Here is a 55,936-nt window from a genome sequence, read left to right on the forward strand (position 1 = left end):
CACAAGCGGACTCTGTCCGCGATTGGCACCCAACGCGGGCGGATAACGTCGCGGATGAATTCCGCTCCTACGAAGCCTGCGATTGCGCTAGAACGGCCCGCAGCGCACCGCACCCTGGAAATCCGTCTTCGCCACCAGCCTGCCGTTGGCGTCCGTCAGCAGCGCCAGGGCGCTGCGCAACTGCGGGCGCAGTTCCAGGCGGTAGCGCTGGCCGGCGGCGAAGTCGTCGTAGGTCACCTTGACCCGGCAGGTCAGCTCCGACGGATCGGTCATCTGGCCCATGCCGCCGCCGCTGGAGACTTCGTACTGGAAGCGCACCACCAGCTCGTGGCGCCCCGGCGTCACCTGGTAGAAGCGGCCGTCGCTCACCGATTGGCCATCCAGGCGCTCGGCCATCAGGGTCTTGCCCGGCGTGGTGTAGAGGTCGATCCAGGCCTTCTGCGGGTCGTGGGCCGGCAGCGGGCTGGCGCAGCCGGCGAGCAGGGCGAAGCCCAGGGGAAGGAATCCGGACAGGTAACGCGGGCGCATGGAAGTTCACCGTGGAATGGGCTTATCCCACAGCATACCCCGCTCAGGCCTTGGCGCAGCCCCGTTCGCGGCCGCGGGCGATTTCGCCGCCCTGGGCGTCGTAGAGCTTGGCCCAGGGGCGGAAGCCGATGCTGCCGGTCTCCAGACGGTAGCGCTGACCGGCGCTGAACTCCTTGTATTGCACGGTCATTTCGCAGTCGCGCCACAGCGCCTCGTCCACCGGGCCGATGTCCACCGGCTCGACCTGGAACTGGAAGCGCACGCGCAATTCGTGGGAGCCCGGATCGACCTCGAAGTAGCGGGTGCTGGACCATTCCTTGTTGTCCACTTCCATGGCCGCCAGGTCGCTCTGGCTGTTGGTGTCCAGGTCGACCCAGGCGCGGTTCGGGTCCGGCTGGGGCATCAGCATCGAACAGCCGCTCAGGGCGAGCAGGCCGGCAGGTATGAGAAGGGCGCGCATCGGTGGTGCTCCTGGTCGAAAGGGTCGGCAGCGGGCGGAACAGGCGCTGTGCTATGTTCCGCCCATGCCCTTCCGCCTTCTTATCCCGACACTCGACCGCCGCCTGTGCCGCTGGGTTCCCTGGCTGGCCATCTGGGCGCTGAGCGGTTGTTCCACCGTGGGCTACTACGGCCAGTTGGCGGATGGCCAATTGCGCCTGCTCGCCGCCCGCGAACCGGTAGCCGAAGTGGTCGCCGACCCGACCCGCGACCCTGCGTTGCGCCAGCGCCTGGCGCTGTCCCAGGCGGCGCGCGCCTTCGCCAGCGCCGAGCTGGGCCTGCCGGACAACCAGAGCTACCGCCTCTACGCCGATATCCATCGGCCCAACGTGGTGTGGAACGTGTTCGCCACACCCGAGCTGTCATTGCAGCCGCTGACCCATTGCTTCCCCATCGCCGGCTGCGTGGCCTACCGCGGCTATTACGGCGCCAAGGGCGCGCAGGCCGAGGCGAAGCGTTTGAGGGAGCGGGGGCTGGACGTCTATGTCGGCGGCGTGGAGGCCTATTCGACCCTCGGCTGGTTCGACGACCCGATCCTCAGGAGCATGTTGCGCTGGGGTGACCAGCGTCTGGCCGAGACGATCTTCCACGAGCTGGCTCACCAGAAGTTCTACCTGCCGGGCGACACGGCGTTCAACGAGTCCTACGCCTCCTTCGTCGAGGCCGAGGGCGGCCGTCGCTGGCGCGAGTCACGCCACGTGCCGGACGAATCGCCACTGCTGGCCGAGCAGCGCAAGCGCTTCACCCAACTGGTGCTCGATACCCGCGAGCGCTTGCAGACCCTCTACGCCAGCCCGCGCAGTGATGCCGAGAAGCGCGCCGGCAAGCAGGCCGAGTTCGAGCGCCTGCGCCGTGATTACGCGCAGATGCGTGATCAGGATTGGGGCGGCAAGGCGCCCTTCGATGCCTGGGTCAACGGCCCACTGAACAACGCCAAGCTGCTGCCCTTCGGCCTCTACGACCAGTGGGTGCCGGCGTTCGCGGCGCTGTTTGCCCAGGTTGGCGGCAACTGGCCGGCCTTCTATGCGCGGGTGGAAAAGCTCGGGGCGCTGCCGCCAACGGAGCGCAAGGCGGCGCTTGAGAAGTTGAAGGCGGGGGAGTTCGTCAGTTTCCGGTGAGTCCTCCGGCGGGTGGGTTCGCGAGCAAGCTCGCTCCTACAGGTCAGGGCGAGGCAGCTCTTCGTAGGAGCGAGCTTGCTCGCGAACCGCCCAGCGCCGGTGTCCCCTTGCAGGGTGCGCTGCTACAGGTTGCAGACCGTCACTCCGCCCGATCCGGACTATGCAGCGGCAAGTCCAGCTGCACGCGGCGGCGCAGCCAGGGGCTGGGCCGGTAGCGCGCCTCGCCGTAGCAGGCTTGCAGCCCTTGCAGGATGGTGAGGATGCGCGCCGCGCCGTAGTGCTCGCCGAAGGCCAGCGGGCCCAGGGGATAACCCAGCGCCAGTTGCACCGCGCGGTCCAGTGTCACCGGGGTGGCGATGCCGCGCTGGGTGATCTCGCAACCCAGGTTGACGATCCCGGCGACCACCCGCTGGCTGATGAAGCCAGGCGAATCGTTGATCACTTCCACCGGCACGCCGTCGCTGCCCAGCGCCTGGCGCGCCTGGGCTTCGAGCTTGGGGTCGAGCGCCGGCTGGCGCATCAGCACACGGCGGCGGTCCAGTTCGGTGAAGGTCTCCAGCGCCAGGCTGCGCTCCGGCGGCAGGCCGAGGGCGTCGATGCGCGTGCTGGCGTCCGTCCCCAGCGGGGTGACCAGGCAGATGGCCCGTGATGACGGCGCTTCGCTGGTCTCCAGCACCACGCCGCCGAGGGTAAGGATCGCCGCCACGCGGTGGCGCAATTCCGGATCCTGGCTGTCGAGCCAGTAAGGGCGATTGAGCAGCACGGCCTCGTGCTGCTCCTCGGGTTCGCGCACGGGTTGGCCGTCGCGGTAGTGGTAGAAGCCCTCGCCACTCTTGCGCCCCAGCAGGCCGCCGGCGACGCGCTGCGCGGCCAGCGGCGAGGGGGTATAGCGCGGGTCCTGGTAGAACTGCTGGTAGAGCGATTCCATCACCGCCTGGGAAACATCCAGGCCGGTCAGGTCGAGCAGCTCGAAGGGCCCCATGCGAAAGCCCACGCCGTCGCGCAGGATGCGGTCGATCTGCGCCGGGCTGGCGATGCCCTCGCCGAGGATGCGCAGCGCTTCGGTGCTGAACGCGCGGCCGGCGTGGTTGACGATGAAGCCGGGGCTGTCCGGCGAAACCGCCGGGTAATGCCCGGCCTGCTCCGCCAGCCGGCTCAGGCGGCGCACCACCGACTCGCTGGTGCGCTGGCCGCGCACGACCTCGACGATGCGCATCAGCGTCACCGGGTTGAAGAAATGGAAGCCGGCGACGCGTTCCGGGCGCTGGCAGCGCGCGGCGATACGGGTGACCGAGAGCGATGAGGTGTTGCTCGCCAGCACGGCGTCCGGCGCCACGCGTTTTTCCAGCTCGGCGAGCAGCGCCTGCTTGGCGCCGAGGTCCTCGATGATGGCTTCGATCAGCAGGTCGCAGTCGGCCAGTTCGTCGAGGCTGTGAGTCGGCAGCAGGCGTTGCATCGTCGCGCCGAGTGCGTCAGGGCTGAGCTTGCCCTTGGCCACCGAACGCTCCAGCAGTTCGCGGTTGAAGGCCAGGGCCTGCTCCACGGTCTGCGGGTTGCTGTCGTACAGCCGCACCGGCAGGCCGGCACTGGCGAACAGCTGGGCGATGCCGCGGCCCATGGCTCCGGCGCCGATCACGCCGATACGGTGGAAGGACTCGGTCATGCTGCGGCTCTCGTCGTGCGCACCTGCATCAACCATAGACGTTGTGCTCACACGGTGGCCCTTTTCGCCAGCTCCAGATCGCGCAGCTGACGGCGCAGCAGTTTGCCGACGCTGGTCTTGGGCAGCTCGTCGAGCACCTCGACGAAGCTCGGCACCTTGTAGCCGGTGAGGTGCTCGCGGCAATGGGCGATGATCTGCGCCGGCGCCAGGGACTCGTCCCTGAGGCTGACGAACAGCTTCACCGACTCGCCCTTGCGTGCGTCCGGCACGCCGATGGCCACGCACTCGCGCACGCCGGGGTGGCGCATCACCGCGTCTTCCACCTCGTTGGGAAACACGTTGAAACCCGAGACCAGGATCATGTCCTTCTTGCGGTCGACGATTTTCAGCATGCCGTCGGCATCCAGCTCGGCGATGTCGCCGGTCTTCAGCCAGCCATCGGCGGTCAGCACCTGGGCGCTCTCCTCCGGGCGCTGCCAGTAGCCCTGCATCACCTGCGGGCCGCGCAGCCAAAGCTCGCCGGGCTGGTCGGGGGCGGTGTCGTTGCCCTCCTCGTCCACCGTACGCAGCTCGGTATCCACCAGCGCCTGGCCGACGTAGCCCTCACGGTACGGGCTCAGCAGCGTGCCGGTGGAAACCACGGGCGATGCCTCGGTGAGGCCGAAGCCCTCGCGCACCGGCGCACCGGTCAGCGCTTCCCAGCGCCGGCCCACTTCGCGGTTCAGCGGCGCACCGCCGGAGGTCACCCACTTCAGGTGGCTGAAGTCGATGCCGGGAAAGTCCGGGTGATTCATCAGGCCGACGAACAGGGTGTTGATCCCGCTCATCAGGGTGAAGGGATAGCGGCGCATCGCGCCGATGATCTCGTCGAGGTTGCGGCCGTCGCGGATGAACACCGTGTGCAGGCCCATGCCCACCGAGGACAGGCAATTCGTCGCGAAGGCCATGATGTGGTAGAGCGGCAGCGGCGCGATGCGCACGTCGGTGGCCGGGTCCAGCAGGCCGGGACGCAGGAACAGCTCCAGGGTCTGGATGACGTTGGCGATCAGGCTGCGGTGGCTGAGCATCGCGCCCTTGGATACCCCTGTGGTGCCGCCGGTGTACTGCAGCAGGGCGAGGCGATCCAGGCCCGGCTCGGCGTCCACCGGCGGCGCCTCGGCGCCCAGGCGCAGGGCCTGCTGGAAGCGGGTGCAGTCCGCCTCGTCGCTATCGAAATGCGGGTGTTCAATATCGTCGATCGAGGTCAGCAGCACCTGCCGCACATCGGTCTGTGCCTGCACACCGCGCAGCAGAGGCAGCAGGCGGTCGAGCAACAACACGGCGCAGGCGCCGGAGTCGGCCAGCTGGTGGCGCAACTCGCTGGCGGTGTACTGCGGATTGGTGTTCACCAGCACTACCCCGGCCTTCAGCGCGCCGAAGGTGGCGATGGGGTATTGCAGGGAATTGGGCAGCATCAGCGCCAGGCGCTCGCCCGGTTGCAGGCCGGCGTGGTGGCGCAGGTAGCGGGCGAAGGTGTCGGCCTGGCGTTCCAGCTCGGCGAAGCTCAGGTGGCTGTCGCCGCAGGAGAACGCGAGGCGCTCGGGGAATTCGCGGCAGGCGTCGCGCAGCAGGTCGTGGAGGTTCTGGTAGTCGTGACGGGCGATCTCGCGGGCCACGTGACCTGAGGGTTGAGCAGACATCGACTTCTCCGTTCTTTCTCGAGCCTGTGTTGGCCCTGGATTCGAATTGTTGTTCTGCACAGCGAAACATCGTGTCGAAATCGATGGTATGCGATAGGCTAGCCCGACGCAACGAGTACACGCGGACCGCTGCGTGGCGACGGGGCGATCTGCTATCGTTCGCCCGCGCCGCGCGTGGCGCCGCAACAGCAATCCCCCCCGCCGAGGCCCCATGAGCGACGACGTCGAAGACAGCAGCAACCCCAAGGACCGCAAGTACGTCGAGGCGCTCGCCCGCGGACTGGACGTGCTGCGCGCCTTCACCCACGGTTCGGTGGTGCTCGGCAACCAGGAAATCTCGCGGATCACCGGCCTGCCCAAGGCGACGGTTTCACGCATGACCTATACCCTGACCCAGCTGGGCTACCTCTGCTATTCGCAGCAGCACGAGAAGTACCAGCTGGATTCCGGCGTGCTGGCGCTGGGTTACGCCTATGTCTCCAACCTGCGCGTCCGCCAGTTGGCCAAGCCGTACATGGACGCCTTCGCCCGCCGTACCAACACCACGGTCGGCCTCACCTGCCGCGACTGGCTGTCGATGATCTACGTGGAAAACTGCCGCCCGCCGGAAGCCACTTCCCTGCGTATGGACGCGGGCGTGCGCCTGCCGCTGGCGACCACCGCCGCCGGCCGCGCCTACCTGGCTGCGACTCCGCAGCAGGAGCGCGAGCACTTGCTGTCGGCTCTGCAGGAACGGCATGAGGGGGATTGGGCGGTGATGCGCGCTTCGTTGGACGCCTCTTTCGAAGAGTACGACGAGCACGGCTTCTGCCTGTCCCTTGGCGACTGGGACCGCAACGTGCGCGCTGCCGGTGTGCCGTTGCGCCTGGCCGACGGCGGGCTGATGGCGCTGACCTGCGGAGCACCGTCGTTCCAGTTGAGCGAGGAGACGCTGCGCGGGTCGCTGGCCCATGAGCTGGAAATCCTGGCGCGGGATATCGAGAGCCTTGGGGCCTGAGCCCTGGCAGGGAGAACCGCTTTCGTAGGAGCGGAGCTTCTCCGCGAAATCCATCGCGGCTCACTCGGTGTCCTATGTGAACGCCTGCCTCATGCACCCGTGTAGGAGCGGACTTTGTCCGCGATGTGTCTGCCTCACCCCTTGTTTCCCGCGTCGCTTCGGCGTGCGCTGATAGATTTTGTTTCGCCCCCTCGGGCGACCCACTTTGGAGAGACCCAAAGTGGGCAAAGGTCTTGCCCCTCCATCCGGTTTTTCGCCTAGGCGAAAAATTCCCTCGTCGAATCGAAGTTTCAGGGGCACGAACCAGGCGTCCCCCCACGAAGGGCCATCCCTGGCCCATCGTGGCTCTCGCAGCATCCATGCCGCTCAACCCCTGAAACTCCGATTCCACTCGGCCTCCTGAAAGGGGCGCTCCGGAGTGCACGGATGTTTCTCTGGAAATAGAAGCCAGAGCTCGAACCGGATCGCCGTGCATGCTTTTCCTGTAGGAGCGAGTTCGCGAACCGCCCAGCACCGGAGCCATCGGCGAATCCCCGTTCGCGAGCAAGCTCGCTCCTACAAGGGCCGGCAAGCGCCTCAGGCCACGTCCATCAACCCCGCATACACCTTCAGGTGATGATCGTCGTCCCCTAACTGATGGCTGAGCATCACCAGCCGCTTGGCGTGGTGCGCCAGCACGTATTCCCAGGTCATGCCGATGCCGCCGTGCAGCTGGATCGCCTGTTCGGCCACGTAGCGCGCGGCGCGGGTGACGATGAACTTGGCGGCCGCCAGGGTGCGGCTGCGTTCGGCGCTGTCGGGCTGGTCGGCGACGCAGGCGGCGAGGATCGCCATGCTGGTGGCCTGCTCCAGTTCGCTGCGCATGTCCACCATGCGGTGCTGCAGTACCTGGAACTTGCCGATGGGGAGGCCGAATTGCTTGCGCGTCTTCAGGTAGTCCAGGGTCAGTGCGCAGGCTTCCTGCAGGCTGCCGAGGGCTTCGGCGCACTGCGCGGCGATGGCGCGGCCCTGTTGGTAACGCAGGGCCGGAAGGGCTTCGCCCGGCGTGCCGATAGCCTCGCCAACGGCACCGTCGAGGAACAGCTCGCAGGCGCGCTGGCCGTCCACTGTCGGGTAGTCGCGGCGGCTGACGCCCGCTTGCTGCGGGGCGATGAGGAACAGGCCGATGCCCGCCTCGTCCCGCGCATTGCCGCTTACGCGAGCCGAAACCAGAATCGCCGTAGCGCTCTGCCCGCCAATCACCACCGCCTTGCGGCCGCTCAGTTTCCAGCTATCGCCGGCCTGCTCCGCGCGGGTCTGCACGTCGTGCAGCTGGTAATGGCTCTGCGGTTCTTCCAGGGCCACTGCGAGTTGCACCTCGCCGCTGGCGATGCGCGGCAGCCAATGATCCTTCTGCGCATCATTGCCCAGCTGGGCGATCAGCCCGCCGGCGTGCACCACCGATTGCAGGTACGGCTCCAGGCAAAGACCACGGCCCAGCTCGGTAAGTACCAGCATGCTTTCGACACCACTGCCGAAGCCGCCGTACGCCTCGGGTAGTGACACCGAGGTCAGCCCCAGCTCGCCGAGCTGGCGCCAGAAGTCGGCGCCGTAGCCCAGTTCGCTCTTGCTGAATCCGTCGCGCTTGTCGAACGGATAGGCGTCGCGAACCAGGCGCGCCGCGGTGTCCTGCAGCATCTGCTGCTCTTCGCTCAGTTTGAAGTCCATGGTCAGCCCCTCACAGCTCGAGAATCATCTTGGAGACGATGTTCTTCTGGATTTCGTTGGAGCCGCCGAAGATCGACAGCTTGCGCAGGTTGAAGTACTGGCTGGCCGGCGCCGCCGAGTAGTCCGCGTGCAGCGGTTCGGCGCCCAGCGCGAATTCGTCTTCGATGAAGGGCAGCGCATAGGGACCGAGCACCTTGCGCAGCAGGTGGCTGATCGCCTGGCGGATCTCCGTGCCCTTCACTTTCAGGATCGAGCTTTCCGCCCCCGGCACACCGCCTTCGCGGGCAGCGGCAAGGATGCGCAGGGTGCTCATCTCGATGGCCATCAGCTGCATTTCCACCTCCGCCACCTGGGCGCGGAACAGCGGGTCTTCGAGCATCGGCTTGCCGTCGCACAACTCGCGGCTGGCGACCTGCTTGAGGTGCGCGAGCACCGCCTTGGATGCGCCGATGCCGGCGAGGCCGGTGCGCTCGTAGGTCAGCAGGTACTTGGCGCAGGTCCAGCCTTCGTTCTCGCGGCCGACGAGGTTTTCCACCGGCACGCGCACGTTGTCGAAGAAGACTTCGTTGACCTCGTGCTCGCCATCCAGGGTGATGATCGGGCGCACCGTGATGCCAGGGGATTTCATGTCGATCAGCAGGAAGCTGATGCCCCGCTGCTGCTGCGCTTCGGGGTCGGTGCGCACCAGGCAGAAGATCCAGTCGGCGTGCTGGCCGAGGGTGGTCCAGGTCTTCTGGCCGTTCACCACGTAGTGGTCGCCGTCGCGCACCGCGCGGGTCTTCAGCGAAGCGAGGTCGGAACCGGCGCCCGGCTCGGAATAGCCCTGGCACCACCAGTCGGTGCCGTCGAGGATGCGCGGCAGGTAGTGCGCCTGCTGCTCGGGCGTGCCGAACCTGATGATCACCGGGGCGACCATGTTGACGCCGAAGGGGATGGTGCGCGGCGCGCCGAACGCGGCGCATTCCTCTTCGAAGATGTGCTTCTGCACGGCGTTCCAACCGGTGCCGCCGAACGCCTCCGGCCAGTGCGTGGCGTACCAGCCCTGCTCGGCGAGCACGCGCTGCCAGCGCTGGTGGTCGCCCTTGTTCAGGTGCTTGCCCAGGCGCACCTTGGTCGCGATGTCCTTGGGCAGCTTGGTTGCCAGGAAGTGGCGTACGTCGTCGCGGAACGCCAGTTCTTCAGGGGTGAAATGGATATCCATGGCGGGTCCTCTACAGATCGGCGAAGCGGCGGCCTTCGGCCACCAGGCGTTCGAGCAGCGGTGCGGGCTTCCACCACGCGCCCAGGCGCTGGTGGAACTCGCGGATTCGTTCGAGTACGTGCGCAAGGCCCACGCTGTCGGCATGGAACAGCGGGCCGCCGCGCCACGCGGGGAAGCCGTAGCCGTTGACGAATATCACGTCGACGTCACTGGCGCGCTGGGCGATGCCTTCGTCGAGGATGTTGGCGGCCTCGTTGACCAGTGAGTAGATGCAACGCTCGACGATCTCCTCATCGCTGACCGGCGCGCGGGTAATGCCGCGTTCGGCGGCGGCCTGCTCCAGCATGGCCGGCAGCGCCGGGTTGTCCTGTGGGGCGCGGCCGCCTTCGGCGTAGCGGTAGAAGCCGGTGCCGGTCTTCTGCCCGAGCATGCCGGCGGCGATCAGGTGATCGAGCACGGTGGGCAGCGTCTGGCCGGGCTTGAGGTTCGGCCGCTGGCGCGAGCGGATTGCGTGACTGATGTCCAGGCCGGACAGGTCGCGCACTGCCAATGGCCCCATGGCCATGCCGAAGCTGCGTAGCGCGCGGTCCACCTGCGCCGGTGTGGCGCCCTCCTCCAGCAGGAACTCGGCCTGACGGCCGTACTGGAAGATCATGCGGTTGCCGACGAAGCCATCGCACACGCCGACCACCACCGAAACCTTCTTCAGGCGCTTGCCCAATTGCATGGCGGTGGCCAGCACGACGTCCGAGGTGGCCTTGCCGCGCACCACTTCGAGCAGGCGCATGACGTTGGCCGGGCTGAAGAAGTGCAGGCCGACCACGTCCTGCGGACGCTCGGTGAAGGCGGCGATTTCATCGAGGTCCAGCGAGGAGGTATTGCTGGCGAGGATCGCGCCGGGTTTGCATGCGGCGTCCAGTCGCTCGAAGACCTGGCGCTTCACGTCCAGGCTTTCGAATACCGCTTCGACCACCACGTCCGCATCGCCCAGTGCAGCGTAATCGAGCACGCCGCTGATCAGGCCCATGCGCCGTTCCAGCTCGTCGGCGCTCAGGCTGCCGCGCGCCACGCTGGCGGCATAGGTGCTGCGGGCGCGGTCGAGGCCGCGTTGCAGGGCTTCGTCGTTCACCTCCAGCAGCTTGACCGGAATGCCGGCGTTGGCGAAGCACAGGACGATGCCGACGCCCATGGTGCCGCCACCGATGACGGCGGCGCTGCGCACTTCGCGCAGCCGGGTATCACTGGCGAGGCCGTCGACCTTGGCCGCCTCGCGCTCGGCGAAGAAAGCGTGGATCTGCGCGGCGCGTTGTGGCGACTCCATGCACTGCATGAACAACTCGCGCTCGCGCACCAGGCCTTCACGCAGCGGCAGCTGGGTGGCGGCTTCCACGGCGTCGATGCAGCGCTGCGGCGCGAACTGGCCGGGCAGGCGCTTCTGCACTTCGCCGCGCTTGTGGGCGATCAGCTCGGCCAGGCCGCTTTCCTGTACGCGCCCGTTGCATTCGCCGGTGCGGCGCGGACCCCTGCCGTCCGCCAGTAGGCGCTGGGCGTAGGCGAGCCCGGCTTCGATCAGGTCGCCGTCGAACAACTCATCGACGACGGTGAATTCGAGGGCTTCCGGCGCACGGATCGGCGTGCCGGAGACGATCATGTCCAGGGCCTTCTCGACGCCGGCCAGGCGCGGCAGGCGCTGGGTGCCTCCGGCGCCGGGCAGCAGGCCGAGCTTCACTTCCGGCAGGCCGACCTGGGCGTCACGCCGGGCGATGCGGTAATGGCAGGCCAGGGCGACTTCCAGCCCGCCGCCCAGGGCGGTGCCGTGGATCACGGCGACGCTGGGTTTGCTGGTGCCTTCGAGGATATCGACCACGTCAGGCAGGGAGGGCGCTTGCGGCGGCTTGCCGAACTCGCGGATATCGGCGCCGGCCATGAACGTGCGTCCGGCACACACCAGCACCACCGCGCGCACCTGCGGATCGGCCTCGGCCTCGGCCTGCTGGAAGGCGGCGAGCAGGCCAGCACGGACGGCATGTCCGAGGGCGTTCACCGGTGGGTTGTCGACCGTCACCAGGGCAATCTCGCCCCGGCGTTCGAGCTGTACCGCTTCTGACATGCTGTGCTCCGTTTAGATTTGTTTTAACGGAATGATGTTTCGCTGTGCAGAATACGATGTCGTTTTTTTCTTGTCGAGTAGAGAGATAGGGTAAGGCTGTCGTCAGAGCGGGCTTGCTCGCGAAGCGCTCAGCCTCTGAAATTCCGGTGAATTCGTTCGCGAGCAAGCTCGCTTCTACAGAGAGAAATCATCTGGCGGGGAGTTGGGTGCTGCCGGCGACCAGCAGGTCTCCATGCAGCTCGCAGTAGCATTCATCGTTCCAGCCGTAGTGCGGGTCGCTGCAGATCGAGTGACGTACGGGGCCGGATTCGCCCGGTTTGCGTGTCTTCAGGCTGTCGCGAAGGGCCGCGTAGATCGAGCCGGGCTGCGGCCAGTCGGTGCGCACGGGGCCTTCGCCCAGTTTGTTGCCGGCGCGCAGTTCGGCCCGCAGGATGGCGTCGAGTTCCGGGCAGAGCTGGGCGATGGGCTGGCGTTTCATGGGATTCCTTCCTGGCGTGGGATCGGTGGTAGCGTCGGGCATTATCCGCTGTTTTCCAGCGCCGCTTGGCCGCCTGGAAAGATCCCTTCATTCGTCTGGTGAATGGGGTTTGGCCGGCACGCCGGCCTTGGCATAGTGAAGCTCACCTTCCGCTGGAGTACGCGCCATGAACGAGTTCGAACACCGGTTGCTGGCGGTCAACGGCATCCAGCTCAGCCTCTACAGTTGCGGGCCGGCGAACGGCAAGCCGGTGTGGCTGCTGCACGGCTTTCCCGAGTGCTGGCATTCCTGGCAGCACCAGATGCGCGCCCTCGCCGCCTCCGGCTATCGCGTGCTCGTCCCGGAAATGCGCGGCTATGGCCAGACCAGTGCGCCACAGGAAGTGGACGCCTACGACGTGCTGACGCTGTGTGGGGACATCCAGGGCGCCATGGATGCGCTGGGGCACGAGCGCGTCGCGATGGTCGGGCATGACTGGGGCGCACCGGTGGCGTGGCATCTGGCGTTGCTGGAACCGCAGCGCGTGGCGGTGCTGGCAACGCTCTCGGTACCCTTCGCCGGCCGTGCGAAGCGCCCGCCGGTGGAGATCATGCGCGAGGTATTCGCCGGCAAGTTCTTCTACATCCTCTACTTCCAGCGGCCTGGCCGCGCCGAGGCCGAGCTGGATGCGGACATCGCGTTGAGCCTGCGCCACTTCCTGTGCGACAACGTGCGCCTGGCGCCGGATCAGTCCCCGGACGGTCGATTGTTCGACGGCCTGCCACCGCCGCCGGCGTACCCGGACTGGTGCAGTGCCCAGGACTTCCAGTGGTACGTGCGTACCTTCGCCGGCCGTGGCTTCCATGGTGCGCTGAACTGGTACCGCAACTTCGAGCGCAGCTGGCAGCGCACCGAGCCGCTGGCCGGGCGCAAGGTCGAGCAACCGACGCTGTTCCTCATCGGCGACCGTGACCCGGTCGGCCGTTTCGAGGCCTACACCGTGCAGCGCATGCCCGAGCATGTGCCCACCCTTGAACAGCATGTGCTCGAGCACTGCGGCCACTGGATCCAGAACCAGCAGCCGGAGCGGGTCAACGCGTTGCTGGGGGATTTCCTTGGCCGGCATTATCCGGTCTGAATCACGCTTCGCGGCGCATACCGATGTGCGGGATGTCGTCTTCCAGATAGACCTCGGTCACCGGCGAGAAGCCATAACGACTGTAGTAGCCCTGCAGGTGGGCCTGGGCCGAGAGGTACACCGGCAGCCCCGGCCAGCGCTGGGCGATGGCCTGCAGCGCCTGCTCCATGAGCTGGTGGCCCAGGCCGGTACCGCGGCCTCGTGGGGCGATCAGCACGCGGCCGATCACCACGTCGCCGTCGTGGCGTTGCGGGTCCAGCAGGCGCAGGTAGCCGATCAGCTGGTCGCCTTCTTCCACCATCAGGTGGCAGGTGTCGCCGACCAGGTCCAGTCCATCGACTTCCTGGTAGGGGCATTTCTGCTCCACCACGAAGACTTCGGTGCGCAGTTGCAGGATGGCGTAGAGCTCTTCCTTGGTCAGGTCGCGGTGGTGCTTGCAGGTCCAGTTCAGGGCCATGTGATGTTCACTCCGATCATCCAGACGTCTTCAGGGCAGCATGTTATCGCGCCTCAAACCGGCGCGTGGAAGCGCAGCGTGGTCGAGCCGCCCAGATGCCGGCGCAGCGCTTCGATGGCGACCTTCACCTTGGCCGGCTGGGCATCGCGGCGCGGGGTGACGGCATAGATGCCGAACGGCGGCAGTGTCCATTCCGGCAGCAGCCGCACCAGCCTGCCCTCCTCCAGCGCCTCGCGGACTTCCGGCTCCGGCTGGGCGGAAACGCCAAGGCCGTCGAGGGTGAACTGGCGCAGGGCGATCATGCTGTTGGCGGCGACTCTCGCTTCGAGCCGAAGCTTGCAGCTCTCCCCGCCCGGCCCGCTGAAATTCAGGTAGCCCTGGTGTGCCATGGTGTTCAGGGCGAGCCAGTCGACGGCTTGCAACTGCCGCGGATGGTCAATGACCGGTAATCGTCGCAGGTAGCCAGGTGCAGCGCAGATGACGTTGTTCCACTCGGCCAGGTGCCGCGCCACCAGGCTGGAGTCGGACAGGCTGCCTACGCGGATGGCGAGGTCGATGCGCTGCTCGATCATGTCGATCTGTTCATCGTGGAAGAACAGCTGCAGGCGCAGCTGGCGGTGGCTTTCCAGCAGCGGGCGCAGCGCCTCGGTGATCAGCTTGCCGGAGAACCCCACTGGCGCCGCCAGGCGCAATTCCCCCACCGGCGCTTCGCGCCATTCGCCCAGGCGCTGCTCCGCTTCCTCGGCGATAGCCAGCATCTGCGCGCAACTGCGATAGAAGGCTTCGCCGGCTTCGGTCAGCGTCAGCTTGCGGGTTGTGCGGTGCAGCAGCGTGACCTGGGCATGCGCTTCGAGCTTGCGGATCTGCTGGCTGATTGCCGAAGGCGTCATGCCCAACGCCTCGGCCGCCGCGGCCATGGAACCGCGAGCCACCACGGTGGCGAACACTGCCATGCCGCGAAGGTTGTCCATTGTGAAGCTCCGCTAAAGAGTGAAAGGCAAAATAGCGGGTTTTTTCCTTTATTGCCGGCGCCTAGGATGTCAGCTCCAGAAAATGGAGAAGAGAAAGATGCCTTCGAGCCGCGCCCACGTCCCGACCCCCGATGCCGCGCGCTATCTCAAGCGCCTGTGCAACCACTTTGCCCACAAGCTGCCGGTCGAACTGACCGACGACCATGGCTTACTGCCCTTCGATTTCGGCACCTGCCGCCTGCACGCCACGCCATCAGCGCTGCTGATGGATGCCGAGTCCGCTGATGCGGAAAGCCTCGAGCGTCTGCAGAACGTGGTGGTCAGCCATCTCGACCGTTTTGCCTGGAAAGAAGGCCAACTGCCGGTGAACTGGCAAGTCGCCTGATAGCGCTGGCGGAGAAAACGCGAAAACGAAAAACCCGGTCAAGGCCGGGTTTTTTATTGCCTGAAAAAAGCCAAGCGTCGCTCAGGCCTCGTGACCATTGGTTAATAACTGGTCATTAAAAGTCCACAATACATTTTGAGTCCGTACAGCGAACAGATTACTGAGTTTAGATCATTTGTACGTTTTTCGTACAAATCCGAAAGTCAATAGATTGAAACATCTTGTAACCGTGTGGCCACTTTTACCCCGAGTTATCCACACGGTCGATGCGCAAAATCTGTACAGAACGCCCTTTCAGCCGGAAAGCGGCCTGGTACGGCCAGCGCTCCACCGGTAGCTCGCGCACGCCGGGTACCTCGCTGGGCACGCCGCTGCTGCTCTTCTCCAGGTTCGCCAGTGGGCGCACCTGCTCGACGATGTCCTGGATGGCGCGCAGCGCCTTTTCCGGGCCGATCAGCACGACGTAGTGGTCGTAGATGGCGTCCAGGTCTGCTGCGGCCTTGTGCGTCCATTGCAGGCTCATGCCAGCGCCCACTTGGCTTCGATGACTGCGTGATCCAGCAGGTGGCCGGCATCGGCGTCCGCCACTCCTTCATCGATTGCCGCTACGTGCCAGCTCTGGCGCTCCAGGTACTGCGCCAGCGCCTGGCGCAGGTGGTAGGGCCGGTCCCGGTGGGTGGCGCGAGCCAGTTGGTCCAGCGCCGCCACGAGGGCGTCATCGGCGCGGAACGAAACAACAGTGGTCACTTTTTGAACAGCTCCGTTTACGCTGTATACAGAGTAGACAACGATAACATACGTATACGAATCAATCACTTGGCGAGGACGAAGTTTTTCCCGAAACAGCCGTACAAGGCCGCAACCCGTGCCGCCGCGGCGTTGGTGGTGACTTTCGTGGGAGCGAAAGCTGGCTTGCGAACTTGGGGATTTGATCGAGGACGGGGGCATTCGAAGCTGGCGAGGCGCTGACTGATTACCTCAATACAAGGAACCGACAATGCCCAAGGATTTCCCGCAGCCCCTGGATGCTGCGCAGGTACCGCGTTTCGCCGGTATCCCCAGCTTCATGCGCCTGCCCATTTTCGAAGATCCGGCACAGTTGGATATCGCCCTGCTCGGCGTGCCCTGGGATGGCGGCACCACCAATCGCGCCGGTGCCCGGCATGGCCCGCGCGAGGTGCGCAACCAGTCGAGCCTGATGCGCAAGGTGCACCATGTCAGCCACATCGCCCCCTACGACCTGCTGCGTATCGGCGACATCGGTGACGCCCCGGTGAACCCAATCGACCTGCTGGACTCGCTCAGGCAGATCGAGGGCTACTACCGGCGCATCCACGCCGCGGGCACCATCCCGCTGTCGGTGGGGGGCGACCACCTGGTCACCCTGCCGATCTTCCGCGCGCTGGCCGCCGAGCGGCCCGTCGGCATGGTGCATTTCGACGCCCATTCCGACACCAACGACCGCTACTTCGGCGACAACCCCTACACCCACGGCACGCCCTTCCGCCGCGCCATCGAGGAAGGCCTGCTGGACCCGAAGCGCACCGTGCAGATCGGCATTCGCGGCTCGATCTATGATGCCGATGACGAGGCCTTCGCTCAGGAGTGCGGCATCCGTGTGATCCACATGGAAGAGTTCGCCGACCTGGGCGTCGCCGCTACCCTGGCCGAAGTGCGCCGGGTGGTGGGGCAGGAGCCGACCTATGTGACCTTTGACGTCGACGTGCTCGATCCGGCTTACGCGCCCGGTACCGGCACGCCGGAGATCGGCGGCATGACGACACTGGAGGCGCAGCACCTGATCCGCGGACTGCAGGGGCTGAACCTGATCGGCGCCGACGTGGTGGAGGTGTCGCCGCCGTTCGACCAGGGCGGGGCGACCGCGCTGGTGGGCGCCACCCTGATGTTCGAGCTGCTCTGCGTCCTGGCCGATTCGGTCGCCGCGCGCCGCTGACTGCCCTGGGGGTTCACGGAGCGGCGCGCTCGGGGCTATAACGAAAGACCTGCGCCTGTCGCCACGAGAACTCCCATGCTGGGCAATCTTTCCGATATCGACCTGCGCCTGCTGCGCACCTTCTGCACCATAGTCGAAGCGGGCGGCTTCACCGCCGCACAGGTGCGCCTGAACACCAGCCTGTCGCGGCTGAGCGTCCTGGTGCGCGACCTCGAACTGCGCCTGGGCTATTCGCTCTGCCGCCGCGGCAGCAGCGGCTTCCAGCTCACCGAGGAAGGGCAGCAGCTGTACGAAGCGGCGCTCGGGTTGTTCGCCGATATCGGCCGCTTCCGCGAACAGGTGACGGGCCTGGGCGGCCGCGACCGCGAAGTGCTGCACCTGGGCTGCGTCGATGGCGTGCTCGGCCAGCAGTGCTGGCCGCTGCCCCTGGCGATCCGGCTGTTCCGCGAGCGCTTTCCGCGGGTCCGCCTGAACCTGCACACCCAGCGCCCGGACGAGCTGGAAAACGCCGTGCTGGAGGAGCGCCTGCAGCTGGCCGTCGGCGCCTTCCACCATCGGCTGTCGGGACTGCGTTATCAGCCGCTGTTCCGTGAGGAGCAGAATCTCTATTGCGCCCCGGGGCATCCGTTCTTCGATTGCGCGCAGGACGAACCTTCGCTGGATCAAATCGCCGCCGTCGAATACGTCGGGCGCGGCTACATGAACGAAAGCCGCCTGCCGCATGGCCTGGACTTCCGTCGCTCCACCATCGCCTACAGCATGGAAGCCATCGCCAACCTGGTGTTCAGCGGGACCTTCATCGGCTATCTGCCCACCCACTACGCAGCCGGATGGGTCGCACAGGAACGACTGCGGGCGATCCGGCCGGCGCAACTGGCATTTGTCTCGGAATTCCACTGCGTGACCCGGCAGGGGGTGGAGCCGGGGCAAATGCTGCGGACCTTTCTCGCGGCGCTGGAGAGTGCGCAGATCCGGTTGGGCGCCGGAGAGCCGGCGTGACCGACAGCCTGCAGGCCCTGCGTGAGGACGGCTTCGTCCTGCTGCGCGGCCTGCTCAATGCGCAGCAGGTGGCAACGGTCCGCGGATTGATCGATGGGCTTAAGCCAATTCACTGGGACTACGAAGGATTGGTCGATCACTACAAGTGCGTGTTCAACCGCTCGCCGCTCTGGTTGCCCTATCTCGACCCTCCGGGCCTGATCGAACTGGCAGAGGCCGCGTTGGGCGCTGATTGCCACGTGATCGGCCAGACCGCCTGGCGCTGCCACCCCGGCTTCATCGGAGCCGACATGCACCAGGACTACCTGCCGGTCGCGCTGCCGGGGTCTGGTATCGAATTGCCCCTGTTCATCTGCACCGCGCAGGTCTATCTCGATGACATCGACGAAGCGTTGTGCCCCACTTGGGTGATCCCCGGCAGCCACCGCGCGGGGCGCGCGCCTGCCCCCGACGAGCGCGAATGGGCAGGCAGGGTGGCCGAACCGGTACTCTGTAGCGCAGGCGATTGCCTGTTGTTTCGCAGTGACCTGTGGCACGCCGGCAGCCGCAACCTGAGCGAAAGAACGCGTTATCTGCTGCAGGTGCACTATGGCCGCCGGATGGTCGCGCAGAAGTTCTCGCCTTACCTGGACTGGACCTTCAATCCCGAGGTGATCGCCGCCTGCACACCTCGCCAGCGGCGTCTGCTGGGGGACCATGAGGCAGCCGAGTACGACTGAAGGAGAGGTTCAACGATGAGTGCCGTACATACCGGCGGCTGCCATTGCGGCCAATTGCGTTACGAATGCGATGCCGAACTGACGGACGTCGCCCATTGCCATTGCTCGATCTGCCGGCGTACCACCGGCGGCATCGTCACCACCTGGGTCACGGTACCGCTGACGAGCTTCCGCTGGACCCTTGGCACGCCTGCCGAGTACCGCTCTTCACCGCCGTGCGTGCGCTACTTCTGCCGTAACTGTGGCGCCCAGTTGGCCCTGTTCACAGACCAGGCTCCAGAGACGCTGGATGTCACCACCGCGACGCTGGATGAGGTCGCCACGGTGCTGCCGAACCGGCATATCTGGGTGAACAGCCGCCTGCCGTGGATTCACCTGGATGAGCAGTTGGAAGAGGAGTGGGAGGAGCGGCTCTAGGGATCGCGGGTCGTTTCGGTTCTGTTCGCGAGCAAGCTCGCTCCTACAGGTAGCGCATTGTCGCTCTTCTTAGGAGCGAGCTTGCTCGCGAACGGGCTATCCGGCGGCTGTCAGGGCAGCTCGAGCCCGCCCGAAGCCTTGTGCAGCTCGCGCAGGTGCGCGCCGATCTGCTTGGTGTTGGCTTCCAGCGCGGCCAGCTCGTCACGACGCTCCGGAGTGAGCAGGGCGCGGACTTCGCGGTCGAGGTTGTCGCTGAGCTGGCGCAGGCGCTGCTGGCGCTGCTGGGTCTGCTTTTCCAGGGTCGCGGTGTCCGACACCTGGGGCAGGCCGTAGCCGCCGTCGAGCAGCTCGGCCGGGCGGCTGAGGAAGCCGCTGTCGTCGAGGATCTGCTGCAATGTCCTTCCGGCTGCCGCGAGGTCCGGTTTGCTCTTCATGGCGTCCGGGTTGCTCAGGTAGAGGCGCTTGAGTTCGTCCTGGGCCAGCAGCAACTGGCGGCGCAGCGAGGCCTGTTCGAGCAGCAGCAGGGCGGCGCTGGAGCGCAGGTCGGCCTTGTCGAACCACGGGCGGCGGTCGACGGCGGGGAGGGCGAGCCAGTCTTCGACCTTGTCCTGCGGCACGTTCATGCGCTTTTTCAATACGTCGAACATGGCCTGGTAGCGGTCGCGGAAGGAGTCGAAGCGATAGCCCAGGCGCAGCGCTTCCTTGGAATTGTCCAGCACGCTGGCGTCGGCAATGCCCTTGTTCTCCAGCAGGCCGAGCACGCCGTAGGGCGTGATGCTGTCCATGGTCTGCAGGCTCTGGCGCTGGACACCGCTGCGCAGCAGCTTGAGCGTTTCCACCGCGCAGTTGTTGGACAGGAAGTAGTAGTTGCCGTCGTAGCTCCAGTGGCTCTGCGCCGAACGCTCGACCAGGCTGGCGACTTCGTCGCGGTTGAGCCTGAGCGGTATGGACGCGAGGCTGCGCAGCTCGACCTTGGTGTACTCCTCGATGACCTGGGACAGCGGCAGCACGAACAGGCGCGACGGGTAGGCGCCGGTCAGGCCGTCCCAGCTGGAGAGCTGCAGGTCGCCGACGAAGGCTCGATAGGACAGCACCAGGTGTTGGTCCAGGTCCAGCCGGCAGGCCGGGCCACGCGGGCGTCCCGGCGCGCAGACCACCAGGCGCAGCATGGTGTGGCCCCAGCGGCTGGCGATCTCGTTGTTGGCCTCGGCGATCAGGTAGTCGACCTCGTAGACACGCTCAGGGTCCAGGTAACCCAGTGGCTGGCGACCGAAGTCGCGGCCGGCGTTGAGATAGGCGTATTGCGTCGAGCATTCGTCGTGCGGGCGCTCGCCGAAGCGTTCCGCGTAGTAGCGGTACAGCGCCGGGCGACGGCAGGCGAAGCTGCGGTCGAGGAGGAAGTACTCCATGTTCACCGCGACATACTCGCGCGGGTTGGTCAGTTCGTACTTGTCCGGGCTGCGCAGCAGGAAGCGGTTGTGCTGCTCGCGTTCGCCATGCTTGCCCGCGTATTGCGGCCAGCCAGCGAGGTCGAGCAGGCGTGGATCGTCCGAGAGGCTGAAGCGGCGGCCGGTCTGGCCACGGCAATCGTCCGGCGCGCCGACGCGGCTGAGACTCTTGTCGCGCATCGTGCAGCGGCGGATCACCCGGCCTTCGTCGGTATCCCAGAGGCGGGCGCGGTCGTAGAGGTGGGTCAGCTCATGGAGCAGGGTGGCCAGCAATTCGCGGCGCAGGGTGCCGTGGCTGCGGCCGGTCTGCTCGGTGGCGGCGCTGCCGTCGGTGAGCGCGCCGAGATAGCGGGTGTTCAGGGCGATGGCGCCGGGGCGCAGGGTGCGGCCCATGCCGTTGCTGGGCAGGTCGTCGCGCCATTGCACCTGAACGCTGCGGTCCAGGCGCTGCACGAAGCTGGCCGGCAGGGTGTACTGGGCTTCGTCCAACAGTTGCTGGCTGGCCTGGCGCTGGGCGGCGCTCAGGCCGTCGGCGTCCAGCTCCAGGCGGAGCGCGGCTTGGCTGCTGGCGGCGAATAGCAGTGCCAGGGCCGCCAGCCAGCGGCCAGCCCGGAGTCTCACAGAGCGAGGATGGCTTCAGCCAGGTCCTGGTCGGAGGCTTCGCGCGCCTGCGGCACCTGCTCGCGCAGCACCTTGAAGGCGGCTTCGAGCTGGGCGCCACGGATCGCGCCATCGCTGCCGACGTAGCTGGCGGCATCGTCACGGGCTTCGCGGACGACTTTCATGTCACGCACGGAGGTGGTGGTGTCCGAGGTGAAGTCGATGCTGCGGGCGAAGGCGTTGGTGGTGATGTTGAACACGCGGACCACCGATTGGGCCTGGGCGGTGGACGCGCAGGCGGCGAGCAGCAGGCCGAGGATCAGGGGGCTCTTGGAAAGCGAGCTGAGGCGCATGGATGTCTCCGAAAGGGCAGCGGGGGCTGCTCACGACTTATTTGGCAAGAATGGCTTCGGCCAGTTCCCGATCGTTCGCCGCCAGTTCCGGATGCTGCTGGCGCAACCAGTGCAGCGCAGCCTCCAGACGGGCACCGCGCAGGGCTCCATCGGTCGCCACGAACTGCGCCGCGTCGTCGCGGGCGCCGCGCAGCAGTTTGTTATCGAAGGGCGCGCTGGTGACCTGGCTGGTGGCGTAGCTGGTCCCTACCGGGAACTGGGTGGTCTGGTCGAATGCCTGGGCGGGCAGGGAACAGGTCAGTAGCGGCAATAGGAACAGCAGGGTACGCATGGGCTCGGACGATCAGGAAAGCACGGCCGTTAAGGCTAACGGAATGCGCTGTGGAGAGCCAGCGCAGAGCGCCGGGCGGACCGCCCGGCGCGGGAGGGATTCAGCAGCGAAGCTCTCAGATGGTGAGGATTGCCTGGGCCAGCTGCTGGTCATCAGCGGCCAGGGTCGGCAGCTTGCCGCGGATGTGGGCGAGGGCGGCTTCCAGGTGTGCGCCGCGGATCTGGCCTTGGCTGGCAACGAAGGTGGCTGCGTCGTCACGGGCTTCGAGGACGATCTTGTCGTCCTTGAAGGAGTTGCTGATGTCCGAGGTGCCGTCGGAGGTGGCGCCGGTGGCGCGCACCGACAGGTCGGTGGTGTAGACGAAGCTGGTGGCAAAGGCGCCAGTGGCGCAGCCGAGCAGGGCAGCAGCGGCGATCAGGCGAAGGCTGTTCTTCATGGAGTGGCTCCGGATAAGACCAAGTAAATGTGGCCGGGGCGGCCACTCTAACTGTGCTCAGACTAGCCAAGACTGACCGGCGTCACCAGCATTCAGCGCCAGAGTGGTTTCGAGATTTCTCGCATGCGCTCGCTGGGGCTGATGCCCAGGTCGGCAAGCTGCAGGCTGGTGAGCTCGGCGAGCTGGCGGCGCGTGCGGGCGTTCTGGTGCCATTGGCGCAGCAAGCGGGCGATGATTTTTGTGCAGCGGCCAAGGCTTGAGGCGCGGACATACGGTAAAGCTGCGGGTTGGCTTTCCATGACGGGGCATCCTGTTGATCCGACTCATCGATCTTCAGGGTGCGCTTGGATCTGCCGGCCGGTTAGCCACAGCTGGCGGTCTGCTTGACGGTACAGTCGTGGAGCAGGCCGCACTGTCAGGGTTGTTTGGCTTCGGACTGTATTGCTGCGACATCGCCTGCTGCGTTATAGGGTTCCAGTTCGACGCAAATCAGTGACAATTCAGCGCTTCCGTTGCTGCTGGTGCGGATTTCGCTGCCGGGGCAGTCCTGGTTGCATTGGAGTACGCCTTCGACTGTACGCGCCTGGCCGCCTGTGCCGGTCAGATAGCCTTGGGCGAGCGTTGTGCCGGCGGGACTGCCACTGCTGACGATGTCCCATGTACCAACGCGTACCGATGCATCGCCAGGGGCGGCATAGGTGATCCGATAGCGATAGCGGCCTGCCGGGATCAGCGTATAGGGACCGTAGCTGAGGTAACCCGTTGCACCTGCTGGTGCAATGAGGCGGTCATCACGCAATCGACCGATCAGGGTTGGCAGGCGCGATGCCGGCCAACTGCCCCAGCGTTGCGCTTTGAAGTCAGCCGAGCGACATGCCGGGCAGCTTTGAAGCTGCGGAATCACTAGCCGTATGCCGTCGAGTTCACCGGCGATCGCACCATTGCTCAGGGTGCGGGTGGCTTGATCCCAGAGCGCCGCCTCATTGAATACGTAAAGCGCGTCGGCGTCATAGATCCCGTTGGCCACTTGTCTGGCCAGGCGCTCGCGCGCGCGCGCCTGGGCTTGCGCATCGACACGTGCGAAGTTGGCGGAGTTGATCGACATGCCGTGGTGCAGGGCGAAGTCCGATAACGCGATGAAGTGCTCAGGGACGTGGGTAGGAAAAACATACAGGATGCGCTGATAGCGCTTGCCCAGGCTTTCCCACATCGGGGATCGCATTGGGCTGGTCCAGCTGGGCTCCTGGCGGAATAGTTTGCGCATACCCTGCAGCCCGCTGGACAGGTCGTAGAACTGAACGCAGGTGGCAGCCGCCAGTAGGGCAAGGGCGACACGGGGGCGGGTACGGACGCAGATCACCGCAACGGCCGTAACGGCAAGCAAATAGAAAACTGGCCAGAACATACGGCCGGGAGAGCGGAACACCTGATAGAGCCGGTCACCCCAGTCCGGAAGATCAAGCCAGGTGACGACATAGGGACCTACGCTCAGCGTGTTGGTCAGCGAAATCGACAACATCAACAGGCTCATCGCGACCAGCGGCCAGATGAGGAACGCTCGTCCGCTGTGTTCTTCCTGACGATGGGCGACTGCCAGTGCGACGGATATCGCCAGCAGGGCGAGTACTCCAACACCCATATAAGCGAAGCCATCGTGATCAAGAAAGCCGTCCATGCCTTCAGGTCGTTTGAGGGCGGGCAGCAGTCGGGACCAGTCCCCGCGAGAGTCCACCAGAGATAACAGGTTCATTCGTCCATACGGGCCCGGCACCGTCGGAGCGGAGCCGAGTATGAAGTAGCCGATCAGCCACATGAGCAGAATGACCAAGGCGCTGCCGATGAGCCCATGTACCACGCACCGGGCCAGACTCATCTCGCGTTTGACCAAGCGCTGCAGGAGATCTGCACCCCAGATCGCTGCCAGCATCACCAGCAGATACGCGTGAATCAGCGTGGCCAGCGCCAGCAACACCAGCCAGAATTGAGCGCGATAGCGTGGGTCAAAGTAGAGGTAAAGTCCTCCAAGCAGCAGCCATTGCCCGCCCAGCGCCAGGTGGAATGCAAAGCGGATCAGGTACGGGGGCAGCAGCAGTAGCAGTACCGTGCCCAGCGTGAGCAAACGTCTGTCCTGAGTGAATCGCGACAGCACAAGGTAGGAAAAAACGGCCTGCATGGTCAGGCAGAGCAGCACCCACAGCCCGAAGTACTGGAATGTCTGCGGTAGTAAGGGCCCCAGCAGTTTGAACGGTAAGGCGAATAGCGGTAGCGAGTCGGAGAACACGATGGAGCTACCCATCTCCATGCCGTAGCGCGGGTTGGCCCCAAGCGGGAACTGCAGCAGGGGCGTTTCGCGGAAAAACTCCCAGCCCAGCAGGTTGGTCGGTGGATCGAATAGCCCGCGCATGAGCCAGCCGATACTCGAGGGCAGCAGCACCGTCAATCCGCCCAGTGCCACGAATAATCCACCGCCGAGCAGGATCGGAATCCACAGTGATGGACGGACGCTATGGGACGCCAGCATGGCTAGGTGAGCTCCATTTTTATTGTGTGGGGTGATCACTCGTCGCGCCGTCGCTGGAATCCCCACAACCTGCTGGCCAGGAAGGTTATACCTGGCACCACTGCGGCAGAGGCCACTGCTGCAAGGCGAGGAGACAGCCATCCGCTCGCCAGTATCGCGGCAAGCAGCGTGCTATTGATCAGGAAGGCGCTCAGCGATATCAGGAAAAAGCGACGCATCGCCTGCCCTGGCGAGCCGGGAGTGGAAAAGGTCCAGATGTAGTTACCGGTGAAGGAAAGCCCGAACGCGCAGAGGAACGCAATTAGGTTGGCCAGCAGTGCCGGCATTGCCGTGTGGGTGATCAGGCTCCAGACCACGCCAATATGCAGTGCGGTGGCACAGATACCGACGACGCCGAAGCGTGCGGCGATGAGCAGTTCGCGCAGTAGTCGGCGCCTGGCATTCGGCACAGCCTCCGACTGCTTGACGCTCACGGCTTTCTTGCCAGGCAGAAGGCGGTCAGCCCACCAAGCCGATTGAAGCCCAGGGCGGACAGTTCGATGGTCGACAGCGCTTTGAGTGTGCCATTGATCAACGGGCTGTGACGTTTGAGCTGCGATCGTGGTTGGCGCTGCGTCTTGCCGCGGCCGCGTTCGAGAAGCCGAAGGCTTGCGGCAATAGGCAATACCGCGCCGAAGTAATAAGAGCCACGGACAACGTCCAGACCGGCTCGGCGCGCGACCGACTCGATCTCATGCAACCTGTAACGCCGCTTGTGTTCCAGGAAGACATCATGGTCGCTCCAGAGGAACTGGAAGGCGGGTACCGAGATGAGGACATTGGCCCCACTTGGAACCTTGGAGACATAATCCGCCAGTAGGCCCACGTCGTCATCGACGTGTTCCAGCACGTCCATCAGCAGAATAAGGTCGGTGTCGAGTTGTGTTACTGAGCGGCGGAAATGAATCGGCTTGCCACTCACGAGATCGTCGGAATCCTGCCCGTAGCTGATATCCACGCACCAGGCACTACGGGCATCACTCTGCTCGAGCAGCGCTTTGGAAAAGAATCCGGAGCCTGCACCGACGTCGAGGATCGAGGTTGGTCGGATGTCTGCGAGGAATTTCTGCATCGCTGCGCATTTGGAGCGGTAATACCAGTGCTCGCCTATATGCTCGCCCAGGATGTCGGTTTCCTTGAGGTCCATGCTCAGTCCTTGTTCTCATAGATGCGGCGCACCAGATAGACCGGTCTGCGCTTGGATTCGAGATAGGTCCGTCCCAGATATTCGCCCAGGACGCCAATACCAATGAGCTGTAGGCCACCCAGGAATGTCACGGCGACCATGATCGAGGCGTAGCCTGGAACATCGATGCCCGAAAATATGACCTTCAACACGATAAGGGTGGCGAACAGAAACGATCCCAGCGACACCGCAATGCCGAGGTAGGTCCATATCTTCAAGGGGTCGGTGCTGAAACTGGTGATGCCCTCGAGGGCGAAGTTCCAGAGGCGCCAGCCATTGAACTTGCTCGATCCTGCGATACGTTCGGGGCGGTTGTAGTCGATGCAGGTGGTGCGGAACCCTACCCAGGCGAAGAGGCCTTTCATGAACCTGCGAGACTCGGGCAGGTCGTTGAGAGCATCGACCACCTGGCGGTCCATAAGTCGGAAGTCGCCGACGTTCTCAGGAATGGCCGGGTCGGCGATCTTGTTATGGATCCGGTAGAACCAGTTGGCCGAGGCGCGTTTGGCCCACGAGTCGGAGGTGCGATCCACACGTCGTCCTAGAACGACTTCGTAGCCTTCGCGCCACTTTTCGATCATCTCCAGGACCAATTCCGGAGGGTCCTGCAGGTCGACATCGATGGGCACCACGACTTGGCCGGCGGCGCAGCGCAGGCCGGCGCTCAGTGCGGCCTCTTTGCCGAAGTTTCGACTCAGGTCGACCACCTTGATGTTTGGGTTGCGGCGTTGCAGCAGGAGCAGGGTTTCCAGCGTTGCGTCGGTGCTGCCATCGTTGACGAAGATGTACTCCACCTGCACGGTTGCGGAGTCGCTGAACACGCTTTGCACGCGATCTACGAACAGGGCGACGGTCTCGACTTCGTTATAGACGGGCACCACCAGCGACAGCGCCAGAGGATAGTTTTCGAGTGGTCGCCGTTCCCGGTCGATGGGGGGGCTCATCTGCAGTTCACTGGTCATCCCTACCTCTTCTTGTTCTTGCACGGCAGTTGGCTGTCAAACCGCGTGTGGGACCGTGATTATCGAGCGGTGTCTTTTGCCACTGGGCGATCTGCACTGAGCGAAATCGCCTCAAGCTGAACATCACCGCCGTTGCTCAGCAGGCGCAATTCAACCCGTTGCAGCGGATGAATCAAGGCGACTTTACCCACCAGCGAGAGCCTCGCACCTTGCGTACCCATCAGCGGGCCGGATGCGAGAGTAACCTGTTTACCTGAGGGCTCCTGACCCACCAGGTCCCAAGTGCCGACGGTCGTTGTACTCTGGCCCTGGCTGAAATAGTCGATACGGTGTTGATAGACACCCGCCGGAAGCTCGATGTAGGGGCCGAAACTCAGGTACCCAGCCAGGCCCGGTTCCTTGGGAATCAGGCGGTTACCTTGCAGTTTTCCAATGAGCGAAGGCAACTGTGCGGCGCTCCACTGAGCAGAAAAATTTCGCTGCTCCTGACTCAGCGGCGCTCCTACCGCGCTCCAGGCTGAGGCAGCGCGGTCCTTTGCGCAGATCAGATGAACAGTGTCCACCGAGCATTCGCCGGCAGTGATCGCTTGCTGGAAAAGCGGGGGCAGACCCAGTGAGTTGCGCAGAAAACCAGCTCTCACATACAGCTGGCCATTCTCGGCGGGATGCTGGGAAAAGGCGCTCTTCTGTTCGCAGCTCGTCGCTATTCGCGCCGTATAGGCGCTGTTGATCGTCAGGCCGAGATTGGCGGCGATGTACTGATAGCGAACGTAATCCTCCGTGGGCGTATCTCCGCAGCCATAGGCTGGATATATCTGAATGCCCTGCAGGCCTGCCAGCGCCGTGCGCCAGGGCTTCAGGTTCAGGGTTGCGGGAAGTTGACTAACGAACTGCACGCGCTCACGCAGTGGGCGGGTGTCATGCCATTGCAGCAGAAGCGCCACGGTGATGATCGCCAAAATCGGATTGCTTTTGCGTCGGAGCAGCACTGCCAGAACAGCGAAAAGCACGCTGTAGCCAACAAGCCAGAAGAACCGGCCGCTGACACGAAATATGCCAAAGGCACCTTCCAGCCACCGGGGGGCATGCAGTTCCAGCAAAAGGTGCTGGCCCAGGAAGATACGATTGCTGGCGGCGTAGAGTACGAATCCGGCAAGCACCAGCATCAGCGGAGCATGCCTGCGCACTGTGCTCAGCCATTCACCGGCATTCAGCACGAGGGCGATCGGAATAAGCAGCAGAACGCCAGCCCCCAGGTAATTGAAACCTTCGTCCTGCCCGCCGGTAGCATCGATGGGGGCGCAGAACAGTCCGCCGCAGAATGGCGAAAGCAGGTTCAACGAGTAGACGCCAAAGCCTCCGGCGGCCGCTCCCTTTCCGATGAAGTATCCACCTGCGTACAGGATGGCCAGCAGCGCGATGAGCGACGCGCCGACCCAATGCAGCCCCCGCCTGAGCGTCAATCTCGACAGTCGATAAAGACTCAGAAGCGTGGCAATGAAAAGTGGGTAGACCATGGCCAGCAGGTAGGGATGGACCAGCAGCGCACAGCAACTCAGGGCAATCAGGATGAGGCCGGCGCGACGAACGGTCCAGGCGCCATAATAAGCGCGAAAGTATGCCCCTAACGCCAGCAGCAAGAGAGCCTGGGTCATGAGCGCTGTGTGCCCCAGACGATGTGTGAGCGCTGGCCAGGTGAGCGCGAAGGCGGCGGCGAGCAGTGCGCCAGGCAGGTGGCGGATATTCAGTGATCGGATGAGAAATACCGCGGCGATTGCCTGCAACAGGTAGCTGAAGGCATGCCAGAGGCCGAAATAATGGAAGCCATCCGGGAAGAGCGAGCGCAACGGTTTCAGCAATAACGCCAGCAGTGGAATGCTATCGGTGAAGGCAATGCTGGTGCCTTCGGGCGCATTCAGGCGAACCGACTTGAGCAGCGGAAAGTGCCAGTCGTCCTTTTCGAAGAACAACCAGCCCGCTACGTGAGAGGCGGCGTCGCCACCTTCAAAATAGAGGCCATGCCCAACCAAAAAGGACAGCGGGTAAAGGTGCAGCACCAATGCCATGGCCAGCAGCAATCCTGCCAGATAGGCGGGGGCACCGGGCGTGTCATTCCACAGCCACGGGTGCGTGCGAAGGGGCGACAATGCGGGCAGCTTCTCGAACTGGCTCATGTCGCAAGCCTGAGCGGCATGCTGGCAAGGATTGCCCGAGCGCCGAAACCGCAGTCGTGCCGCGTCAATATGAGCGAACGCCCCTGTGCCAGCAGCGACGGGGGAGAGCTCAGCAGCGATAGCAGAAATGGCGGATTGCGCATGGGCGTGGCCGATCTGAAAACCCGGTCGGCTAGGCTATCGGAATGCAGGATCATGAGCCAGCGTCGAGTGCCGGCGCGACCTTCCCGCGGGGTGCGTGGACAATCGAGCGGGTTGGGGCCGCCAATCGCACGAGACTGGCGCCTGGTCCTCTGGGGGAAGACGCGCAGTCTGGCGGCCATGCTGCCGGTTTCCGAAAACGACCGTTCAGTCAGGAATAGAGCGATTGCGCTTGGCCAGTTCCACGTGTTTGGCAACTGTACGGACGGGTTATCGCCTGAGGTGTACTCAATGTCTGCAGATGCTTGCCAGCGCCTCGAAGAACTGGTGCTATGCATGCCTTCCTTGAAAAGCGCACCGGTCAAGCCGGTCGTGTCATAACAAAAAACAGCGCGGGAACGGGGCCTGCGTCCGCATGATGGATCTGCTTATTCTCATTGGCTCGAAAATCAGCCAGGACACCATCCATAGCTCGCTGGGCAAGCCGGAATACAGTTACTACTTCCTTTTGAAGGAGTTCTTGCCGGCCTTCGAAGCGATCGGCACGGTGGTCGAAGTGCGCAGCATCGCCGAGGTCGAGGCGCTCTATGATCAGCACCATGCGGCCGGCCGGCCGGTGGTGTTCATCAGCGTAAGCCCGCCGCAACAGACGCCGCTTGGCCTGCGTTGCCCGACTGTTCCGCTGTTCGCCTGGGAGTTCGACAGCCTGCCCAACATCGCCTGGGAGGGCGATCCTCGTAACGACTGGCGCTATGTCTTCGAGCGCGTTCAGGGCGCCATCGCGACGAGTCGGGAGGCCGCCGCCCTGGTCGCCGCGCAACATCGTCATCTGCCTGTGCTGGCGGCACCCGCTCCGATCTGGGAGCGCTTCGGTGCAGGCAAGGTCGCGCCCGTTCGCCTGGCCCAGGGTGAGCGACGCATCCCGTTCTCGGGCGTTGTCATCGACAGTCCGCTGCTGGGGCTCAGCGCCGATGGCCTGGTTCGCCGCGCGGAAGCGCCGCAGCCTGCGGCGGAGACCGTGGACGTACCAAGGCCACCGTCGCGCTGGAAGCAGCGGTTGGAGATTGGCCGGCTTCTATTCGACGGCTGGCGCCGTGAGGTGTTCGGCCGGGCGGAAGTCGCCGCTCCCAGCGTTCCGACGCCGCCTGCGCCGCAGGTTCGCGATGTCCTGGTGGATGGTGTGGTGTACACCACGGTTCTCAATCCTGCCGATGGGCGGAAGAACTGGATCGACCTGATCACCGCCTTCTGCTGGGCGTTCCGTGATACGCCCGATGCCGTGTTGCTGGTGAAGATGACCCACCACGACCTGGAACATTACCGGGTCGTGCTGATGACGCTGCTGTCCCGTCTGGCCCCCTTCTCCTGCCGGGTGGTCGTCCTGCACGGCTTCCTCGAGGACGAGCAGTACCAGGCGATGGTCTCGGCCACCGACTACTACGTGAATGCCTCGTCGTGCGAGGGCCTTTGCCTGCCGTTGATGGAGTTTCTCAGTGCGGGGAAACCGGCGCTGGCACCGCGGCATACGGCGATGGCCGATTACCTGGATGAACGCATGGCGTTCGTTGTCGAGGGTGCGCTGGAGCCGACCTGCTGGCCCCACGACCCCACCGGAATGCTCGTCACGCACCGGCACCGGCTGAACTGGCAGTCGCTGATGGAAGCGTTCCGCCGCAGTCACGTGGTGGCGACCCGCGAGCCGCAGGTCTATGTGCAGATGTCGCGTGCTGCCAGCAAGCGCATGGAGGCGTTCAGCTCCCTGCAGGCGGTGGCGAGCGCGTTGCAAGCCTTCCTGGGCGATGTGCTGGATGCCGATCACGTGGTGCCGGCTCCTGCCCGCATCGCCGGAGGGATGGCAGAATGAGATTTCTGGTTCACTCCGAGGTCAACAGCGCGCAAATCGAAGCGAGCCTGGGGCTGCCGGACTACAGCTACTACTTCGTGCTCAAGGAGTTCCTCCCGCTGCTGCGCGGCCTGGGCGAAGTCGCGGTGGTGGAGCGGGTCGAGGATGTCGATGCGCTCTATCGCCAAGCGCTCGATCGCGGCGAGCAATGCGTGTTCCTCAGCTTTACGCCTCCGCACAAGACGCCATTGAATCTGCAGTGCCCGACCGTTCCGGTGTTCGCCTGGGAGTTCGATTCCATTCCCAACCAGTCGTGGTTGGAGGACGAGCGGCAGAACTGGGCGGCGGTATTGCAGCGCTGTGGTCGCGCCATCACCCATTCCGGGCTTACTGTCGAGGCTACGCAGGCCGAACTGGGCGCAGCGTTCCCAGTGGTTTCGATCCCCGCGCCGGTGTGGGACAAGTTTGCCTCCCTGCGCCAGCAGCCCGTCGGCCTGCCAAGCGAGCCGGTGGTCCTGACCGTTCGCTCCGGCGTAGTCGTGGATACCCATGACCTGTCGCTGGCTCCCTATATTCCCAATACCGATGCTGTCACCCGCGCAGTTGCCAGTGCGCGCGCCCGCGAACTGCCGGCGGCAAAGACCGAACCTGCGGAGCCTCGCGCAGCCGGGCGCCAGTCGCTGGCGCGTATCACCTTGCGTTACCTGGTGGAGTGGTATCGCCTGGCCTGGCGAGCGCCGGTGCCGGTTCTACCGCACGCCGCAGAGCCCGCGCCCGCACGCATGGAGCCGCCCAACCCGGTGGAACCCGGCGGCCTGCCGGATGTGGACGTGGATGAAGAGGCGATGCCACCGCTGCCATTGGGCGAGCATCGGTTGACCCTGTCCGGCGTGGTCTTCACGGCCGTGTTCAATCCGTACGATGGCCGCAAGAACTGGGTCGACATGCTCACCGCGTTCTGCAGTGCCTTCCGCGACACTCCCGAAGCCACGCTGCTGTTCAAGCTGGGCCACCACGAGTACGAGTCGGCGATGAATGACATGCTGATGTGCATGGCGCGCATGCCGGCCTTCCAGTGCCGTGTCGTGTTGTTGCACGGCTATCTGGATCGTTCCGAATTCGACGAGCTGATCCGACATACCGCATATATCGTCAATGCCTCGCACGGCGAGGGCCAGTGTCTGCCGCTGATGGAGTTCCTCAGTTGCGGCAAGCCGGCGATTGCTCCTCGGCATTCGGCGATGGCTGACTACATCGACGAGAGCGTCGCCTTCGAAGTGGCCACTTGGCTGGATGCGACCGCCTGGCCGCACGATCCACGGCTGGCTTACCGCACGCTGCGTCACCAGATCAACTGGGCCTCGCTGGTGGAAGCCTATCGTGCCGCCTTCCAATGCTACACGGCGCAGCCAGAGCGCTATAAGCGCATGTCGGATGCAGCAATGGAACGAATGCGCACGCACTGCTCGCTGGCGGCTGGTCGTGGTCGCCTCGAGGCGTTTCTGGCCACAAGCGCTGCCTGAAGGCGCCGCGGCACATACGAAGTCATAGCGGGAGCTGACATGCTGGAGTTCATCAAAAGCCTGGGGCGCAAGCCGGTACCCCTTACCGAACCGCAGGAGGCCGCGCCGCCGCCTGCCGTGCCGGTGGAGGACCTGTCGACGCTCACCGATACCTACCTCAGCGGCTGGTTCCACCAGGAAACCGATGAGCTGTTCGAGGGCTTTCCGATCAGTGCGCAGGACTCGGTGCTGGATATCGGCTGTGGCGACGGTCCCTTCGTACAGTTCTGCGCCCAGCGTGGCGCCGAGGTGATCTTCGCCGACATCGACGCCGACAAGGTGGCCGGCGTCGAGCGCGCCCTGCAGGGCTCCAATGTGCGGGCCATGCTGCCGCTGGTCACCGATGCGAACCCGATTCCGCTGCCCGATGCGCGGGTGGACAAGGTCGTGGCGATGGAGGTGCTGGAGCACGTCGAGGACCCGGCCCAGTTCATGAGCGAACTGGTCCGCGTCGGCAAACCCGGCGCGCTCTACCTGATCACCGTGCCCGACCCCCTGGGGGAAAGCGTGCAGAAGGAACTGGCTCCTCCTGCCTATTTCGAACATCCCAACCATATTCGAGTGTTCGAGCGCGAAGCCTTCGAGCAGCTGATCCGCGATGCGGGGCTGGTCATCGAGCGCCAGGCCCACTACGGCTTCTACTGGTCGGTGTGGTGGTTCTTCTTCTGGGCGTGCAAGCAGGACCTGTCGCCGCCGTGGCACCCGCTGCTCGATAGCTGGACGCGCACCTGGAACATGATGCTGGCCACCGAAGAAGGCCCGCGCATCAAGAAGGCCCTGGATCGCGCCATGCCCAAGAGCCAGGCGATCATTGCGCGCAAGCCTTTGTAGGCAGGAGAGTCGTGCAGATGAACACCCGGTGCAGCCAATGAGCAAGGGGCGGATTGCCGACATCGAGATCCTGCGCGCCTTCGCAGTACTCTTCGTGGTGCTGCACCATGCCCATGGCAATCTGATTTCCTGGGCTTCGCCGCGCTTCGATGCGTTGACTGCGCATTTTTCCGGCGGCTTTGGCGTGGACCTGTTCCTCGCCATTTCCGGTTTCGTCATCGCCCGTGATCTGCTGCCGCGCCTGGGAGCTGCTGCGCAAGCCGGCACGGCATGGCGTTGCATTCTCGCCTTCTGGGTGCGTCGCGCCTGGCGCTTGTTGCCTTCGGCCTGGTTCTGGCTCGTGGCTGTTCTGCTGGCGGTCGTGTACTTCAATCGCACGGGCGTGTTCGGCACCTGGGGCGCCAACCTGGATGCGACTTATGCAGGCGTGCTGCAGTTCGCCAACTGGCGCTTTGCCGAGACGTTCATGCGCAGCGAGTACGGCGCCAGCTTCGTTTACTGGAGCCTGTCGCTGGAGGAGCAGTTCTACATCGCGCTGCCGCTGCTTGCTCTGCTGGCTCGCCGTTGGCTGGTCTACGTACTGGTCTTTCTGGTGGCGTACCAGTTGTTCGCCTCCCGCGGTCTGCTGATGGTGATGTTCCGCAGCGACGCCCTGATGCTCGGCGTATTGCTGGCAATCTGGAGCCGGACGGCTTCCTACGAGCGCCTGCGCACGCTCCTGCCCGCCCGCGGTGGCAGCCTGTTGCTGGCTGCCTTTAGTCTGCTCATGGGAGCCTTCTGGTCGGACACCCTGGACGTGGGCACCTACAAGTTCAGCCTGGTGGCGATCTGTTCCATCGTGCTGGTCTGGCTGGCGTCCTATGACGCGGAACTGTTCATTGCGCCGGGACCCTGGCGCCGGGCAGCGATCTGGGTTGGTACGCGCTCCTATGCCATCTACCTCATCCATGTGCCGGTGTTCTTCGCCGTCCGCGAATGCTGGTCGCGCCTGTATCCGCAACTGCCCGTGGATGAGCGCTTCTTCTATCCCTTCGTGCTGTCCGCGGCGGCATTGATCGTCGTACTGAGCGAGCTGAACTTCCGCCTGCTGGAAACTCCACTGCGTCGTCGCGGAGCCTTGATGGCGCGGCGAGTGGCGGGTGAGACGCCGGAGCCCTCGGGTGGCCTGGCAGTTGAGCAGGGGCTGGGGCGGTGATCTTCGGGAGATGGCCGGCATCGGCCGGCAAACGGCTTCCCATGCAGGAAGTGAGGAAAGTCGAGGACTGCGCATGAGCCAGGGAAAAAATCTGGAGATCGAGTACCTGCGGGCCTTCGCTATCGGCATGACCCTGTTGTGCCACGTGCCGATGCTGTTGCCCTATTACGACGGGATCTTCGCCAGCTTCTTCAATGTGTACATGCCCTGGTCGGGCGTAGACCTGTTCTTCTGCATCTCCGGCTACATCGTCTGCAAAAGCTATCTGGACTATTTCGATCAGCATCGGCAGCAGGGCAGCTATGCCATCGCGGCCCAGAGCTTCTGGCTGCGGCGCCTCTACCGGCTGCTGCCTACTGCCTGGTTGTGGATCCTGATTCCCCTGGCACTCTCGGTGCTGTTCAATCGCAGTGGCGCTTTTGGTTCCTGGTTCGAGAACCTGCGCAGCTTTGCGGCTGTGGCGACCTTCACTGGCAACCTGGCGAATCAGTACAACGGCATGCTGGGTCCCAATGCGGTCTACTGGAGCCTGGCGCTGGAAGAGCAGTTCTACTTCCTGTTGCCGTTCTTCCTGCTCTGCGTGACGGCCTTCCGCTGGCGCGTCGGGCTCCTGCTGGCGCTGATCGCCTTGCAGTTCGGTCTGGATCGCAACATGTTCGGCACGCCGACCAGCGCCATGCTCAATTCCTTCCGGCTCGACGCGATGATGTGGGGCGTGCTGCTGTGCCTGGCGGGCCGTACACCGTTGCTTCGTCAATTCGAGCCCACCTTCCTGGGCAACAACACCTGGCTGCGACTGGCATTCGCCGGCGTGCTGTTCTACCTGCTGGGAGCGATCCCCGGGCAACTCATCGCGATGCCTATCGCTGTGGGGTTGATTGCCATCGTGGCATTGCTGCTGGTGTGGATTGCCAGCTACCAGCAGGGGTATCTGTACTGCCCGGCGGTGCTGTCGCGGCCACTGCTCTGGCTGGGCTCCCGCTCCTACGGCCTGTATGTCATCCATATTTGCGCCTATCACGCGAGCCGAGAGATCTGGTACCGCTTTGCCGCCGCGCAAGGTGTCGAGCTCGACAAGTCCTTCACGCCGGAACTGGTGGTGACTGCATTGGCGATTGCGTTGATCGCCAGTGAGCTGAATTATCGATTTGTCGAAGAGCCGCTGCGCCGCAAAGGTGCGCGGATTGCGCGGGAACGTCTGGAGCGGTTTTCCGGCGGTGGTCCCGTTGTTGACGCCCCGCATCCGGACACTCAGCCGGATGCGGGAAATCGGACCGACGGAGTGAATGCGCGTGCATCCGAGTGAGCATTGCAGGTTCGGTCATTGCAAACCTCGGGACGGTTTTCGGGTCATAACAGGCGAAAAGCGCGGCTCAATTGCTCGTGACCAACCGGTCAGCCATTTTGGGTTCCTTTCCTTTAGAACAATCAGAGAGACTGGCCTTTGAACAAGCGACTACTGGTAACAGGGCTTTCCGGTTTCGTGGGCTCCCGGCTGCGGGCGTCGCTGGGGCCGCAATGGCAGTTGATGGAGCTGCCGCGCCTGGATCTGACCGAGCCTGGGGCTTTCGATGGGTACCTGCGCAATGATGTGCCGGATGCCGTGATCCACCTGGCTGGCCAGACGTTCGTACCGCAGGCGTTTCGCGATCCCGCCGGGACCTTGCAGGTGAATCTGATCGGGACGCTGAACCTGCTCGAATCACTCAAGCGATGCGGCTTTTCCGGAGCCTTTCTCTACGTCAGCTCCGGCGATGTATACGGGCAGGTGAGCGAGGATCAGTTGCCCATTACCGAAGTGCAGTTGCCCAGGCCCCGCAATCCTTATGGAGTGAGCAAACTATCGGCAGAGTTGCTGTGTCAGCAGTGGAGCTTCACCGAACCTTGGCGCATGATGGTGGCACGCCCGTTCAACCACGTGGGCGCGGGCCAGAAGGCCGATTTCGTGATACCGGCGGTTGCAAGACAGCTCGCGCGTATCCGTCATGGATTACAGGATGCGTATATCGAGGTGGGAGACATCGACGTCACCCGCGATTTCCTCGATGTACGGGACGTTTTGGCGGCCTACTTCGCATTGCTCGACAACGGGCGCTCGGGGGAGGTGTACAACGTATGCTCGGGCCAGGAGTATCGCCTTCGCGATCTGATCGGCCAGATGGCCTCGCTGGCCGGGGTTGATCTGGAGATACGCCAGGACCCGCAACGGATGCGCAAGGCCGAGCAGAGGCGTGTGCGCGGCAGCAGCGCCAAACTGCAGAGTGAGACCGGCTGGAAACCGGCTTACGCAATGGAACAGATCCTGCTGGATGTATTGGCGGACTGGAATGTCCGCGCATTGCAGGAGTGACGGCGGCGGCTGGCTGTTGGCCGCCCATGACGGCAAGACCTGTTGCCGCTTCAAGACCCCGCCATGCCTGCCAAGGGGAATGGGGTACCAGGTAACGTGCAGTACGCGGAGGCGCCGTTCGGGTGGAAGCCGATCAAGCCTCCGGCATAACTACAACGAGCTCGCAGCGCTCTCATCTGCGAGCCACCACGGATGCTAGAAGAATGACAAAAAGTGCTCTGATCACCGGTCTGACCGGACAGGATGGCGCCTACCTTGCGAAACTGCTGCTGGAAAAGGGCTACAAGGTCCACGGTCTGGTAGCTCGCCGTAGCAGCGATACGCGCTGGCGCTTGCGTGAACTGGGGATCGAGTCCGAGGTGGTCTACCTCGACGGCGATCTGGCGGACGCATCGTCCGTACAGCGGGCCGTCATCAAGGCCAAGCCGGATGAACTCTATAATCTCGGTGCACAGAGCTTTGTCGGAAGCTCCTGGGACCAGCCCGTCACCACCGGCATCGTCGATGGCCTGGGGGTGACTCACCTGTTGGAGGCCATCCGCCAGTTCAACCCGGAAACCCGCTTCTATCAGGCATCCACCAGCGAGATGTTCGGCCTGATCCAGGCCGAGCGGCAAGACGAGAACACACCGTTCTATCCGCGCAGCCCCTACGGCGTGGCCAAGCTCTATGGTCACTGGATCACCGTGAACTACCGCGAGAGTTTCAAGCTGCACGCGTCCAGCGGCATCCTCTTCAACCACGAGTCGCCGCTGCGGGGCATCGAGTTCGTGACCCGCAAGGTTACCGACGCAGTGGCGCGTATCAAGCTGGGCAAGCAGAACGAACTGCGCCTGGGCAACATCGACGCCAAGCGTGATTGGGGCTTCGCCGGCGACTACGTCGAAGCCATGTGGCTGATGCTGCAGCAGGACAAGCCTGACGACTATGTGGTGGCCACCGGTGTCACCACCACGGTGCGCGAGATGTGCCGCATCGCCTTCGACTATGTGGGTCTGAAGTACCAGGATCATGTGGTCATCGACCCGGCATTCTTCCGCCCGGCGGAAGTGGACGTGCTGCTGGGCAACCCTGGAAAGGCCGAGCGCGTATTGGGCTGGAGCCCGAAAACCAGCCTGGAGAACCTTATCCACATGATGGTTGACGCCGACCTGCGTCGCGTTGACAAGGAGTGATGCATGCTCGTCCCTGTCATCCTTTCCGGTGGAGCCGGCACCCGGCTGTGGCCGGTCTCCCGTGAAGGCCAGCCCAAGCCGTTCATGGCGATGCCCGACGGCCAGTCGCTGCTGAGCAAGACCTACTGGCGCGCGGCAAGTTTGCTGGGGGCGGAAGGACACATCGTCACGGTGACCAACCGTGACTACTACTTCCAGAGCAAGGATCACTTCCAGTCGGCCAAGCTGCGCCAGCGCGGCCATTTCATCCTTGAGCCCGCCGGCCGCAACACGGCGCCCGCCATCGCGGTCGCCGCACTGGCGCTGAGGGCGTTGCACGGCGATGACGTGACCATGGTGGTGATGCCGGCGGACCATCTGATTCGCGATGTCGAGACCTTCGGTCGTTGCGTCGAGCATGCCGTGGAGCTGGCCGAGGCAGGGCACCTGGTGACCTTCGGTGTCGTGCCCAACGCGCCGGAAACCGGTTTCGGCTACATCGAGATGGGCGATGCCCTGGACAGCAAGGGCGGCAGCCGCGTGAAGCGCTTCGTCGAGAAACCCGACCTGGCGACCGCCAAGGGCTTCCTGCAGGCCGGCACCTTCCTGTGGAACTCGGGGATGTTCTGCTTCACCGTCGGCACCTTCATCAGTGAGCTGGAGAAGCACGCGCCCCAGATGCTCGAACTGGCTATTGGTTGCCAGATGGCCAGCCAGCCGGTCGACTTCGGCAATCTGGTCCAGCAGGAACTGCCTTCGGAGCACTTCTGTGCGCTGGAGGACATCTCCATCGATTATGCGCTGATGGAACGCTCCGACCGCGTTGCCGTGATCCCTGCCGCGTTCGACTGGAGCGATATCGGCTCCTGGACCGCGATGAGCGCGCTGGTGGAGGCCGATGCCGACAACAACCGGGCGACGGGCAATGCCATCTTCGTCGACAGCAAGAACAATTACGTGCAGAGCGAAGACCGTCTCATCGCCACCGTCGGGGTGGAGGGGCTGATCGTGGTGGAGACGGCGGACGCGATTCTAGTCGCCAACGCCGAGCGCGCGCAGGATGTTCGCAAGGTGGTCAAGCAACTGAAGGACACCGAGAACGAGGCCTACCGCCTTCACCGTACCGTCAGCCGCCCGTGGGGAACCTACACCGTTCTTGAGGAAGGCCCGCGCTTCAAGATCAAGCGCATCGTGGTCAAGGCCGGTGCTGCCCTGTCGCTGCAGATGCACCACCATCGCAGCGAGCATTGGGTCGTGGTGCAGGGCATGGCCAAGGTCACCAACGGCGAGTCGGTGCGCCTGGTGAACAGCAACGAGTCCACCTATATCCCCGCCGGCCACCGTCATCGCCTGGAGAACCCGGGCGTGATCGACCTGGTGATGATCGAGGTGCAGAGCGGCGAATACCTGGGTGAGGACGATATCGTCCGCTTCGAGGATATCTACGGCAGGATCGTCTGATGTCGCTGAGCAGTCTGAAAGGCGCCTGGCAGTACCGCGGCTTCATCGCGGGCAGCGTGCGGCGGGAGTTCGAGTCGCGTTATCGCGGCTCGTTGCTGGGGGCGGCCTGGACCGTCCTCAATCCCCTGGCGATGATCCTGGTGTATACCGTGATCTTTTCCGAAGTGATGCGTGCGCGGCTGCCGGGCGTGGACGACAAAATGGCCTACAGCGTGTTCCTGTGCGCCGGCCTGCTGACCTGGGGCTTGTTTTCGGAGGTGGTCAGCCGCTGCCTGAACATGTTCCTGGAGAACGCCAATCTGCTGAAGAAGCTGAGCTTCCCGCGTCTGTGCCTGCCGGTGGTCAGCGTCTGCAACGCGTTGCTGAATTTCGCCATCATTTTCGCCTTGTTCATTGGCTTCCTGCTCATCACCGGGCGCCTGCCCGGCGTTGCGTTGCTGGCGTTCCCGTTGTTGCTGGCGCTGCAACTGATGTTCGCCGTCGGCCTGGGGATGCTGGTCGGTGTGCTCAATGTGTTCTTCCGCGATGTCGGGCAGTTGTTCGGCATCCTCCTGCAGTTCTGGTTCTGGCTGACGCCCATCGTCTATCCGCTGACCATCCTGCCTGAATCCATCGGCCGGCTGGTGCAGCTAAATCCGTTGACCGGCCTGATGCAGGCCTACCAGAACCTGTTTCTCCATGGCCAGTGGCCGCAGTGGCCGCAACTGCTGCCGGTAATGGTTTCCGGTGCGCTGCTGTGCCTGTTGGCCATGGCGTTGTACCGCGCTCGCGCGGGCGAAATGGTGGACGAACTCTGATGGGCCATATCCGCATTCAACAGCTGGGCAAGGCCTATCGTCAGTATCCCAAGCGCTGGTCGCGCCTGATCGAGTGGATCGTTCCCGGCGGCAAGCCGCGGCACCACAAGCACTGGGTGCTGCAGAACATTTCGCTGGAAATCGAGCCGGGCGAGGCGGTCGGCATCGTTGGCTCCAACGGCGCGGGCAAGAGCACCCTGCTCAAGATCATCACCGGTACCACCCAACCCACCAGCGGCACCTGCGAGGTGGGCGGCACGGTATCGGCCCTGCTCGAGTTGGGCATGGGCTTTCACCCGGAGTTCACCGGTCGGCAGAACGTCTACATGGCCGCCCAACTGCTCGGACTGCAGCGTGGCGAGATCGACGCGCTGTTCCCGCAGATCGAGGCCTTCGCCGAAATCGGCGACGCCATCGACCAGCCGGTGCGCACCTACTCCAGTGGCATGCAGATGCGCCTGGCGTTCAGCGTGGCCACCGCCCGGCGCCCGGATGTGCTGATCATCGACGAGGCGCTGTCGGTCGGTGACTCCTACTTCCAGCACAAGAGTTTCGAGCGCATCCGCAGCTTCCGTCGCGCCGGTACCACGCTGCTGATCGTTTCCCACGACCGTTTCTCCATTCAGTCCATCTGCGATCGCGCGGTGTTGCTGGAGTTCGGCCAGGTGGCCATGCAGGGTGACCCGGAAATGGTCATGGACTACTACCACGCGCGGATGGGCGAGGGGCTCAACCACCTTGTGCGCCAGGAAATGCTAGCCAACGGCAAGGCCCGGACCATCTCCGGCACGGGCGAGGCGGAAATCGAGTCGGTACGTCTGCTGGACGCCGGCGGCAAGGACATCGATCTGGTCGAAGTCGGCCACGACGTGGTGCTGGAGGTGGGCGTGCGCGTCTGCCAGGACGTCGACCGCCTGGTGCTTGGTTTCATGCTCAAGGATCGGCTCGGACAGGCGATGTATGGCATCAACTCGCACCGCCTCAAGCAGGTGCAGAAGGGCCTTAAGACCGGGGACCGACTGGTCTATCGCTACGCCTTCCCCATGCGCCTGGGGGCTGGCAACTATTCGGTGTCGCTGAGTCTTTCACGGCTCGACTCGCACCTGGATGGCAACTACGAATGGCGCGACTGCGCGATGATTTTCCATGTGGTCAACAGCACCCGCGAAAACTTCATCGGCTACTCCTGGCTGGATGCGCGCGCCAGCATCGAGCACTTCCCCAGCGGTTCCCTGGTCCAACGCAGTGGAGAGCACTCCTGATGCGCCTGCTCGTCGAATGCACCTACGTCTTCGAACATCCCCACGTGAATTCCGGCATCCAGCGCGTGGTGCGCAATGTCATTCGCCACCTTGAAGACGCCGAGGGCGGGACCGAATGCATTCCGGTGGCCTTCATCAACGGGCGCATGCACCGGGTACTGCACCTGGCGCCGTTGTCGACCAAGGAACTGCCCTGGCACAGTCGCATGAAAATCGCCCTGGAACAGTGGCGCAACGACTACTGGGTCCGGCATGCCAGCCTGGAGCGGCGCTGGCCGATGAGCAGCTCCCACAACGCCCGGCGCGTGCTCTACGTGCTGTGCAAGCTGGCCAGCCTGGGGATCACCCTGCCGCTGCGCTTCGCAATGTTCGCCTCGCGCAATCACATCGTGCCTGAGCGCCTGGAGCCGCTGGAGGTCCAGCCTGGCGACCAGTTGCTGCTGCTCGACTCTTCCTGGCATGCCGATTTCTTTCCGGTGGCAGAAAAGCTGAAGGCTGAAGGGGTCGGCTTGATCTCGGTGATCTACGATCTGATTCCCTGCACACACCCGCAGTTCTGCGATGCCGGGCTGGTGAAGGTGTTCGACCGGTGGTTCGACTGGATCGTCGAAATGGCGGATGGCTTCATCTGTATCTCCACCACCATCCGCGACCAAGTGCGTGCCGAGATCGTCCGCCGGCGTGGGGAGGAAGTTGCCCGCGGCTTGTGGTTCGAACACTTCTATCTGGGCTCGGAACTGGACCTGGTGCACGATGCCTCGAGCCTGGATGGCAAGTTGGTGCAGATGTTCGATGCGGGCGCGCCGGTCTACCTGATGGTCAGCACCATCGAGCCGCGCAAGAACCACGCCTACCTGCTCGATGCTTTCGAGCGCCTGTGGGCGCAGGGCTCGCCGGCGCGACTGTGCATCATCGGTCGCTATGGCTGGAAGTGCGAAGACCTGATGGATCGCATCCGACGCCACAAGGAACTCGACAAGCGCCTGTTCATGTTCAACCGCCTCAATGATCGGGGCTTGGAATACGCTTACGCCCATGCCCGCTCGCTGGTCTTCCCGTCCTACGTCGAGGGCTTCGGCTTGCCGCTGGTTGAAGCCATGCAGCGAGGCTTGCCTGTGATGGCCAGCGACATTCCGGTGTTCCGCGAAGTCGGAGGCGACTTCGTTGCCTACTTCGATCTGCAACGGCCCGAAAGCCTGGCTGAGCTGGTGCAGGCGTTCGAAGGCAGCGGCCGCTTCCCGGCAAGCCGGGCCGCCGCCGATTGGAGCTGGCTGACCTGGCGCGATGCCAGCCGGCAATTGGTCAGCCGCGTGCTGGCTGCCCTGACGCTGCGCAAGCTGCCCCAGCCACAGCCTGAAGTCGAAGTGAGTTAGCGTGCACGTTGCGCTGAACGCCCGCATCCTCCAGGCGCCGCGGACCGGCATCGGCCAGTACGTGTCCGCATTGACTCGGGCGCTACAGCAGCAGGCGGAGGTCAGCTTGCAGCTGTTTCTCGGCCGTCAGTGGGCGGTCGATCTGCCTCCTGCCCCCATGCCTGGATATTCGCGCCGCTCCGCGCTGGCCAAGCGAGTGCCTGGTGCCTACCGCATTCGCCGCTGGCTGGAACAGGGCAGCTTTGACCGCGGACTGCGCCAGCGAGCGGTCGACTTGTACCACGAGCCCAGCCTGTGGCCGTTGGAGTTTGACGGGCCCATGGTCATGACACTCCACGACTTGACGCATGTGCACTACCCGCACACCCAGCCCGCCGATCGCCTGGCCGAGATCGAACGCCATGTCGGCCGCGGCGTCGAGCGCGCGCAGGTCGTGCTGGCGGATTCCGAACATGTCGCCGGAGAGATCCGCCGCCATTTCGCCCTGGCCGATGACAGGGTCGTTGTGGCGCCCCTGGGATATGCAGAGCGCTTTCGCCCTCGTTCGGAAGCAGAGCTGGCGAGCATGCTGGCGTCGTTTGGATTGTCGGCGGGACAGTATCTGATCTGCGTCGGCACGCTGGAGCCGCGCAAGAACCTTCAGCTGGCGCTGCGGGCCCATGCCCAGCTGCCCGCGGCGCTGCGGTCGCGCCTGCCTTTGGTGATAGTTGGAATGCCAGGCTGGCACAACGAAGGCCTCGATGAGACGCTGGATACAGCGGTAAAAGGGGGCTGGGCGAAAGTACTGGGCTACCAGAGCGACGACGTTCTGGCGGAGTTGCTGGCCGGGGCGAAGGCCCTGCTTTTCCCTTCGCTGTACGAAGGCTTCGGCCTGCCTGTGCTGGAAGGGATGGCCAGTGGTGTGCCGGTACTACTGACGCGTACCTCCTCGCTGCCGGAAGTGGCGGGGGAGGCTGGCATCTATGTCGATGCCCATGATCCGCAGGAGATGTGTTCCGCCCTGCAGGAACTGGTGGACGACTCTTCTCTCGGGCAACGCTGCCGGGTGCTGGGGCTGGAAAGAGCCCGGGACTTCAGCTGGGAGCGATGCGCCCGCATAACCAGCGAAGCCTACCGAAAGGCTGTGGGAGGCTGAATGCGCGTACTGCACTTCTTCAAGACCTATCTGCCCGACTCCGTGGGGGGTATCGAGCAGGTGATCAACCAGCTCTGCCGGACCGGGCAGCATCACGGCATCGAGCACCAGGTACTCACCCTGAGTTCGAACCCCGAACCGGCCGAACTGATGGTTGATGGGCATCGCGTCTACCGTGCGCGCCTCGACCTGCAACTGGCCTCCACAGGCTTTTCCTATAGCGTCGTGCCGCAGTTCCGCCGGCTGGCGGCAGAAGCGGACATCATCAATTTCCACTTTCCCTGGCCGTTCATGGATGTGGTGCACCTGCTCGCGGGCCTCGACAAGCCGGCGGTGGTGACTTACCACTCGGATATCGTTCGCCAGCGGCATCTCTTAAAACTGTACCGGCCGCTGATGCACCGCTTCCTCGACAGCGTGGACCGTATTGTTGTGGCATCGCCCAACTACCTGGGCTCCAGCGAGACCCTGCGCCGCTACCAGCACAAGGCAGAAGTCATTCCCTACGGACTGGACAAGCAGGCGTACCCGGTTCCTTCAGAGGAGTGCGCGGCGCGCTGGCGACGCGAGGTAGGGGAACAGTTCTTCCTGTTCGTCGGTGTTATGCGCTACTACAAGGGGCTGCACATCCTGCTGGAAGCGGTGCAGGGCACCGGCTACCCGGTCGTGATAGTCGGCGCCGGCCCGCTGGAGCAACAGTTGAAAGACCAGGCTGCCACACTGGGCGTCGAGTCCCATGTGCGCTTCGTCGGGCGGGTGAGCGAGGAGGACAAGGTAGCCCTGCTGCAGTTGTCGCGGGCGATCGTGTTCCCCTCGCACCTGCGCTCGGAAGCCTTCGGCATTTCCCTGCTGGAAGGTGCCATGTATGGCAAGCCGATGATCTCCAGCGAGATCGGCACCGGTACCAGTTTCATCAATGCCAATGGACTCACCGGCCTGGTGGTGCCTCCCAGCGATCCCCTGGCGTTCCGTCAGGCGATGAAATGGTGTTGGGATAATCCCGAGCAGGCGGCAGAAATGGGGCGGCAGGCAGAAGCTCGCTATCAGGAGCTGTTCACGGCGGATGCCATGGGGCGCGTCTGGGCAGATCTGTATCGCAATCTGCTGGACGAGAGAGCAGAGAAGGAGGGGTTGTTGCCCGAGGGCCGCTCTGGCTGAGCGGCCGGGGCAACGAACTTACCAGTACAGTTAGGGCGAGCCTGGAGATAGGGGCTCAGTTGTACCGTTAAATCAGCGCCAGAACGGCTTGTTCAGTTCGGCGTAACGCTGGGCTTCGCTGATGCCGGCGTCGGCCAGCAGGCGGGAGTCCAGACGGGCCAGCTGACGGCGGCTTTCCATGCGGCGCTGCCACAGGCGGACGGTGCCGACGAGGCCACGGTGGGCGCTGGAGGTGCTACGGGTAGTGCTCAGAGCTGCGGAACCGAGGGTACGTTCCATGGTGGTCATCCTTCTCGCTTGTGGCGAGTAGTCAGTTGCTGAATGGATTGAGCATATGATCTGACTTTTTGGTCAGGGATGACAGGTACAGTTGAGCTGTATTGTGGCTACTCACCCGATTGTAATTTTGAACTGTAATGGTGTTTTTTGGGGCGAACTGTACCGTTGCGCTCCATTCTGGTGCGCAATTGATAGGCGTCTGAGGTATTTCGAGGGTGTCGGCCAGGGTGGCGGCGGGGAGAGCTGAACAGTTGGAGCGGGATAAAAATCTGTTCAGGAGTGTTTTTACGTGGTTTTTTTTCGGCTGTAAACCCTTGCGGGCCATTCATTGCTGAATGACCCGCAAAAGGCTCCGGATCAGCTCGCCGCCAGCATGTGGCCACGTTCTTCCAGGTTGATGTGCCACTCCAGGGCCTCGCGCAGGATGTGCGGGGTATGGCCGCCGCGCTCGCAGGCGGCTTCGAAGTAACTGTTCAGGGCGTCGCGGTAGGACGGGTGCACACAGTTGTCGATGATTACCCGGGCGCGCTCGCGCGGTGCCAGGCCACGCAGGTCGGCCAGGCCCACTTCGGTGACGAGGATGTCCACGTCGTGCTCGGTATGGTCGACGTGGCTGACCATCGGCACCACGCTGGAGATGTTGCCGCCCTTGGCGATGGACTTGGTGACGAAGATGGCCAGGTGCGCGTTGCGGGCGAAGTCGCCCGAGCCGCCGATGCCGTTCATCATCTTGGTACCGCCCACGTGGGTGGAGTTAACGTTGCCGTAGATGTCGAACTCCAGCGCGGTGTTGATGCCGATGATACCGAGGCGACGGACCACTTCAGGGTGGTTGGAGATCTCCTGCGGACGCAGCACCAGTTTGTCCTTGTAGCGCTCCAGGTTGCCGAACACGTCGGCGTTGCGGCGACTCGACAGGGTGATGGAGCTGCCCGAGGCGAAGCGCAGCTTGCCGGCATCGATCAGGTCGAAGGTCGAGTCCTGGAGTACTTCGGAGTACATGGTCAGGTTCTCGAAGGGCGACTCGATCAGGCCGCACATCACGGCGTTGGCGATGCTGCCGATACCGGCCTGCAGCGGGCCGAGGCTGTTGCTCATGCGGCCGGCGTCCACTTCACGCTTGAAGAAGTCGATCAGGTGGTTGGCGATGCCCTGGGTCTCGTCGTCCGGCGGCAGCACGGTGGACGGGGAGTCCGGCTGGTCGTTGACGACGATGGCGACGATCTTTTCCGCTGGGATCGGGATGGCGGTGCTGCCGATGCGGTCGTCGACCTTGGTCAGCGGGATCGGCGTGCGGGTCGGGCGGTAGGTCGGGATGTAGATGTCGTGCAGGCCTTCCAGGTTGGTGTTGTGCGCGATGTTGATCTCGACGATCACCTGCTTGGCGAAGATCGCGAAGCTGGCCGAGTTGCCCACCGAGGTGGTCGGCACGATGTGGCCTTCCTCGGTAATGGCGACAGCTTCGATGACGGCGATGTCCGGCAGCTTGAGCTGGTGGTTGCGCAGCTGCTCGACGGTTTCGGAGAGGTGCTGATCGATGAACATCACCTCGCCGGCGTTGATCGCCTTGCGCAGGGTGCTGTCGACCTGGAAGGGCATGCGGCGGGCCAGCACGCCGGCTTCGGTGAGCTGCTTGTCGAGGTCGTTGCCCAGGCTGGCACCGGTCATCAGGCTGATGCGCAGCGGCTCCTGCTTGGCGCGCTCGGCGAGGGCCTTGGGTACGGCCTTGGCTTCGCCGGCGCGCGTGAAACCGCTCATGCCGACGGTCATGCCGTCCTTGATAAGGGCCGCGGCCTGGTCGGCAGTCATCACCTTGTCCAACAGGGAGGACATACGCACGCGATCACGGAACATGGGAAAACCTCGGGCAGTAGGAAGTGCGAGGCCGCCAGTCTAGGGACTCGGCGATTTTTGGCTCTTATACCAAGGTCGAAAAATCGTCCGGCGGGGGCCTCTTTACTACCAATGTCCAGCGGGTTTTCCATTGCGCAAAAGCAAGACACCGGCACGAGGCCGGTGTCTTGTGGACCAGTGGTCGTTTTTTATTCGACCGCCTTGACCATGTCTTCGATGACTTTCTTGGCGTCGCCGAAGACCATCATGGTCTTGTCCAGGTAGAACAGTTCGTTGTCCAGGCCGGCGTAGCCGCTGGCCATCGAGCGCTTGTTGACGATCACGGTCTTGGCTTTGTAGGCATCGAGGATCGGCATGCCGGCGATCGGCGACTTCGGATCGTTCTTCGCCGCCGGGTTCACCACGTCGTTGGCGCCCAGGACCAGCACCACGTCGGTCTGGCCGAACTCGGAGTTGATGTCTTCCATCTCGAACACCTGCTCGTAAGGCACTTCGGCCTCGGCCAGCAGGACGTTCATGTGGCCCGGCATACGGCCGGCAACCGGGTGGATGGCGAACTTCACGTTGACGCCGCGATGGGTCAGCTTCTCCGCCAGCTCCATCAGCGCGTGCTGGGCACGGGCCACCGCCAGGCCGTAGCCGGGGACGATGATCACGCTGTCGGCGTTGGTCAGCAGGAAGGAGGCGTCGTCGGCCGAGCCGGATTTCACCGGGCGGGCTTCCTTGGCGCCCGCCGGGCCGCCAGCGTCGGCTTCGGCGCCGAAGCCACCGAGGATGACGTTGAAGAACGAGCGGTTCATCGCCTTGCACATGATGTAGGAGAGGATCGCACCCGAGGAGCCGACCAGGGAGCCGGCGATGATCAGCATCGAGTTGTTCAGCGAGAAGCCGATACCTGCCGCGGCCCAGCCGGAGTAGGAGTTCAGCATCGACACGACCACGGGCATGTCCGCCCCGCCGATCGGGATGATGATCAGCACGCCGAGGACGAACGCCAGGGCCAGCATCACCACGAAGGCGGTCAGGTTGCCGGTGAACATGAACAGCAGGCCCAGGCCCAGGGTGGTCAGGCCCAGCACCAGGTTGAGCATGTGCTGGCCGGTGAACTGCACCGGGGCGCCCTGGAACAGGCGGAACTTGTACTTGCCCGAGAGCTTGCCGAAGGCGATCACCGAACCGGAGAAGGTGATGGCACCGATGGCCGCGCCGAGGAACAGCTCCAGGCGGTTACCGGACGGGATGGTGTCGCCCAGGTTCTGCACGATGCCCAGGGACTGCGGCTCGACCACGGCGGCGATGGCGATGAACACGGCGGCCAGACCGATCATGCTGTGCATGAAGGCGACCAGTTCCGGCATCTTGGTCATCTCGACGCGCTTGGCCATGATCGAACCGGCGGTGCCGCCGATCAGCAGGCCGACGATCACGTAGACGATGCCGGTGGTGGCGATCTCGCTGCTGATCTTGAACACCAGGGCCACAGTGGTGAGCACCGCGATGCCCATGCCGACCATGCCGAACAGGTTGCCGCGGCGCGACGAGGTCGGGTGCGACAGGCCCTTGAGCGCCTGGATGAAGCAGACCGAGGCAATGAGGTAGAGGAGGGTGACGAGGTTCATGCTCATGTCAGTGCTTCTCCGCCTTCGGCGCTTTCTTCTTGAACATTTCCAGCATGCGGCGGGTGACCAGGAAGCCACCGAACACATTCACTGCAGCCAGGGCCACGGCCAGGGTACCCATGGCCTTGCCCAGCGGGGTGACGGTCAGGGCAGCGGCCAGCATGGCGCCGACGATCACGATTGCCGAAATGGCGTTGGTCACCGCCATCAGCGGGGTGTGCAGGGCAGGGGTGACGTTCCAGACCACGTGGTAGCCGACGTAGATCGCCAGCACGAAGATGATCAGGTTGTAGATGCCGTGGGAGATCAGCATGTCTTCCATAGTTTCTCACCGGTCTTCAGGGCCGGACGCGGGGTCCGGCGCGTTCTTATATAAGAAGGGCTTGGAGCTTCAGCCGTTCTTGCGCACGATCTGGCCGTCACGGCACATCAGGCACGCGGCGACGATGTCGTCTTCCAGGTTCACCGTGAAGCCTTCGGCGGTCAGGGTGAGCTTGAGGAAGTCGAGCAGGTTGCGTGCGTAGAGTGCGGAGGCGTCCGCTGGCACCAGCGCGGCCAGGTTGCTCAGGCCGACGATGGTCACGCCGTGCTTGACCACGACCTGGTCGGCCTCGGTCAGCGGGCAGTTGCCGCCTTGGGATGCCGCGAGGTCGATGACCACCGAGCCCGGCTTCATTTCGGCGACGGTCGCCTCGTGCAGCAGGGTCGGCGCCTTGCGGCCCGGAATCAGTGCGGTGGTGATGACGATGTCCGACTGCTTGGCGCGCTCGTGCACGGCCTTGGCCTGGCGCTCCATCCACGACGCCGGCATCGGACGGGCATAGCCGCCAACACCTTCGGCGCACTCGCGCTCTTCATCGGTCTCGTAGGGTACGTCGACGAACTTGGCGCCCAGGGATTCGATCTGCTCCTTCACCGCCGGGCGTACGTCCGATGCCTCGATTACCGCGCCCAGGCGCTTGGCCGTGGCGATGGCCTGCAGGCCGGCAACGCCGGCGCCGAGGATCAGCACGCGGGCGGCCTTAACGGTGCCGGCGGCGGTCATCAGCATGGGCATGAAGCGGGGGTAGTGGTTGGCAGCGAGCATCACGGCCTTGTAGCCGGCGATGTTGGCCTGGGAGGAGAGCACGTCCAGGCTCTGCGCGCGGGAAGTACGCGGCGCAGCCTCGAGGGCGAAGGCGGTGACGCCGCGTTCGGCCATGCGCGCGATGTTCTCGTTGTTGAAGGGGTTGAGCATGCCGATCAGCACGGTACCCGGCTTCATCTGCGCCAGCTCGCTTTCGCTGGGCGCGACAACCTTCAGCACAAGCTCTGCACCGAAGGCATCGGCGGCAGTGCCGATCTTCGCACCAACGGCTTCGTAAGCGGCATCCGGCTGGCTGGCGCTGACGCCCGCACCGCTCTGAATGACCACCTGATGGCCTTGCCCGATCAGTTTCTTGACCGTCTCCGGCGTTGCTGCGACCCGCGTCTCACCGCCTTGGGTCTCGAGGGGTACACCGATCTGCACTTGCAAATCTCCTGCGTGATCCTGGGATTGTCCGGGCTACTACGTTGGCGACCCGGGTTATCGAACTGGCAACGGTCTTTTCTTGTTTTAGTGGCCGGGCGGGTGACCCGGTGGCCGCGGCATTGTGCAATCTAGCCTGGGGGGCTTCAAGAAGTTCTGGAGTGGTACGCAGCGATAACTACAAGTCACATTTGGACTAATGGTTTTCCGGTCGCCACCGAGGCCGCGTGTGCCTTGGTGTTTAGCCTAATTGCCTATTGTGACCGGACGGAAACGTCATCCTCGCCGTGAATGACCACCCATCAGAGGCTCCCCATACCCACCGAAAGGCCCGGTAATCCTGCAACAGGCTCAGGCATAGGTGTTAATTAATGTTTCTAATATGGAGTATGAGTCATTACTGATGCCTGATTTTCTGTAGCAGATTTTTTACATTGACTACGAGGTCAGGAAATCCCGCGCGAGGCTTCAAATCCGCGCATTGCGCCGGATCAGAGCCTAAGGAAGAGGTTCAGCAGAAAGTTCGCGGTTGTCCTGCCGGCGCGGGAGTGACACAGAAAAAACAACGGCCACCGTTATCGGGTGGCCGTTGGGGGTGAGACACGGTGTCGCGGGGGATCAATTGTTCGCGCTGATAACGCTGGGCAGCTGGGCCGCCAGCTTGTCGTTGTGCAGCGGCGCGCGGATGAAACCGTGCTGGGTGTTGTCCGGGCCGATGATGACCAGGTTGCCGCTGTGGTCGACTGTGTAGTTGGGCTTGCTGGTGTCCGCCGGGATGTAGGGGATGCTCATGGCGTTGGCCAGCTTCTGTACGTTTTCTTCCGAGCCGGTGATGCCCTTGAAGCCGGCATTGAAGAAGCCGAGGTATTCCTTGATGCGGGGCGCGGTATCGCGGTGCGGATCGACGCTGACGAACACCACCTGCAGGTTCTTCGCCACGTCCGGCGGCAGCTTGGTCTGCAACTCGCGCAGTTGCGCCAGGGTCGTGGGGCAGACGTCCGGGCAGAAGGTGTAGCCGAAGAACAGCAGGGACCACTTGTCCTTCAGGCTGGCGGTCTGGAACGGCTGGCCGTCCTGGTCGGTGAAGGTCAGGTCGGGGACGCTGCGGGTCTGCGGCAGGATCACGATGCCGGCGTCGAGCAGCACGGTCGGGTCGAGCTGGTGGCGCTGGTTGAGTACCTTCTGGACGGTGAGGCCGAGGATCAGGGCGACGATGGCGACGAGGATGAAGACGGTCTTGTTGACTCGGGACATGGGGTTCTCGTGGGTCGGGACGTCTGGGCTTCGAGCTGCTGTTCATACCCTTGGTATGGGAGCGGCGATGTTCGCTCGCTCCTACAGTGATGGTGCTTCCTTGTAGGAGCGAGCTTGCTCGCGAACCGGCCTCAGTAGTTCAGGTGCAACGGCAGGTAGTGGTCCACCAGCAGCGCGATGAACAGCAGGAACAGGTAGGCGATAGAGTACTTGAAGGTCTTGATCGCCGCATGGGGTCGGCTGCCGCAGTACAGCGCCCAGGCCCAGTCGAGGAAGCGCGCGCCCAGGGCCAGCGCGGCGAGCAGGTAGACCAGCCCGGCCATGTGGATGACGAAGGGCATCAGGGTTACCGCGAACAGCACCAGGGTGTAGAGCAGGATGTGCAGCTTGGTGTAGTGCTCGCCGTGGGTCACCGGCAGCATCGGGATGTCGGCCTTGGCGTATTCGTCCTTGCGGTGCAGGCACAGCGCCCAGAAGTGCGGCGGGGTCCAGGCGAAGATGATCAGCACCAGCAGCAGCGGTTCGGCGGAAACCTGCCCGGTCACTGCGACCCAGCCCAGCAGCGGCGGGGCGGCGCCGGCGAGGCCGCCGATGACGATGTTCTGCGGCGTGGCGCGCTTGAGAAAACCGGTGTAGAGCGCCGCATAGCCCAGCAGCGAGGCCAGCGTCAGCCAGGCCGTGAGCTCATTGGTGAACACCAGCAGCACCGCCATCCCGGCCACCGACAGCAGCATGGCGAAGCCCAGCGCGAGGGGCGGCGACACACGGCCCTCGGCCAGCGGGCGCTTGTGGGTGCGCGCCATGATCGAGTCGATGCGGCGGTCCACCACGTGGTTCACCGCCGCCGCGCCACCAGCGCACAGGCCGATGCCGAGGTTGCCGAAGACCAGCACCTGCCAGGGCACGCCGGCCTTGGTGGCGAGCAGCATGCCGATCAGCGAGGTGATCAGCATGAGCAGCACGACCTTGGGTTTGGTCAGTTCGAGCAGGTCGCGCCAGCTGGCTTGGCTGGAAGTGCTGATGACACTGGCCATGGGCATTTCTCCTCACTTCTTGATGGGGACCGGCGCGCCTCGGTGCCGGCCATCGTGCTCAACTGGGCTGCAATCTCATCCCTGCGAGGGATAGGCCACCGGGCGCTCCAGGGCGTCCAGGGCCATCGGGCTGCTGGCGGGCAGTTCGACGCGTTTTGCCGCGGGTGCGCGCACCCGGTAGTTCACCAGCACCAGCATCAGCAGCAGGAAGGCGCCGCCGCCGTTGTGCGCCACCGCCACCGGGAGCGGCAGGTGCAGCAACACGTTGCTGATGCCCAGGCCGACCTGGAAGGACAGCCCCAGCAGCATCAGTGCGGTAATGCCGATCAGGCCGTGGCGCTGGAGGTTCCAGGCCAGCAGCAGGATCACCGCGGTCACGCCCAGCGCGCCCATGCGGTGGGTCATGTGGATGGCCGTGCGGGCGTCACTGTCGAGCTGGCCGCCCAGGTAGTTCGGGCCGATGTGTTGGGTAAGGTGGAAGCCGTTGGCGAAGTCCATGTCCGGCCACCACTGCCCATGGCACATCGGCAGGTCGATGCAGGCCACCGCCGCGTAGTTGCTGCTGACCCAACCGCCGAGGGCGATCTGCCCGATCACCATCAGCAGCGCCAGCGCTGCCAGGGCGCGCAGCTTCGATGGCAGTTGCAGCGGGGCGAAGGCGCCGGACAGGCGCAGGCTCAGCAGGAACAGCAGCGACAGCGTGGTGAAGCCGCCCAGCAGGTGTGCAGTGACGACCTGCGGCCAGAGCTTGAGGGTGACCGTCCACATGCCAAACGCCGCCTGGGCGATCACCACTGCGAGCAGCAGCAGCGGCAGTCGCATGGGCTGGCCGTCACGGCCGCGACGCACCAGTGCGTGCACCGCGAGGCCAAGGATCAGCAGGCCGAGGCTGCCGGCGAAGTAGCGGTGGATCATCTCGTTCCAGCCCTTCTGCGCCTCCACCGGCGAGTCGGGGAAGTGCATCTCGGCGTGGGCCAGTTGCGCTTCGTTCAGCGGCACGTGGACGAAGCCATAGCAGCCGGGCCAGTCCGGGCAGCCGAGGCCGGCGTGGGTCAGGCGGGTGTAGGCGCCCAGCAGGATGACCACGAAGGCCAGCGCCGTGGCCAGCACGGCGAGGTAGAAGGCGGGTTTGCGTCTTGCCTGGATCATGCGTCGCTCCCGATCTTGTTGTTGTCGTGGGGCTCGACCGAATTAACCGATGTTCGACAGCTTCAGCAGCAGCTGCAGGTCCTTGAGGATCGACTTGCCGTTGGCGTTGGCGTCGTAGCGCAGCACCAGGTTGCCGTGGGGGTCGACTATCCACAGCTGCGGTTGGGCGCCGGTGTGCGGGTTGGGCGTCAGGCCCAGGCGCTGCAGGCGCGGGTAGTCCTTGTCGAGCAGGTCGGTGAACTTGGCCGGCAGGGGCTTGGCGAAGGCCAGGGCGTGTTCGGCACGGCTGGCTTCGCGGCCCAGGCCGATGTTGATCTGGCGCGCCAGGTAGACCAGTTGCTGGCAGTCGCTGGTGCAGGTTTCCGCTGCCGTCACCAGCAACTGCCAGCGATCGCTGGCCTTGTCGTCCTGCACGCCCAGGTCAGCTGGAGTCTGCCCGGTGGCGATCAGGTCGCCGTGGTAGCTGCGGCCCTCGGGCACCCAGAACTGCAGCTTGTACATAGCGGTGGCGAGCAGCATCGGCCCCAGCACCATGCCGAGGATCAGCAGGAGTTGTACGCGCCCGCGGCGGCGGGCGGAGGCGTCAGGCAGAGTCATGGCGGTCATGGTCGAGGGTCTCCCGTGCGCGACGGATACCGAGGTAGAGGTAGAGGGCGGAAAGCGCGATGGCCAGGGCGAACCACTGCACGGCGTAGCCGACGTGGCGTTCCGGCGGCATGGCGACGATCGGCCAGTCGGTGTCGAAGGCGGCGTCGCCCGGCTCCAGGCGGATTTCCAGCGGGCTGCCTTCGCGGCCGAGCTGATCCCACAGGAACGGGGCGTCCACCCAGGTGATCAGGCGTGGCCAGCCGGCGAGCGGAGCGCTCGGGCCGGCGGACAGCGGGACGTAGGTCCAGGCGTCCAGCAGGAGGTCGTGATGGGGCGTGTCGATCTTCGGCGGCACGCGCCGGTCGGGCCAGGGCACCCAGCCACGGTTGACCAGTAGCCACTGGTGGCCGATGCGGTCGAAGAAGGGTTGCAGCACCTCGACGCCCGCCTGGCCGTTGCGGGTGCGGTTGTCGAGCAGGGCGGTGTGTTCTGCGTCGAACTGGCCTTGCAGGCGCACACGAACGTAGCTGCGCGGCGGTTGGCGTTCCAGTTCGGCGATGCTGATCGGGTCCTGCTGGCGCTGCACTTCGGCGGCGGCGAGGAGGGTACGTTTCTCGGCGGCGCGGGACAGTTGCCAGAAGCCCAGGCCGATCAGCACCGGCAGCAGCGCGAGGACCACCAGGGTCGGCGCGATGCCGGGCCGGAAGGCGCGCGTGGCGCGGCCTGGGCTGTGCTGTGTTGCGTGCTGGCTATACTGCAAGACATCCCCCTCAACCCCAGTCCCCTGCGGACAGGAGGCCGGTAGTGCTCAAAGCTGCGATCGTTCTGTTGTTGCTGGCGACCGTCGTCAGTCTGTTCAGTGGCCTGTTCTTTCTGGTCAAGGACGAGGGGCACGGTTCGCGGGTAGTCAACGCGCTGACCGTGCGTGTCACCCTGACTGCCCTGACCGTCGCTCTCATCGCCTGGGGCTTCTTCAGCGGCCAACTCGGCAGCTCCGCCCCCTGGCATTTCTGATCTCAAAAAGGCGCGGGCCGAAGCCCGCGCCATCGCGCCTCACAGCACGTAAACGAAGATGAACAACCCGATCCACACCACGTCGACGAAGTGCCAGTACCAGCTGGCCGCCTCGAAGCCGAAGTGTTTGTCGGCGTCGAAGTGCCCGCGGATGATGCGGATCAGCATGATGCTCAGCATGATCGCGCCGATGGTCACGTGGGCGCCGTGGAAGCCGGTGAGCATGAAGAAGGTCGCGCCGTAGATGCCCGAGCCCAGGGTCAGGCCCAGTTCGCTGTAGGCCTCGTGGTACTCATAGGCCTGCAGCACGATGAAGCACGCGCCC

Annotated in this window: 55 protein-coding genes (1 of these 55 cut by a window edge); 22 read left to right on the top strand and 33 right to left on the bottom strand. The window is 64.3% G+C overall.

Annotation, left to right across the window (positions count from 1 at the left end; genetic code table 11):
• Positions 1-87 precede the first annotated feature (87 nt).
• Entirely contained in the window at positions 88-528 is a 441-nt protein-coding gene (locus C167_RS0107635; protein WP_017517675.1) for a hypothetical protein, read from the bottom strand.
• 43 nt (positions 529-571) lie between these two features.
• On the bottom strand, positions 572-988 hold the full coding sequence (locus tag C167_RS0107640; RefSeq protein ID WP_017517676.1) for a hypothetical protein: 417 nt from the start codon (positions 986-988) through the stop codon (positions 572-574).
• Between the two features lie 64 nt (positions 989-1,052).
• Here C167_RS0107640 and C167_RS0107645 point away from each other — a divergent pair, with 64 nt between their 5' ends.
• Entirely contained in the window at positions 1,053-2,144 is a 1,092-nt protein-coding gene (locus tag C167_RS0107645; RefSeq protein ID WP_017517677.1) for an aminopeptidase, read from the top strand.
• Positions 2,145-2,283: 139 nt separating this feature from the next.
• On the opposite strand, the gene C167_RS0107650 is transcribed toward C167_RS0107645, so the two are convergent.
• Together C167_RS0107650 and C167_RS0107655 are read right to left on the bottom strand one after the other, a co-directional pair.
• The gene (locus C167_RS0107650; RefSeq protein ID WP_017517678.1) at positions 2,284-3,807 is read right to left on the bottom strand and encodes a 3-hydroxyacyl-CoA dehydrogenase; all 1,524 of its coding nucleotides are present in this window, start codon (positions 3,805-3,807) and stop codon (positions 2,284-2,286) included.
• Between the two features lie 47 nt (positions 3,808-3,854).
• Positions 3,855-5,486, bottom strand: coding sequence for an AMP-binding protein (locus C167_RS0107655; RefSeq protein WP_026078877.1), 1,632 nt, complete (start codon positions 5,484-5,486; stop codon positions 3,855-3,857).
• Between the two features lie 211 nt (positions 5,487-5,697).
• Here C167_RS0107655 and C167_RS0107660 point away from each other — a divergent pair, with 211 nt between their 5' ends.
• Positions 5,698-6,483, top strand: coding sequence for an IclR family transcriptional regulator (locus C167_RS0107660; protein WP_017517680.1), 786 nt, complete (start codon positions 5,698-5,700; stop codon positions 6,481-6,483).
• Between the two features lie 576 nt (positions 6,484-7,059).
• On the opposite strand, the gene C167_RS0107665 is transcribed toward C167_RS0107660, so the two are convergent.
• The 4 genes from C167_RS0107665 to C167_RS0107680 all read right to left on the bottom strand — a co-directional run bounded on the left by C167_RS0107665 (position 7,060) and on the right by C167_RS0107680 (position 11,979).
• Complete coding sequence (locus tag C167_RS0107665) at positions 7,060-8,190, bottom strand: acyl-CoA dehydrogenase family protein (protein WP_017517681.1); 1,131 nt, start codon at positions 8,188-8,190, stop codon at positions 7,060-7,062.
• Between the two features lie 10 nt (positions 8,191-8,200).
• Entirely contained in the window at positions 8,201-9,391 is a 1,191-nt protein-coding gene (locus C167_RS0107670; protein ID WP_017517682.1) for an acyl-CoA dehydrogenase family protein, read from the bottom strand.
• A 10-nt stretch (positions 9,392-9,401) separates the two neighbouring features.
• Positions 9,402-11,501, bottom strand: a complete 2,100-nt coding sequence (locus C167_RS0107675; protein ID WP_017517683.1) for a 3-hydroxyacyl-CoA dehydrogenase NAD-binding domain-containing protein — start codon at positions 11,499-11,501, stop codon at positions 9,402-9,404.
• Positions 11,502-11,688: 187 nt separating this feature from the next.
• Complete coding sequence (locus C167_RS0107680) at positions 11,689-11,979, bottom strand: hypothetical protein (RefSeq protein WP_017517684.1); 291 nt, start codon at positions 11,977-11,979, stop codon at positions 11,689-11,691.
• A 166-nt stretch (positions 11,980-12,145) separates the two neighbouring features.
• Here C167_RS0107680 and C167_RS0107685 point away from each other — a divergent pair, with 166 nt between their 5' ends.
• Positions 12,146-13,096 carry an alpha/beta fold hydrolase gene (locus C167_RS0107685; RefSeq protein ID WP_017517685.1) on the top strand — a complete coding sequence of 317 codons (951 nt, stop codon included), beginning with the start codon at positions 12,146-12,148 and terminating at the stop codon, positions 13,094-13,096.
• Position 13,097: 1 nt separating this feature from the next.
• Here the strand turns inward: C167_RS0107685 and C167_RS0107690 are convergent, their stop codons facing one another.
• Both C167_RS0107690 and C167_RS0107695 read right to left on the bottom strand, forming a co-directional pair.
• The gene (locus C167_RS0107690) at positions 13,098-13,553 is read right to left on the bottom strand and encodes a GNAT family N-acetyltransferase (RefSeq protein WP_017517686.1); all 456 of its coding nucleotides are present in this window, start codon (positions 13,551-13,553) and stop codon (positions 13,098-13,100) included.
• A gap of 53 nt (positions 13,554-13,606) precedes the next feature.
• Positions 13,607-14,524: a LysR family transcriptional regulator gene (locus C167_RS0107695; protein ID WP_017517687.1), complete on the bottom strand. Its 918-nt coding sequence runs from the start codon at positions 14,522-14,524 to the stop codon at positions 13,607-13,609.
• A 97-nt stretch (positions 14,525-14,621) separates the two neighbouring features.
• On the opposite strand from C167_RS0107695, the gene C167_RS0107700 reads away from it, so the two are divergent.
• The gene (locus C167_RS0107700; RefSeq protein ID WP_017517688.1) at positions 14,622-14,909 is read left to right on the top strand and encodes a DUF2218 domain-containing protein; all 288 of its coding nucleotides are present in this window, start codon (positions 14,622-14,624) and stop codon (positions 14,907-14,909) included.
• 241 nt (positions 14,910-15,150) lie between these two features.
• On the opposite strand, the gene C167_RS0107705 is transcribed toward C167_RS0107700, so the two are convergent.
• Positions 15,151-15,432, bottom strand: coding sequence for a type II toxin-antitoxin system RelE/ParE family toxin (locus C167_RS0107705; RefSeq protein ID WP_017517689.1), 282 nt, complete (start codon positions 15,430-15,432; stop codon positions 15,151-15,153).
• On the bottom strand, positions 15,429-15,656 hold the full coding sequence (locus C167_RS0107710) for a CopG family ribbon-helix-helix protein (RefSeq protein ID WP_017517690.1): 228 nt from the start codon (positions 15,654-15,656) through the stop codon (positions 15,429-15,431). The genes C167_RS0107705 and C167_RS0107710 overlap by 4 nt, the downstream gene beginning before the upstream one ends.
• A gap of 250 nt (positions 15,657-15,906) precedes the next feature.
• Between C167_RS0107710 and speB the strand changes: the two genes are divergently transcribed.
• The 4 genes from speB to C167_RS0107730 all read left to right on the top strand — a co-directional run bounded on the left by speB (position 15,907) and on the right by C167_RS0107730 (position 18,998).
• Positions 15,907-16,863, top strand: coding sequence for an agmatinase (gene speB / locus C167_RS0107715; RefSeq protein ID WP_017517691.1), 957 nt, complete (start codon positions 15,907-15,909; stop codon positions 16,861-16,863).
• Between the two features lie 75 nt (positions 16,864-16,938).
• Complete coding sequence (locus C167_RS0107720; protein WP_017517692.1) at positions 16,939-17,862, top strand: LysR family transcriptional regulator; 924 nt, start codon at positions 16,939-16,941, stop codon at positions 17,860-17,862.
• Entirely contained in the window at positions 17,859-18,581 is a 723-nt protein-coding gene (locus tag C167_RS0107725; protein ID WP_017517693.1) for a phytanoyl-CoA dioxygenase family protein, read from the top strand. The genes C167_RS0107720 and C167_RS0107725 overlap by 4 nt, the downstream gene beginning before the upstream one ends.
• A gap of 15 nt (positions 18,582-18,596) precedes the next feature.
• Entirely contained in the window at positions 18,597-18,998 is a 402-nt protein-coding gene (locus C167_RS0107730) for a GFA family protein (protein WP_017517694.1), read from the top strand.
• A gap of 110 nt (positions 18,999-19,108) precedes the next feature.
• Here the strand turns inward: C167_RS0107730 and C167_RS0107735 are convergent, their stop codons facing one another.
• The 10 genes from C167_RS0107735 to C167_RS0107780 form a co-directional block, all read right to left on the bottom strand.
• Entirely contained in the window at positions 19,109-21,067 is a 1,959-nt protein-coding gene (locus tag C167_RS0107735) for a DUF4105 domain-containing protein (RefSeq protein WP_017517695.1), read from the bottom strand.
• A complete protein-coding gene (locus C167_RS0107740) occupies positions 21,064-21,399 on the bottom strand; it encodes a DUF2388 domain-containing protein (RefSeq protein WP_017517696.1) in 336 nt (111 codons plus the stop codon). Before C167_RS0107740 ends, C167_RS0107735 begins: the two co-directional genes overlap by 4 nt.
• A 37-nt stretch (positions 21,400-21,436) precedes the next feature.
• A complete protein-coding gene (locus C167_RS32320) occupies positions 21,437-21,730 on the bottom strand; it encodes a DUF2388 domain-containing protein (RefSeq protein ID WP_017517697.1) in 294 nt (97 codons plus the stop codon).
• Positions 21,731-21,845: 115 nt separating this feature from the next.
• Entirely contained in the window at positions 21,846-22,166 is a 321-nt protein-coding gene (locus C167_RS0107750) for a DUF2388 domain-containing protein (RefSeq protein ID WP_017517698.1), read from the bottom strand.
• A 92-nt stretch (positions 22,167-22,258) separates the two neighbouring features.
• Positions 22,259-22,465, bottom strand: a complete 207-nt coding sequence (locus C167_RS0107755; protein WP_017517699.1) for a DUF1127 domain-containing protein — start codon at positions 22,463-22,465, stop codon at positions 22,259-22,261.
• A gap of 116 nt (positions 22,466-22,581) precedes the next feature.
• On the bottom strand, positions 22,582-24,687 hold the full coding sequence (locus C167_RS33240; RefSeq protein ID WP_017517700.1) for a DUF6311 domain-containing protein: 2,106 nt from the start codon (positions 24,685-24,687) through the stop codon (positions 22,582-22,584).
• Between the two features lie 35 nt (positions 24,688-24,722).
• The gene (locus tag C167_RS0107765) at positions 24,723-25,160 is read right to left on the bottom strand and encodes a GtrA family protein (protein ID WP_017517701.1); all 438 of its coding nucleotides are present in this window, start codon (positions 25,158-25,160) and stop codon (positions 24,723-24,725) included.
• Complete coding sequence (locus C167_RS0107770) at positions 25,157-25,873, bottom strand: class I SAM-dependent methyltransferase (RefSeq protein ID WP_017517702.1); 717 nt, start codon at positions 25,871-25,873, stop codon at positions 25,157-25,159. The genes C167_RS0107765 and C167_RS0107770 overlap by 4 nt, the downstream gene beginning before the upstream one ends.
• 2 nt (positions 25,874-25,875) lie before the next feature.
• A complete protein-coding gene (locus tag C167_RS0107775) occupies positions 25,876-26,856 on the bottom strand; it encodes a glycosyltransferase family 2 protein (protein ID WP_051167949.1) in 981 nt (326 codons plus the stop codon).
• Between the two features lie 77 nt (positions 26,857-26,933).
• Positions 26,934-29,048, bottom strand: a complete 2,115-nt coding sequence (locus C167_RS0107780; RefSeq protein ID WP_017517704.1) for a DUF6311 domain-containing protein — start codon at positions 29,046-29,048, stop codon at positions 26,934-26,936.
• A 556-nt stretch (positions 29,049-29,604) separates the two neighbouring features.
• On the opposite strand from C167_RS0107780, the gene C167_RS0107785 reads away from it, so the two are divergent.
• From C167_RS0107785 to C167_RS0107845, 13 genes are all read left to right on the top strand, one after another.
• Complete coding sequence (locus C167_RS0107785) at positions 29,605-31,053, top strand: glycosyltransferase (RefSeq protein WP_017517705.1); 1,449 nt, start codon at positions 29,605-29,607, stop codon at positions 31,051-31,053.
• Complete coding sequence (locus tag C167_RS0107790; RefSeq protein WP_017517706.1) at positions 31,050-32,555, top strand: glycosyltransferase; 1,506 nt, start codon at positions 31,050-31,052, stop codon at positions 32,553-32,555. Before C167_RS0107785 ends, C167_RS0107790 begins: the two co-directional genes overlap by 4 nt.
• Before the next feature lie 39 nt (positions 32,556-32,594).
• Positions 32,595-33,425, top strand: a complete 831-nt coding sequence (locus tag C167_RS0107795; RefSeq protein ID WP_017517707.1) for a class I SAM-dependent methyltransferase — start codon at positions 32,595-32,597, stop codon at positions 33,423-33,425.
• 37 nt (positions 33,426-33,462) lie between these two features.
• On the top strand, positions 33,463-34,620 hold the full coding sequence (locus tag C167_RS0107800; RefSeq protein WP_017517708.1) for an acyltransferase family protein: 1,158 nt from the start codon (positions 33,463-33,465) through the stop codon (positions 34,618-34,620).
• A 73-nt stretch (positions 34,621-34,693) separates the two neighbouring features.
• Positions 34,694-35,926 (top strand): acyltransferase family protein, encoded by a 1,233-nt coding sequence (locus C167_RS0107805; protein WP_017517709.1) that lies wholly within the window; start codon positions 34,694-34,696, stop codon positions 35,924-35,926.
• 138 nt (positions 35,927-36,064) lie between these two features.
• Positions 36,065-36,970: a GDP-mannose 4,6-dehydratase gene (locus tag C167_RS0107810; RefSeq protein ID WP_017517710.1), complete on the top strand. Its 906-nt coding sequence runs from the start codon at positions 36,065-36,067 to the stop codon at positions 36,968-36,970.
• 203 nt (positions 36,971-37,173) lie between these two features.
• On the top strand, positions 37,174-38,145 hold the full coding sequence (gene gmd / locus C167_RS0107815) for a GDP-mannose 4,6-dehydratase (RefSeq protein ID WP_017517711.1): 972 nt from the start codon (positions 37,174-37,176) through the stop codon (positions 38,143-38,145).
• A gap of 3 nt (positions 38,146-38,148) precedes the next feature.
• Positions 38,149-39,585, top strand: a complete 1,437-nt coding sequence (locus C167_RS0107820) for a mannose-1-phosphate guanylyltransferase/mannose-6-phosphate isomerase (RefSeq protein ID WP_017517712.1) — start codon at positions 38,149-38,151, stop codon at positions 39,583-39,585.
• On the top strand, positions 39,585-40,382 hold the full coding sequence (locus tag C167_RS0107825; protein WP_017517713.1) for an ABC transporter permease: 798 nt from the start codon (positions 39,585-39,587) through the stop codon (positions 40,380-40,382). The genes C167_RS0107820 and C167_RS0107825 overlap by 1 nt, the downstream gene beginning before the upstream one ends.
• A complete protein-coding gene (locus C167_RS0107830; protein ID WP_017517714.1) occupies positions 40,382-41,644 on the top strand; it encodes an ABC transporter ATP-binding protein in 1,263 nt (420 codons plus the stop codon). The genes C167_RS0107825 and C167_RS0107830 overlap by 1 nt, the downstream gene beginning before the upstream one ends.
• Positions 41,641-43,017, top strand: a complete 1,377-nt coding sequence (locus tag C167_RS0107835; RefSeq protein ID WP_026078880.1) for a glycosyltransferase family 4 protein — start codon at positions 41,641-41,643, stop codon at positions 43,015-43,017. Before C167_RS0107830 ends, C167_RS0107835 begins: the two co-directional genes overlap by 4 nt.
• A gap of 1 nt (position 43,018) precedes the next feature.
• Positions 43,019-44,152 (top strand): glycosyltransferase family 4 protein, encoded by a 1,134-nt coding sequence (locus tag C167_RS0107840; protein ID WP_017517716.1) that lies wholly within the window; start codon positions 43,019-43,021, stop codon positions 44,150-44,152.
• On the top strand, positions 44,153-45,310 hold the full coding sequence (locus tag C167_RS0107845) for a glycosyltransferase family 4 protein (RefSeq protein ID WP_017517717.1): 1,158 nt from the start codon (positions 44,153-44,155) through the stop codon (positions 45,308-45,310).
• A 72-nt stretch (positions 45,311-45,382) separates the two neighbouring features.
• On the opposite strand, the gene C167_RS0107850 is transcribed toward C167_RS0107845, so the two are convergent.
• The 10 genes from C167_RS0107850 to C167_RS0107895 form a co-directional block, all read right to left on the bottom strand.
• Positions 45,383-45,589 (bottom strand): DUF1127 domain-containing protein, encoded by a 207-nt coding sequence (locus tag C167_RS0107850; RefSeq protein WP_015474893.1) that lies wholly within the window; start codon positions 45,587-45,589, stop codon positions 45,383-45,385.
• 357 nt (positions 45,590-45,946) lie between these two features.
• Positions 45,947-47,443, bottom strand: a complete 1,497-nt coding sequence (locus tag C167_RS0107855; RefSeq protein WP_017517718.1) for an acetyl-CoA hydrolase/transferase family protein — start codon at positions 47,441-47,443, stop codon at positions 45,947-45,949.
• A gap of 188 nt (positions 47,444-47,631) precedes the next feature.
• Positions 47,632-49,068, bottom strand: coding sequence for an NAD(P)(+) transhydrogenase (Re/Si-specific) subunit beta (locus C167_RS0107860; RefSeq protein ID WP_017517719.1), 1,437 nt, complete (start codon positions 49,066-49,068; stop codon positions 47,632-47,634).
• Between the two features lies 1 nt (position 49,069).
• Positions 49,070-49,384: an NAD(P) transhydrogenase subunit alpha gene (locus C167_RS0107865; protein WP_015474896.1), complete on the bottom strand. Its 315-nt coding sequence runs from the start codon at positions 49,382-49,384 to the stop codon at positions 49,070-49,072.
• Between the two features lie 69 nt (positions 49,385-49,453).
• Positions 49,454-50,572: a Re/Si-specific NAD(P)(+) transhydrogenase subunit alpha gene (locus tag C167_RS0107870; RefSeq protein ID WP_017517720.1), complete on the bottom strand. Its 1,119-nt coding sequence runs from the start codon at positions 50,570-50,572 to the stop codon at positions 49,454-49,456.
• 618 nt (positions 50,573-51,190) lie between these two features.
• Entirely contained in the window at positions 51,191-51,826 is a 636-nt protein-coding gene (locus C167_RS0107875; RefSeq protein ID WP_017517721.1) for an SCO family protein, read from the bottom strand.
• 131 nt (positions 51,827-51,957) lie between these two features.
• Positions 51,958-52,860: a heme o synthase gene (cyoE, locus tag C167_RS0107880; protein ID WP_017517722.1), complete on the bottom strand. Its 903-nt coding sequence runs from the start codon at positions 52,858-52,860 to the stop codon at positions 51,958-51,960.
• 75 nt (positions 52,861-52,935) lie between these two features.
• Positions 52,936-54,009, bottom strand: coding sequence for a COX15/CtaA family protein (locus tag C167_RS0107885; RefSeq protein ID WP_017517723.1), 1,074 nt, complete (start codon positions 54,007-54,009; stop codon positions 52,936-52,938).
• A 42-nt stretch (positions 54,010-54,051) separates the two neighbouring features.
• Entirely contained in the window at positions 54,052-54,615 is a 564-nt protein-coding gene (locus C167_RS0107890; protein WP_017517724.1) for a hypothetical protein, read from the bottom strand.
• On the bottom strand, positions 54,593-55,357 hold the full coding sequence (locus tag C167_RS0107895; protein WP_017517725.1) for an SURF1 family protein: 765 nt from the start codon (positions 55,355-55,357) through the stop codon (positions 54,593-54,595). Before C167_RS0107895 ends, C167_RS0107890 begins: the two co-directional genes overlap by 23 nt.
• Positions 55,358-55,401: 44 nt before the next feature.
• Between C167_RS0107895 and C167_RS0107900 the strand changes: the two genes are divergently transcribed.
• Complete coding sequence (locus C167_RS0107900; RefSeq protein ID WP_015474903.1) at positions 55,402-55,611, top strand: twin transmembrane helix small protein; 210 nt, start codon at positions 55,402-55,404, stop codon at positions 55,609-55,611.
• A gap of 39 nt (positions 55,612-55,650) precedes the next feature.
• Here C167_RS0107900 and C167_RS0107905 read toward each other — a convergent pair whose 3' ends face one another.
• Positions 55,651-55,936, bottom strand: partial view of a cytochrome c oxidase subunit 3 gene (locus C167_RS0107905; protein ID WP_017517726.1) — the end only. It continues 602 nt past the right edge of the window; the window shows 286 of its 888 coding nt (coding positions 603-888); its start codon lies off the right edge, out of view — the gene reads right to left on this strand; its stop codon occupies positions 55,651-55,653.

The sequence above is a fragment of the Pseudomonas nitroreducens TX1 genome, assembly GCF_000313755.1.
GTDB lineage: Bacteria > Pseudomonadota > Gammaproteobacteria > Pseudomonadales > Pseudomonadaceae > Pseudomonas > Pseudomonas nitroreducens_A.

Coding starts and splice junctions, on each gene's coding strand:
- C167_RS0107635 (WP_017517675.1), bottom strand. CDS start 528: ATGCGCCCGCGTTACCTGTCCGGATTCCTTCCCCTGGGCTTCGCCCTG.
- C167_RS0107640 (WP_017517676.1), bottom strand. CDS start 988: ATGCGCGCCCTTCTCATACCTGCCGGCCTGCTCGCCCTGAGCGGCTGT.
- C167_RS0107645 (WP_017517677.1), top strand. CDS start 1,053: ATGCCCTTCCGCCTTCTTATCCCGACACTCGACCGCCGCCTGTGCCGC.
- C167_RS0107650 (WP_017517678.1), bottom strand. CDS start 3,807: ATGACCGAGTCCTTCCACCGTATCGGCGTGATCGGCGCCGGAGCCATG.
- C167_RS0107655 (WP_026078877.1), bottom strand. CDS start 5,486: ATGTCTGCTCAACCCTCAGGTCACGTGGCCCGCGAGATCGCCCGTCAC.
- C167_RS0107660 (WP_017517680.1), top strand. CDS start 5,698: ATGAGCGACGACGTCGAAGACAGCAGCAACCCCAAGGACCGCAAGTAC.
- C167_RS0107665 (WP_017517681.1), bottom strand. CDS start 8,190: ATGGACTTCAAACTGAGCGAAGAGCAGCAGATGCTGCAGGACACCGCG.
- C167_RS0107670 (WP_017517682.1), bottom strand. CDS start 9,391: ATGGATATCCATTTCACCCCTGAAGAACTGGCGTTCCGCGACGACGTA.
- C167_RS0107675 (WP_017517683.1), bottom strand. CDS start 11,501: ATGTCAGAAGCGGTACAGCTCGAACGCCGGGGCGAGATTGCCCTGGTG.
- C167_RS0107680 (WP_017517684.1), bottom strand. CDS start 11,979: ATGAAACGCCAGCCCATCGCCCAGCTCTGCCCGGAACTCGACGCCATC.
- C167_RS0107685 (WP_017517685.1), top strand. CDS start 12,146: ATGAACGAGTTCGAACACCGGTTGCTGGCGGTCAACGGCATCCAGCTC.
- C167_RS0107690 (WP_017517686.1), bottom strand. CDS start 13,553: ATGGCCCTGAACTGGACCTGCAAGCACCACCGCGACCTGACCAAGGAA.
- C167_RS0107695 (WP_017517687.1), bottom strand. CDS start 14,524: ATGGACAACCTTCGCGGCATGGCAGTGTTCGCCACCGTGGTGGCTCGC.
- C167_RS0107700 (WP_017517688.1), top strand. CDS start 14,622: ATGCCTTCGAGCCGCGCCCACGTCCCGACCCCCGATGCCGCGCGCTAT.
- C167_RS0107705 (WP_017517689.1), bottom strand. CDS start 15,432: ATGAGCCTGCAATGGACGCACAAGGCCGCAGCAGACCTGGACGCCATC.
- speB (WP_017517691.1), top strand. CDS start 15,907: ATGCCCAAGGATTTCCCGCAGCCCCTGGATGCTGCGCAGGTACCGCGT.
- C167_RS0107720 (WP_017517692.1), top strand. CDS start 16,939: ATGCTGGGCAATCTTTCCGATATCGACCTGCGCCTGCTGCGCACCTTC.
- C167_RS0107730 (WP_017517694.1), top strand. CDS start 18,597: ATGAGTGCCGTACATACCGGCGGCTGCCATTGCGGCCAATTGCGTTAC.
- C167_RS0107740 (WP_017517696.1), bottom strand. CDS start 21,399: ATGCGCCTCAGCTCGCTTTCCAAGAGCCCCCTGATCCTCGGCCTGCTG.
- C167_RS32320 (WP_017517697.1), bottom strand. CDS start 21,730: ATGCGTACCCTGCTGTTCCTATTGCCGCTACTGACCTGTTCCCTGCCC.
- C167_RS0107750 (WP_017517698.1), bottom strand. CDS start 22,166: ATGAAGAACAGCCTTCGCCTGATCGCCGCTGCTGCCCTGCTCGGCTGC.
- C167_RS0107755 (WP_017517699.1), bottom strand. CDS start 22,465: ATGGAAAGCCAACCCGCAGCTTTACCGTATGTCCGCGCCTCAAGCCTT.
- C167_RS33240 (WP_017517700.1), bottom strand. CDS start 24,687: ATGCTGGCGTCCCATAGCGTCCGTCCATCACTGTGGATTCCGATCCTG.
- C167_RS0107770 (WP_017517702.1), bottom strand. CDS start 25,873: ATGGACCTCAAGGAAACCGACATCCTGGGCGAGCATATAGGCGAGCAC.
- C167_RS0107775 (WP_051167949.1), bottom strand. CDS start 26,856: ATGAGCCCCCCCATCGACCGGGAACGGCGACCACTCGAAAACTATCCT.
- C167_RS0107780 (WP_017517704.1), bottom strand. CDS start 29,048: ATGAGCCAGTTCGAGAAGCTGCCCGCATTGTCGCCCCTTCGCACGCAC.
- C167_RS0107785 (WP_017517705.1), top strand. CDS start 29,605: ATGATGGATCTGCTTATTCTCATTGGCTCGAAAATCAGCCAGGACACC.
- C167_RS0107790 (WP_017517706.1), top strand. CDS start 31,050: ATGAGATTTCTGGTTCACTCCGAGGTCAACAGCGCGCAAATCGAAGCG.
- C167_RS0107795 (WP_017517707.1), top strand. CDS start 32,595: ATGCTGGAGTTCATCAAAAGCCTGGGGCGCAAGCCGGTACCCCTTACC.
- C167_RS0107800 (WP_017517708.1), top strand. CDS start 33,463: ATGAGCAAGGGGCGGATTGCCGACATCGAGATCCTGCGCGCCTTCGCA.
- C167_RS0107805 (WP_017517709.1), top strand. CDS start 34,694: ATGAGCCAGGGAAAAAATCTGGAGATCGAGTACCTGCGGGCCTTCGCT.
- gmd (WP_017517711.1), top strand. CDS start 37,174: ATGACAAAAAGTGCTCTGATCACCGGTCTGACCGGACAGGATGGCGCC.
- C167_RS0107820 (WP_017517712.1), top strand. CDS start 38,149: ATGCTCGTCCCTGTCATCCTTTCCGGTGGAGCCGGCACCCGGCTGTGG.
- C167_RS0107825 (WP_017517713.1), top strand. CDS start 39,585: ATGTCGCTGAGCAGTCTGAAAGGCGCCTGGCAGTACCGCGGCTTCATC.
- C167_RS0107830 (WP_017517714.1), top strand. CDS start 40,382: ATGGGCCATATCCGCATTCAACAGCTGGGCAAGGCCTATCGTCAGTAT.
- C167_RS0107845 (WP_017517717.1), top strand. CDS start 44,153: ATGCGCGTACTGCACTTCTTCAAGACCTATCTGCCCGACTCCGTGGGG.
- C167_RS0107850 (WP_015474893.1), bottom strand. CDS start 45,589: ATGGAACGTACCCTCGGTTCCGCAGCTCTGAGCACTACCCGTAGCACC.
- C167_RS0107855 (WP_017517718.1), bottom strand. CDS start 47,443: ATGTTCCGTGATCGCGTGCGTATGTCCTCCCTGTTGGACAAGGTGATG.
- C167_RS0107860 (WP_017517719.1), bottom strand. CDS start 49,068: ATGAGCATGAACCTCGTCACCCTCCTCTACCTCATTGCCTCGGTCTGC.
- C167_RS0107865 (WP_015474896.1), bottom strand. CDS start 49,384: ATGGAAGACATGCTGATCTCCCACGGCATCTACAACCTGATCATCTTC.
- C167_RS0107875 (WP_017517721.1), bottom strand. CDS start 51,826: ATGTCCCGAGTCAACAAGACCGTCTTCATCCTCGTCGCCATCGTCGCC.
- cyoE (WP_017517722.1), bottom strand. CDS start 52,860: ATGGCCAGTGTCATCAGCACTTCCAGCCAAGCCAGCTGGCGCGACCTG.
- C167_RS0107885 (WP_017517723.1), bottom strand. CDS start 54,009: ATGATCCAGGCAAGACGCAAACCCGCCTTCTACCTCGCCGTGCTGGCC.
- C167_RS0107890 (WP_017517724.1), bottom strand. CDS start 54,615: ATGACCGCCATGACTCTGCCTGACGCCTCCGCCCGCCGCCGCGGGCGC.